The 57,671-nt window shown below is 44.7% G+C and carries 39 protein-coding genes (1 of these 39 running past the window's edge); 5 read left to right on the top strand and 34 right to left on the bottom strand.

Translation table 11 applies throughout. From position 1 onward, the window contains the following. The 4 genes from OCV81_RS10665 to OCV81_RS10650 all read right to left on the bottom strand — a co-directional run. Positions 1-991: the beginning of a glucosidase family protein gene (locus OCV81_RS10665; RefSeq protein WP_148329994.1), read on the bottom strand. It extends 1,022 nt beyond the left edge of the window; only the first 991 of its 2,013 coding nucleotides appear in the window; the start codon lies at positions 989-991; the stop codon falls past the left edge of the window. A gap of 98 nt (positions 992-1,089) precedes the next feature. Further along, positions 1,090-2,760: a RagB/SusD family nutrient uptake outer membrane protein gene (locus tag OCV81_RS10660; RefSeq protein ID WP_022354359.1), complete on the bottom strand. Its 1,671-nt coding sequence runs from the start codon at positions 2,758-2,760 to the stop codon at positions 1,090-1,092. A 21-nt stretch (positions 2,761-2,781) separates the two neighbouring features. Next, entirely contained in the window at positions 2,782-5,904 is a 3,123-nt protein-coding gene (locus OCV81_RS10655; protein ID WP_148329993.1) for a SusC/RagA family TonB-linked outer membrane protein, read from the bottom strand. Positions 5,905-5,934: 30 nt separating this feature from the next. After that, entirely contained in the window at positions 5,935-7,863 is a 1,929-nt protein-coding gene (locus OCV81_RS10650; protein ID WP_148329992.1) for a glycoside hydrolase family 97 protein, read from the bottom strand. Between the two features lie 295 nt (positions 7,864-8,158). Here OCV81_RS10650 and dnaG point away from each other — a divergent pair, with 295 nt between their 5' ends. Further along, the gene (gene dnaG, locus OCV81_RS10645; protein WP_022354713.1) at positions 8,159-10,291 is read left to right on the top strand and encodes a DNA primase; all 2,133 of its coding nucleotides are present in this window, start codon (positions 8,159-8,161) and stop codon (positions 10,289-10,291) included. A 50-nt stretch (positions 10,292-10,341) separates the two neighbouring features. Here dnaG and folE read toward each other — a convergent pair whose 3' ends face one another. From folE to ruvA, 18 genes are all read right to left on the bottom strand, one after another. Next, a complete protein-coding gene (gene folE / locus OCV81_RS10640) occupies positions 10,342-10,935 on the bottom strand; it encodes a GTP cyclohydrolase I FolE (protein ID WP_022354712.1) in 594 nt (197 codons plus the stop codon). Between the two features lie 2 nt (positions 10,936-10,937). Next, complete coding sequence (locus tag OCV81_RS10635; protein ID WP_022354711.1) at positions 10,938-11,399, bottom strand: SPOR domain-containing protein; 462 nt, start codon at positions 11,397-11,399, stop codon at positions 10,938-10,940. A gap of 121 nt (positions 11,400-11,520) precedes the next feature. Next, positions 11,521-12,276, bottom strand: coding sequence for a triose-phosphate isomerase (gene tpiA / locus OCV81_RS10630; protein ID WP_148329991.1), 756 nt, complete (start codon positions 12,274-12,276; stop codon positions 11,521-11,523). Between the two features lie 24 nt (positions 12,277-12,300). Continuing rightward, the gene (locus OCV81_RS10625) at positions 12,301-13,608 is read right to left on the bottom strand and encodes a BT_3928 family protein (protein WP_022354709.1); all 1,308 of its coding nucleotides are present in this window, start codon (positions 13,606-13,608) and stop codon (positions 12,301-12,303) included. Then, the gene (locus OCV81_RS10620) at positions 13,598-14,140 is read right to left on the bottom strand and encodes a DUF1599 domain-containing protein (protein ID WP_022354708.1); all 543 of its coding nucleotides are present in this window, start codon (positions 14,138-14,140) and stop codon (positions 13,598-13,600) included. Before OCV81_RS10620 ends, OCV81_RS10625 begins: the two co-directional genes overlap by 11 nt. Positions 14,141-14,279: 139 nt before the next feature. Beyond that, on the bottom strand, positions 14,280-15,185 hold the full coding sequence (locus OCV81_RS10615) for a peptidoglycan DD-metalloendopeptidase family protein (protein WP_148329990.1): 906 nt from the start codon (positions 15,183-15,185) through the stop codon (positions 14,280-14,282). A 296-nt stretch (positions 15,186-15,481) separates the two neighbouring features. Then, positions 15,482-16,147, bottom strand: coding sequence for a DUF3256 family protein (locus OCV81_RS10610; protein WP_148329989.1), 666 nt, complete (start codon positions 16,145-16,147; stop codon positions 15,482-15,484). A 69-nt stretch (positions 16,148-16,216) separates the two neighbouring features. After that, a complete protein-coding gene (locus OCV81_RS10605; protein ID WP_148329988.1) occupies positions 16,217-19,000 on the bottom strand; it encodes a hybrid sensor histidine kinase/response regulator transcription factor in 2,784 nt (927 codons plus the stop codon). A gap of 176 nt (positions 19,001-19,176) precedes the next feature. Then, positions 19,177-20,061, bottom strand: coding sequence for a carbohydrate kinase family protein (locus OCV81_RS10600; protein ID WP_148329987.1), 885 nt, complete (start codon positions 20,059-20,061; stop codon positions 19,177-19,179). Between the two features lie 11 nt (positions 20,062-20,072). Then, on the bottom strand, positions 20,073-21,233 hold the full coding sequence (locus OCV81_RS10595) for an MFS transporter (RefSeq protein WP_148329986.1): 1,161 nt from the start codon (positions 21,231-21,233) through the stop codon (positions 20,073-20,075). Between the two features lie 45 nt (positions 21,234-21,278). Continuing rightward, positions 21,279-23,471, bottom strand: coding sequence for an alpha-galactosidase (locus OCV81_RS10590; protein WP_148329985.1), 2,193 nt, complete (start codon positions 23,469-23,471; stop codon positions 21,279-21,281). Positions 23,472-23,496: 25 nt separating this feature from the next. Next, complete coding sequence (locus OCV81_RS10585) at positions 23,497-25,374, bottom strand: GH32 C-terminal domain-containing protein (protein ID WP_148329984.1); 1,878 nt, start codon at positions 25,372-25,374, stop codon at positions 23,497-23,499. A 128-nt stretch (positions 25,375-25,502) separates the two neighbouring features. Next, on the bottom strand, positions 25,503-27,848 hold the full coding sequence (locus OCV81_RS10580; protein WP_148329983.1) for a TonB-dependent receptor: 2,346 nt from the start codon (positions 27,846-27,848) through the stop codon (positions 25,503-25,505). Positions 27,849-28,050: 202 nt separating this feature from the next. Then, positions 28,051-29,856, bottom strand: a complete 1,806-nt coding sequence (locus OCV81_RS10575; RefSeq protein ID WP_148329982.1) for a DUF4980 domain-containing protein — start codon at positions 29,854-29,856, stop codon at positions 28,051-28,053. Positions 29,857-29,937: 81 nt separating this feature from the next. Next, the gene (locus OCV81_RS10570) at positions 29,938-31,677 is read right to left on the bottom strand and encodes a RagB/SusD family nutrient uptake outer membrane protein (protein ID WP_148329981.1); all 1,740 of its coding nucleotides are present in this window, start codon (positions 31,675-31,677) and stop codon (positions 29,938-29,940) included. A gap of 15 nt (positions 31,678-31,692) precedes the next feature. After that, entirely contained in the window at positions 31,693-34,761 is a 3,069-nt protein-coding gene (locus tag OCV81_RS10565; protein WP_394802536.1) for a SusC/RagA family TonB-linked outer membrane protein, read from the bottom strand. 260 nt (positions 34,762-35,021) lie between these two features. Then, positions 35,022-35,849, bottom strand: coding sequence for a prolipoprotein diacylglyceryl transferase (gene lgt, locus OCV81_RS10560; protein WP_148329979.1), 828 nt, complete (start codon positions 35,847-35,849; stop codon positions 35,022-35,024). 73 nt (positions 35,850-35,922) lie between these two features. Next, entirely contained in the window at positions 35,923-36,519 is a 597-nt protein-coding gene (gene ruvA / locus OCV81_RS10555) for a Holliday junction branch migration protein RuvA (protein WP_022354694.1), read from the bottom strand. A gap of 170 nt (positions 36,520-36,689) precedes the next feature. On the opposite strand from ruvA, the gene OCV81_RS10550 reads away from it, so the two are divergent. After that, positions 36,690-37,589 carry a diaminopimelate dehydrogenase gene (locus OCV81_RS10550; RefSeq protein WP_072541707.1) on the top strand — a complete coding sequence of 300 codons (900 nt, stop codon included), beginning with the start codon at positions 36,690-36,692 and terminating at the stop codon, positions 37,587-37,589. A gap of 71 nt (positions 37,590-37,660) precedes the next feature. On the opposite strand, the gene OCV81_RS10545 is transcribed toward OCV81_RS10550, so the two are convergent. From OCV81_RS10545 to glmS, 5 genes are all read right to left on the bottom strand, one after another. Next, a complete protein-coding gene (locus OCV81_RS10545; RefSeq protein WP_148329978.1) occupies positions 37,661-38,506 on the bottom strand; it encodes an SDR family oxidoreductase in 846 nt (281 codons plus the stop codon). Positions 38,507-38,508: 2 nt separating this feature from the next. Then, the gene (locus tag OCV81_RS10540; RefSeq protein ID WP_148329977.1) at positions 38,509-39,732 is read right to left on the bottom strand and encodes an NADH:flavin oxidoreductase; all 1,224 of its coding nucleotides are present in this window, start codon (positions 39,730-39,732) and stop codon (positions 38,509-38,511) included. A 13-nt stretch (positions 39,733-39,745) separates the two neighbouring features. Continuing rightward, complete coding sequence (locus tag OCV81_RS10535) at positions 39,746-40,513, bottom strand: DUF1295 domain-containing protein (RefSeq protein ID WP_148329976.1); 768 nt, start codon at positions 40,511-40,513, stop codon at positions 39,746-39,748. Positions 40,514-40,598: 85 nt separating this feature from the next. Then, positions 40,599-42,155, bottom strand: coding sequence for an ATP-binding protein (locus tag OCV81_RS10530; RefSeq protein WP_148329975.1), 1,557 nt, complete (start codon positions 42,153-42,155; stop codon positions 40,599-40,601). A 310-nt stretch (positions 42,156-42,465) separates the two neighbouring features. Further along, positions 42,466-44,310 carry a glutamine--fructose-6-phosphate transaminase (isomerizing) gene (gene glmS / locus OCV81_RS10525; protein WP_148329974.1) on the bottom strand — a complete coding sequence of 615 codons (1,845 nt, stop codon included), beginning with the start codon at positions 44,308-44,310 and terminating at the stop codon, positions 42,466-42,468. 209 nt (positions 44,311-44,519) lie between these two features. On the opposite strand from glmS, the gene OCV81_RS10520 reads away from it, so the two are divergent. Further along, positions 44,520-45,092: a superoxide dismutase gene (locus OCV81_RS10520; protein ID WP_148329973.1), complete on the top strand. Its 573-nt coding sequence runs from the start codon at positions 44,520-44,522 to the stop codon at positions 45,090-45,092. 70 nt (positions 45,093-45,162) lie between these two features. Here OCV81_RS10520 and OCV81_RS10515 read toward each other — a convergent pair whose 3' ends face one another. The 5 genes from OCV81_RS10515 to OCV81_RS10495 are packed head-to-tail and all read right to left on the bottom strand — an operon-like array spanning position 45,163 to position 53,224. After that, positions 45,163-47,523 carry an ABC transporter permease gene (locus tag OCV81_RS10515; protein ID WP_262640325.1) on the bottom strand — a complete coding sequence of 787 codons (2,361 nt, stop codon included), beginning with the start codon at positions 47,521-47,523 and terminating at the stop codon, positions 45,163-45,165. Positions 47,524-47,545: 22 nt separating this feature from the next. Further along, positions 47,546-49,900 (bottom strand): ABC transporter permease, encoded by a 2,355-nt coding sequence (locus OCV81_RS10510; RefSeq protein WP_148329972.1) that lies wholly within the window; start codon positions 49,898-49,900, stop codon positions 47,546-47,548. A 35-nt stretch (positions 49,901-49,935) separates the two neighbouring features. After that, complete coding sequence (locus OCV81_RS10505) at positions 49,936-50,565, bottom strand: GIN domain-containing protein (RefSeq protein ID WP_148329971.1); 630 nt, start codon at positions 50,563-50,565, stop codon at positions 49,936-49,938. A 14-nt stretch (positions 50,566-50,579) separates the two neighbouring features. After that, positions 50,580-51,830 carry an efflux RND transporter periplasmic adaptor subunit gene (locus OCV81_RS10500; protein ID WP_148329970.1) on the bottom strand — a complete coding sequence of 417 codons (1,251 nt, stop codon included), beginning with the start codon at positions 51,828-51,830 and terminating at the stop codon, positions 50,580-50,582. A gap of 17 nt (positions 51,831-51,847) precedes the next feature. Continuing rightward, the gene (locus OCV81_RS10495) at positions 51,848-53,224 is read right to left on the bottom strand and encodes a TolC family protein (protein ID WP_262640324.1); all 1,377 of its coding nucleotides are present in this window, start codon (positions 53,222-53,224) and stop codon (positions 51,848-51,850) included. A 212-nt stretch (positions 53,225-53,436) separates the two neighbouring features. Here OCV81_RS10495 and OCV81_RS10490 point away from each other — a divergent pair, with 212 nt between their 5' ends. Both OCV81_RS10490 and OCV81_RS10485 read left to right on the top strand, forming a co-directional pair. After that, positions 53,437-54,810, top strand: coding sequence for a sigma-54-dependent transcriptional regulator (locus OCV81_RS10490; protein WP_022352957.1), 1,374 nt, complete (start codon positions 53,437-53,439; stop codon positions 54,808-54,810). Then, the gene (locus OCV81_RS10485; RefSeq protein WP_148329968.1) at positions 54,800-56,104 is read left to right on the top strand and encodes a sensor histidine kinase; all 1,305 of its coding nucleotides are present in this window, start codon (positions 54,800-54,802) and stop codon (positions 56,102-56,104) included. The genes OCV81_RS10490 and OCV81_RS10485 overlap by 11 nt, the downstream gene beginning before the upstream one ends. A gap of 69 nt (positions 56,105-56,173) precedes the next feature. Here OCV81_RS10485 and OCV81_RS10480 read toward each other — a convergent pair whose 3' ends face one another. Together OCV81_RS10480 and OCV81_RS10475 are read right to left on the bottom strand one after the other, a co-directional pair. Then, on the bottom strand, positions 56,174-56,617 hold the full coding sequence (locus tag OCV81_RS10480; RefSeq protein ID WP_022352959.1) for a low molecular weight phosphatase family protein: 444 nt from the start codon (positions 56,615-56,617) through the stop codon (positions 56,174-56,176). A 167-nt stretch (positions 56,618-56,784) separates the two neighbouring features. Then, positions 56,785-57,429: a MarC family protein gene (locus OCV81_RS10475; RefSeq protein WP_022352960.1), complete on the bottom strand. Its 645-nt coding sequence runs from the start codon at positions 57,427-57,429 to the stop codon at positions 56,785-56,787. Positions 57,430-57,671: the final 242 nt, after the last annotated feature.

The raw sequence follows: 57,671 nt of genomic DNA, 5'->3' as shown, positions 1-57,671 counted from the left end.
TTATAAAACGAGCAAAATGCTTGAAACTATTTAAAGCTGAAACATTTCCGTATTCATAGCCTGTATAAGGGAAATAAGGATTGATATATTCAGCCTGGTCGTTAGCCCAAATGGCTGCATAATACGACTCTCCTCCCGGACCATGCATAGGTCCTCCCTGAGTTTCATAGATACTTTCGCAAGCGCGTATCTTTGAAAATGCAAACATCTGGTTTATCACAGGGTCTGGGGTTTCCAGTACCAGATTATCCATCCAGGAAGCTACTAACGATTCTCTTTTTACCTTCTCTGCACAGGCATCGAGCACAAGGCTGCTGGCTTCTGAATCATGCGCAGAAATGGATGCTGAGAAACGCAAAGTGTCGCCAGGCTGTAAAGTAAAATATCCATTCTGAAGCAGTTTTCCTTCAATAAAATAAGTTCCCTTTACTCCTTTAGACGGATCGGTCTGAGCCATGAAACCATCTTTCGGAATTTCCACTGCCAGTGAATTCTTTCCTTTATTTATCACCTGATACAACTCTACCAAAGCAGGAAGTTCTGTAGACGGAAAATATTCACGAATAATCTCCCATTCTCCATAATACCCTTGGTTTACTACACTCTTTACCTGCAATTTACCTTTTATGCCAAGTTCTTTTACCTTTTCTCCACGTTGCAAACTACGTCCGTTCACTGTAATTCCTGCAAGTGGATTCCAATCATAGCGACGCATCAGGCTGGCATGGGTATTATTAGGAATGGTTCGCAGACGCGGCCATACCATACTCTTGTTCAAGCGAAAAGCTCCCTCACCGTCAACTCCATAACGGAGAACCACAGAAACAGCCTTTCCACTCATCTCTATATGATCCTCATGCGGAATATTTTCGTTCACCGACCAGATAATCTGATTATCTGGAGCTATGTGCCAACGACTTGTCTCCACTGCATTTACTCCTAATGCAGTGAATCCAATTCCACCAATCAAAATTGTTCTAAGTAAATTCATCAATTACAGATTTAAAAATTAAGTATGTACAAACATCAGAAATCTGTTCCTAAATTAAGTTTTATTTTTCATTCAGGAACAGATTTCCTCTACTATTCTTATAAGTCAGAATATCCCGGATTCTGCTCTAATGCACTATTCTTACGACGTTCATAATTCGGAATAGGAGCCAAATAGTGATTAGGAGAAATAAACTTACGAGGATTACCTACATTCGATATAGTATATGTTTTAGTTCCATCGGCTTTTTTAGTAATCTTAATGCCATGGAATTGTCCCACTTGCGTATCTTCCGCAATTTTCCAACGGCGTACATCAAAATAACGATGTTCCTCAAAGGCCAGTTCCACCTTGCGTTCCTGCTGAATTTTCTTCAACAAAGCATCTCCACTTTCTGTTACATCCGGCAACATGTTTGTAGGATCTTCAGCCATGTTACGGGCTCTTTCCCGGACAAAGTTTACATACTGACGAGCTGTAACCTCATCCCCGCAGAAATATTTCGCTTCCGCATAGTTCAAATAAATTTCAGCCAAGCGACAATAAATCCAAGGATGATATGCTTTTTCGGACCACAAGTTAATAAGAGCCTCATCCATAAATTTACGGATGGTGTAATGAGTTTCAGAATAATTCCAGTTATCTGTTCCATACTCACTATCCTTTCCACCTGTTGTACCATCTTCATTGACATAGAATTCAGCTTCTCCATCACGGAATGACTGTCCATCGCATACGATAGAAGCATAGAAACGCGGATCACGATCTTCCCAAGGATTAGCAGTTGTAGTAGTCTTATCATCATACCACTGTGTATCAGGCATTACTCCACCTCTCTTTTCATAACTGTCAACCATTTCCTGAGTTACACAAGTAGCAGAATACCCATGCCAGCCATTCGGACTATTTTCAGCATCAAAGTAATGTCCATATTCTTGATTATAAAGACGCTGGAAAATAATCTCAGGACTTTCAGGATTTAAGAATAACCCTTGATAATCCGGATCCAGATTATTAACTCCCAAGCCTCCACAAAGTTCGATAACTTCTTCTGCAGCATCGGCAGCTTCTTCATAAGTTCTTACTCCCCACCATGGACTGGCAGCATAAAGCAACATACGGCTCTTCATGGCCAAAGCAGCCACTTTTGTCACACGACCAAAATCAGCATCACTCGCATATTCTTCTGGAAGATAATTAGCAGCGCGGTCAAACCAAGTAACAATAGAATCCACACATTCTTCATAGCTCGCACGCTTGACATTCAAAGCTTCAGCCGTGTCATCCAGTTGATAAGATTTTGTTATCATCGGTACTCCTCCATAACGGTTTACCAGTTCCATATAGTAAAGCGCACGGAAGAAGGTTGTTTCTCCAATCAAGTAGTTCTGCTCCGGCTGGTCTACCTTGTTCACATAATCCATGTGTTCAAAGAAGATATTACAGTTCTTGATATTCTCATAATAGGCTTCCCAAATATCAAGGTTACCCAACTGGTCAGGAGTAACCGATCCTTCCAACACCTGATAAGAATTATTCCAGTTGAAGTTATTGATTGACTCATCACACGAATACCGTAAAGCTGTATGATCCCATCCTGTTTGCGGAAGGTTATAATTCCGGTGTACGTATGATTTCAGCAGACTTACATCTGAGAATACATCTTCTTCAGTATAAGTATCCAGTGGATCCACATCCAGAATATCGCATGAAGCCATAGAAGCCAGCAATGTTCCGAAGCATATTGTTTTTATAAATGTTGTCTTCATATTCTTAGTTTTCTTAAAAGGTTAGAAAGTCACATTGATGCCAAATGAGTAAGTTCTTGCCAGCGGATAAGCCTGACCAAGACCAGTTGCATCCGATTCCGGATCTTGCAGTTTAATCTTATCGAAAGTCAACAAGTTTGTTCCTGACAATGAGAAACGTACATTTTGCAATTTCATTTTTTCTACCCACTTCTGCGGTAAGGTATAGGCAACTTCTACATTCTTCAAACGAATGAATGAAGCATCATACAACCAGAAATCACTCCAAGGTGTATTAATCACGTCGTCTTTATCAAAAGCACGAGGATATTTAGAATTAGGAGTTTCCTCTTCCGAAATCCAGCGATTATAGTACAAGTCTTTATCCTGGTTATAAGAATAAGGGACAATCATCTGTGAAGCTCTGCCTTGTCCGGTCCACATCATGCTTACTTCCAATCCCTTCCATTCAATACCATAATTGATACCATATACAATTTCAGGAACATTTCCAGTTTCGCTGCGAACCTTGTCATTTTCACTGATTACTCCATTATTGTCCACATCTACATATTTGATATCACCCGGCTGTGCTCCCGGCATGTGCACACTGCTGTTTACTTCATCCCAATTCTGATAAATTCCATCAGTCTTATACATTAACCAAGTATTCAAAGGTCCACCGGTCTGTCTTTGATAGCTCGGAATGTTAGCTGCCTCATCAAAGAACTTAATCTTGTTACGAGCAAAAGTAAAGTTACCTCCAATGTAATAATTTACTTCTCCGATTTTATTACGGTGATTCAGCATAATTTCAATACCCTGATTATTTACTTCTCCCAGATTTTCATCAGGCAATGTATTTCCCAATCCTGTGTATGAAGGTATAGAAGCCTGTCTTGCAGTCAGAATATCTTTACGGTTCTGGAAGAAATATTCCACAGTAAATCCCAACATACCGTTCCAGAAGTTACCATCAACAGCCACATTCTTAGAATCAACTTTTTCCCAGGTTACATTAGGATTAGCAAGTACGCCCGGATAAATTGCCTTACCAATTGAAGGAGTTTTTCCAAGAATAGCTCCATCTTGCACTACATACGGATTAATGTATTGGAATGGATCAATTCTATCATTACCTAATTTACCCCAAGAAGCACGTAACTTCAAGTCATTGATAAACGGTGCTTTTTCTTTAATAAAACGTTCTTCACTCAAACGCCATCCAACAGACAATCCTGGGAAAGTACCCCAACGATGACCGGGAGCAAAATTCATAGAACCATCACGACGAATAGAGAATTCAAACATATAACGGTCTTTCAGGGTGTAATTCAAACGCCCGAAGAAATTCTGTCTGACAGAAACATAACCGCTACCAGAGTTTGTCTTTTCCTTATCACCACCAAAACTTAAGTAATCCAGTTTACTGTTCAAGAAGTAATTTCGGAATGCTTCAAATACCTCTCCGTCATATTTATTCTGTTCATAAGCCACAAAGGCACTGATATGATGGTCACCAAAAGTGCGATCATAATTCAGTTTCAAGTGCAGCGTACGCGAAAGGCTGTTTTCATGTGATTGTGTCAACTTGATAGTACCTCCTTCCGGATTGGTAGTCTGCTTAATATAATCCTGAGTAGTAGGATCATAATGATAAGTATCCCATACATCTATTAGATATTTCTCATTACGGAAATGGAAATTAAAGGCACCATATCCAGACAAAGACAAGCCCTCAGTAATCCAAGGCAGTTTCAAATCAAAAGTAAACTTAGAATTCACAAAATAATCGTCTACCTTATCATAACCCGTATCTTTTCCAGAAACCAATACAGCTGGGTTATTACCCTGATTAATACCTGGACCCGGTAAACCGTTCGGATAATAATCGTACAAGTAAGGATAAGCATTGGTAGTTTCCCAGAAAATCTTATAGGAATCATAAATACCCATATTACGACGTTCTTTACGGCCATCTAAATCCACTCCAATCTTCAAATTTTTACTTACTTGTGCGTCTATATTTGAACGTACCTGATAAGTATTATAATTAAATACTGTATTTCTATACATCGGCTCCTGATAAGAATAGTCTCCTGAAACATAATATTTTATCTTATCCGTTCCTCCATTGATAGAAAGAGAATGACGGGTCTGAGGAGCAACATTACGAAATACAGCTTTCATCCAATCAGTATCTCCATACTGAAGTCTATCAATAGTTCCATCCAGATAGCCTTCTTTTATATTCTCATAAAGTGGAGCTTCTCCTTTATATTTACGAACCTCATCTGAATAAGTCATATATTCATAGGCATTCATTAAATCAGGGACACGGGTATTTTGTGTCAACGACACAGAACCACTATAATTTACCATTGGTTTATCATTGCCTGATGATCCACGCTTTGTAGTAACCAAAATCACACCATTTGCCGCTTGAGAACCATAAATAGCAGCTGAAGCATCTTTCAGCACGTTGATTGATTCAATATCATTCGGATTCATACGTTCCAAGTTACTCAAACCATTATTTGGATCGGCTACTCCATCAATTACAACCAACGGATTCGTATCACCCAAAGTACCCATACCACGAATATAAATCTTAGAAGCATCGTTACCCGGCTCACCCGAACGGTTGGTTGCGACAACTCCTGGAATCTTACCTGCAAAAGTATTAGTGATATTGGCATTACCAATTGTCTTCAAATCGCTACCTTTAACAGTTGCAACAGAACCGGTCACTGTGGCTTTTTTCTGCACACCATAACCTACAACCACCACTTCCTCCAACACTTCTGTATCTTCTCCCAACTGGATTTTCTGAGGTTGAGCCGTGGCTTTTATTTCAACAGACTGATAGCCGATATACGAAATTTCCAGTAAAGACCCAGCAGGTGCCTGCAAGGTATAATTTCCATCCAAATCAGTGATGACTCCATTAGTCGTACCCTTCACAATGACATTCGCTCCAATAATCGGCTCTCCTGTCTTTTTGTCTACTACCGTACCTTTCAGTGTCACATTTTGCTGAGTAACCGCTAAAGATACAGCCGCATCATTCGTTTCGGGAACTGCCAAGCCCGGCAGAACTCCCCATGCCAGCATACCTGCCATCAGAATATGCCTGCATTTTGAAGTTGATTGAAATGTTTTCATTAGATTAGGTAATTAAAACAGGTTAATATATTATTTAATAATAGCTACATAGCCACCTCCATCATACATGCTGATTGTGATGGTATCTCCTTGTTTCACTTTCTTTGTACGACAAGCAAAGTCCTGTGCTTGCAGGTCTACATTCACACCATCTTCCCAACAAGTCAGTGTCTTATTTCCCTTAATGAAATCAAGAGTAATATCGAACTTCTGTCCTTTTTTACCAACCATACCACCAATGAACCAAGTATCGCCAGAGCGACGTGCCACCACAATATACTCGCCTACAGATGCTTTCAAAACGCGTGTCTCATCCCAAACTACCGGAACCTGACTCAAGAATTCCATACATTTTTCTTCACGGTAATAATTTGACGGAGAATCGGCCAACATCTGAAGTGGACTCTCATAAACGACATACATACCCAATTGATGACAACGTGTCCCAATAGAAGCTGGTAAATTAAACCAAACCTTATGGTCTTTCTCATGGAAATTAATCATGGCTCCCGGTGTATAATCCATTGGTCCAGCCACCATACGGGTAAATGGCAAAGTGACATTATGCTCAGGAGTCACAAAACTTCCCCACTTATGATTTTCCAAACCTGCCACACCTTCCGAACTCAATACATTCGGGAATGTTCTCAACCAACCAGTTGGCTTATAAGCTCCATGAAAATCAACCAACATTCTGTGGGCTGCAGCCTTTCGCGCTACCGTATAATAAAAATCAACCATCGCTTGATCATCACGATTCATGAAGTCCATTTTAATACCTTTGATTCCCCATTTACTAAACAAGGCGAAGGCCTCGTCCAGTTTCTCACGAAATGGAGCCCATGAAACCCATAAAATCAAACCTACATTCTTCTTTTTCCCGTATGCAACCAATTCTTCCATATCAATCTCCGGAACGGTTTTAGTTACATCCCATGCTTCAGACCAACCATCATCAAGTACAACGTATTCAAGACCGTATTTAGAAGCAAAATCAATATAATACTTATAGGTTTCATTATTAATTCCACATTTAAAATCCACACCCGTCAGAATTAACGCATTATACCAATCCCAAGCAATTTTCCCGGGTTTGACCCAAGAAAAGTCCCCCTGTGACTCTGGAGCCAATTTATAAATCAACTGATTCGTTACAAGGTTAGCATCGTTCTCTGCTACAATCATGGCACGCCAAGGATAATTACGGGTTCCGCTTACTCTTGCTATATAATCAGCCCTCTTAGTAGGGAAAATCTGACGATCGTCTGTTTTTTCTTCTTCCAAAGAATAAGCAGCAAATTTTCCAGCCAGTTCATATTTTCCTTGTTTCTTCAAGAACATACCCGGATAACTTTCCAAATCAGATTCACTGATAAAAATACGTGCCTGATCATCTACCTTAATCAGTACAGGAGTACTGCAAAAACGGTCAGTTCCAATTTCTGACAATTTCATCGGTTTAAACAAAGGCTGCTGTGCAGACAATATGGTTCTTTCCTCCGGAAAAAGTGTATTATAATCTTCCGGGAAACAATAGTCTACCTCTTCACTGATTACCTTCAGCGAGTCAGCAAAATCTGTATGGAAACGATAAGCTAATCCGTCATTATATACACGAAAATACAGTTTATACTGATCAGCATTTAATACCATTTCATTGTAGTGATCTCTAATTTTATCACTTTTTTGACGGACAACAGGTGTCAACATCTGGTCTTCCGTGCGATGCTGAACATCTTTTACCTTCATATTGCGGCCAATCACCACCCCATTATCAAAAGTCATAGATAAAGGAGAAGGATTCAAAATAGTTTTACCATTGAAAGTTACAGAATACGTAGTAGTAGCTCCTGTTTCTACATTCACAAGGATGCGTTCATCCGGAGATTTCACTGTATAGTTCTCCGCAAACATTGCAGCACTGGATGCCAGCAACAAAAAGAATAAAGTCTTTCTCATATTAGTTCTTTTTATTTGTTAACTCTGATAGCAAAAGTACAATAAGCCTCCCATGAACATGAAACGAAATATCCAAACTACAGCTGCAAATGTCCACAAGAGAAATTCTATTGTCCATAATTTGAACTCTATTATCCAAAATAATCATACAAATAACTGAATATAAACATTTTACAAATACTCAATTATTCATCAAAAAAAATGCCATGTAATTGACCGTACCATCGTTGTCATTCCACGATTTACTACGGTCAATTGCACATTCTACTTATTTTTATTATTTTCGCCCTTCGAAATGATTGACCAAGCTACCATAGACCGAATACTGGATGCTGCACAAATAGTAGATGTGGTATCCGAATTTGTCACACTCCGCCGAAGGGGAGTGAACTACATCGGACTATGCCCGTTCCACAATGAAAAGACCCCTTCTTTCAGTGTGTCTCCCAGCAAAGGATTATGCAAATGTTTCAGTTGCGGTAAGGGAGGAAATGTCGTGCACTTCATCATGGAGCACGAACAGCTTTCTTACTACGAGGCACTGAAGTGGCTGGCCAACAAATATCACATCGAAGTAAAGGAACGGGAACTGACCGACGAAGAAAAACAAGCACATAGTCTGCGTGAAAGCTTGTTTGTAGTCAACCAGTTTGCTTCTGAATATTTTCAAGACATACTTTATAATCACATCGACGGACAGCGTATCGGTATGACCTACTTACGCAGCCGAGGATTCCGTGATGACATTATCAAAAAGTTCCAGTTAGGATACAGCACAGACAGTCACGATGCACTGGCACGTACAGCCAAACAGAAAGGCTATCAGGAAGAGTTTTTGGTAAAAACCGGCTTGTGCTATAGAAAGGACGACGGTTCACTTCGCGACCGTTTCTGGGGGCGTGTCATTTTCCCCGTACATACCTTATCGGGAAAAGTAGTAGCTTTTGGCGGACGTGTATTGAGCGCGGCCACCAAGAACGTGCAGATGAAGTATGTTAATTCTCCGGAATCGGAAATCTATCATAAAAGCCGGGAACTCTACGGCATCTACTTTGCCAAGCAGGAAATTGTCCGCCAGGACCGCTGTTTCCTGGTAGAAGGTTATACCGACGTCATTTCCATGCACCAAAGTGGCATCGAAAATGTAGTAGCTTCCTCAGGTACAGCTCTGACTCCCGACCAGATACGGCTGATACACCGTTTCACCAACAACATCACCGTGTTGTATGACGGTGACGGAGCCGGCATCAAGGCCAGCATACGAGGTATCGACATGCTGTTGGAAGAAGGAATGAACGTCAAGGTCTGCCTGTTGCCAGACGGAGATGACCCGGACAGTTTTGCCCGCAAGCACAACGCCACCGACTACCAGGCTTATATCAACGAGCATGAAGTCGATTTCATCCGGTTCAAGACCAACCTGCTGATGGAAGAAGCGGGTAAAGACCCCATCAAACGGGCCAGCCTGATTTCCAGCATCGTCAAAAGCATCTCGGTCATTCCGGATGCCATTGTCCGCTCGGTCTATACCCGTGAATGCAGCCAGCTCCTGCAAATGGAAGAGAAGGTGCTGATAGAAGCCGTCGCCAAACTCATGGAACAGGCGCAGGAAAACAAATTCAAGGAGAACCAAAGAAAACAGCAGCAAGCCCTCAGGGCTCAACAGGTATCCCAAGAAAAAACAGAATCGCCAGCCATTCCGGCCAGTCCCACTGAAAAACAGGAATCACCTGTTCCACAGGAAAATCCGACGACCTCACCGACAACTTCGACAGATGCGCAACCGGAGGCTCCTGCAACGACAGCCACTGCCTCAGCGGATGAATACCTCTCTTACATTCCACTGGAAGGAAACGAACAGAAAGTGTTCTACCAGCGGGAACAGGCACTGATACGCATGCTGATCCGCTATGGCGAGAAAGTCATGTGTTATTTGGAAAATGAAAACGGAGAAGAACAGCCGCTCACGGTGATAGAGTGTATTTCTTCGAGCTTAAAGGAAGACGAATTACAGTTTCATAGTGCATTGGACCGCCGTATCCTCAAAGAAGCGGAAACACACTTGCAAGAACCGGGATTTGTGGCTGAACGCTACTTTCTGAGTCATCCCGACGCGGATATCAGCAAACTGGCAGCCGAAATGGTCAGCGACCGCTATCAACTGAGCAAATACCATTCCAAAGGACAGAAAATCATTACCGATGAAGAACGGTTGTATGAACTGGTTCCCCGTCTGCTGATTGATTTCAAGATTTCAATTGTGGAAGAAGATATGAAGCACACACTGCAGGCCTTGAACAATCCAGACATCTACAACGACCCGCAAAAGTGCCAGGAAATCATGAAGCATTACCAAGACTTGCAGAAGATACAGATTCCGATGCTTCAGAAAGCGGGAGACCGTGTCGTATTGCCTCCCAGCCTATAAAAAAAACTATTTCCCCTTTTTCATACGCAGAAGGGGAAATAGCACATCAATTAATATTTGGCCCGAATCAGGTTCATAAACTCTTCACGCGTCTTTGCCTGATTGAACGCACCGGTAAAATCGGAAGTAGTGGTCACTGAATTCTGTTTTTCCACCCCTCTCATCTGCATGCACATGTGTTTGGCTTCTACCACCACCATTACACCTAATGGATTTAATGTTTCTTGAATGCACTCCTTAATCTGAAGTGTCATGCGTTCCTGCACTTGCAAGCGATGGGAAAAAATATCGACCACACGGGCAATCTTACTCAACCCCGTGATATATCCGTTCGGAATGTAAGCCACATGTGCCTTTCCATAAAACGGCAACATGTGATGCTCGCACATGGAAAAGAAATCAATGTCCTTCACAATCACCATCTGGCTGTAAGGCTCCTTGAACTTCGCCGCATTCAGCACCTCTCTCGGATCCATTTCATATCCGCGAGTCAGTGTCAGCATGGCCTTGGCCACACGTTCTGGAGTTTTCAACAACCCTTCGCGCTCCGGGTCTTCTCCCAGCAAAGAAAGAATCTCTTTGTAATGGCCCATCAGCTTTTCCACCTTTTCCTGTGGCCAGTTTATCGAATTGGTATCTGTCATCATTATTCTATAGGTATATTAATCTGTTCGCGCACAATAGATACTTCCTTGAAAACTCCTGTCGCCTTCAATTTACGCATGGTTACATGTGCTTCTTCAATACTCTTGAAGTCTCCCACCCTGCACAACCAACGTGGAGGCTGGAAATAAGTATAAACCGGCAAGTCCGGAAATTCCTCTTTTACTTTTGCCGCTACATTGTTCGCCTCACTGCGTGCCTGACGGGAATTATTTCCGGCATACACCTGTACACGAAAACCGCGGGCCTTCAATGTCTTCACCGGTTCTGAGCTTGTAGACCGTACATAGCGTTTCCCTATCAGAGAAGTAATCTGTGCATCCTGGTGTACAGTGACCACTCCTTCACCCGCCCGACGGGTTTGCAAACTTTCAATAATGTTTCGTTGGGCATAACTCCCACTGACACATAATAAAGAAACAATGAATAAAAAATATTTCAGCATAACCGGATTTTTAAATAGACATAGAAAACAAAAGTCAATTGAGCACAGAGGGAAGGAATGACACTGCACGTCCTCATCTCTCTGTGCTCAAGCAATTCCTGATTAATTCAGAGATTGGAAATTATTTAAAAGCATCGATGATACCTTTGAAGTCAGCAGCCTTCAAAGCAGCACCACCAATCAAACCACCATCTACATCCGGATTTGCAAACAATTCTTTTGCATTTGTCGGCTTGCAGCTACCACCGTACAGGATAGAAGTGTTTTCAGCTACTTCTTTACCATATTTAGCAGCTACCAAAGAACGGATGTGAGCGTGGATTTCCTGAGCCTGCTGCGGAGTAGCAGTCTTACCAGTACCGATAGCCCAAACCGGTTCGTAAGCCAAGATGATCTTGCTGAAGTCTTCAGCAGACAAAGAGAATACAGAAGCCAGCTGAGCTTCTACTACTTCATTCTGCTTGTTAGCTTCACGTTCTTCCAATACTTCACCGATACAGAAAATCGGTTTCAGGTTGTTAGCCAAAGCCAATTTAACTTTTTCAGCCAGGATTTCTACTGTTTCATGGTAGTAAGCACGACGTTCTGAGTGACCCAAGATTACATACTGAGCACCTGTAGATGCAACCATTTCAGCAGAAACTTCACCAGTGTAAGCACCAGAAGCTTTATCTGCGCAGTTTTCAGCACCTACACCGATGATAGAGCTGTCTACCAAAGGAGTAACAGAAGCCAGGTGAATAAACGGAGTACAGATGATAACGTCGCAGTTAGGTTTGTCTGCAGTCAATACTTCGTTCAATTCTTTTGCCAATGCAATACCTTCCTGCAGGTTCTTGTTCATTTTCCAGTTACCTGCTACAATGTTTTTTCTCATTTTGTTTTAATTTTAAAGGGTTAGTTATAATGTTTTCTCTTTTTTCTTTTTCTCCTTTCGGTTCTTAATACGCAGCCAGATCAAATCGGCTATGGTAAACAGCAGCAAAGGTCCCAAGAACCAACAGGTAACCTCCACAATCTTATGAATGCTCGTCTTAGGGCTCCACGTACTAAATGGAAGACGTTCCAAAGGTGCATTCAACTGATATTCGTCAGGTAAATTGGACACACTCCATTTACGCAACACCACCCCTTTCTTCAACAACATCAATCCCGGATTGGAACGAATCATTGTTTTCAGTGTAATCTCATCCATCAATGCAAAAGGATATTCAGCCCCAGTATTTTCCTGCCACTCCATGATATCCTGTTCAGAGGATGCTGTCAGACAAAGGAAACGGTAACCATGCTCTACACTGTAATCGTAGACTTCATTAATCAAATCCATTCCACTGTCGTCCGCCTGCTTCAACCAGGGAGAAACGAGCAAGAACGTATATTGGTCACTGTTCAAGATTTCATCCGTCATGTCTTCGCCCGTTTCCAATGAAGTGATGGAAAAATCATGAATAGGCGGTTCATAGCCTTTTTCCTTTATCCGTGTCTTTGAATCGACAAAAGTCCAGGTAGAATCTGTCGGAAAATTATCAATGGTAAACTCTTTCTCCTTTCCATTTTTCGAATAAATAAAGACGGTTTCATACACAGTCGGTTTCTCTCCTTCGGGTATGCTCATCCCCTTTACAATATCAGCCCCCACGTGATAAGGGCGGAAGTCGAAGACAGGCAAATAACGAAGACAAAAAAGAGTGAAGAATATAATAAAAAGAATGCTATAAAGAGAGACCAGCCAGTCGACCTTTGTTGTCACCAAATTAAAAATATAGCGTCTCCATTTAAATACAGATATAGCCGCTATCAACAACACAATGTTCTTGAAGAAAGTTTCCCAATTGGTCAATACCACAGCATCCCCAAAACAGCCGCAATCGGATATTGGATTGGCTATTGCCAACCACAAAGTCAGCGGTGTCAGAAATGACATGAGAAGCAACATTAACAAAGGAGCCACCCGCCGCCTAATACCAAAGAACAAATAAATACCTAACGTAAATTCAAAAATACCAAACAGAATCGCCACCAAATAAGGCACGTATCCACCGCTCAGCGTCAACAATCCCCATGCCTCCAGATAATCCTGCACCTTATAAACTGTGCCCAAAGGGTCATTCGCCTTTATAAATCCAGAAAACAAAAAGACAACTGCCAGCAAGAAACGACAGAAATTGCTCCAGACAACGATGGCTTTATGTAAATATTTATTCTCCAAATTCCAGTTTTATCAATCCAAATACCGCATAATTAATCATGTCCATATAATTGGCATCCACTCCTTCCGAAACCAGTGTATCTCCTTTCAAAGATTCAATCTGTTTGGTACGGTAAATCTTCATCAGAATCAAATCAGTATACGAAGTGATACGCATGCTCCGCCAGGCCTCATCATAATCATGATTCTTGGCCAACATAAGTTCCAAAGCCTTTTTGGCATAAGTATCATACAATTCCAATGCCTTTTCTTCAGTAATATCCTCTTTTTCCGCATAACCCAGCTCGAGCTGAATCAATCCGATAATTCCATAATTTACAATGGCGATAAACTCCGGGCGAATTCCTTCATTGATTAAAGCCACGCCTTTCACTTCGATACTACGGATGCGGTTGGCTTTAATAAAAATCTGATCTGTCACTGAAGAAGGACGCATAATCCGCCATGCAGCTCCGTAATCATGCAGTTTCTTAGCAAACAAATCACGGCAAACTGCAATTACGTGTTCAAATTGTTTCTTGGTTTCTTCCATCTTTCTACTCGAATAGTGTGGCAAAGTTACTGTTTTTTCACAGAGCCACAAACAATAAAGGGCATAAAAAAACCATTTCAGACAGCCGGAAATACACGTCTGTCTGAAATGGTTATTATTGAAAATTCAGGATTTCCTTTTATGAACATCTCAACACTTGTCCGATACGCAACGTAGTAGTCCGTTTGATACCGTTAATCTGACACAAACGGTCAATAGATACATGATACAAACGAGATATACGTCCCAATGTATCACCCTTACGAATCTTATGATAACGGATGGCTGATTTCTCTGCTTCTTCAGCTCCCGATTTACCCGATTTCACAGCCGCCAAAGCTTTTGTACGCTGATAGGAATACCGGTTGGCTCCCCGCACAAACAAATAGCTGTCTGCTACAATATCCTGATTAGGAAAATCAAACATGAATTCCGGATTGATTACCTCCCCCAAGAAACGGGTTTCAAAATGAAGATGAGACCCTGTAGAACGACCGGTATTTCCACCCAAACCAATCGGATCGCCAGCCTTCACATATTGATCTTCAGCTACAATCTGTTTAGACAAGTGACCATAAATTGTTTCCAAGCCATTGTCATGACGAATCACCACATATTTACCGTATCCTCTACGTTCGTATTTTACCATACGAACACGTCCGTCGAATGCAGCACGGATGGTATCGCCAATGTAGACTTTAATGTCCAATCCGTTGTGCATACGCCGCCAGCGAGGACCGCATTTGGAAGTAATGATTGTATGAGTTGTCGGCATGCAAAAACCGGTAAGATCAATTCGGAAACTATCTGGAACTTGTGTACCACCGTACGCATGAACACGATCATTGTTCCAATTAGGATAAAGACTATAGGCAGGATACACAGCCTGTTCTGCTTTAATCTGACGAATCAAGGCCAATGAATCAACTGCTTTCAATTTTCTATCGATAGGAGCCTGACGAGCGAGAAGATCTTGTCCTGAGACATTTACACTAACTAGCGCCAAGGCTGCTACCGCTACTGTTCTAATACATTTTAAAATCATTCCATTCTATATTTTTCAGCTAGTATCCGTCGGTTGGCCTTCGTGATGTGAATTATTCCAGCCCGACCTCTAATCAGAATACCACTACTGGTTAAAAACAATTCAACGTTCAGAGTGCATTTTTTCTTGTAATTTTCAAGAAAATACGCGTTACTTTTTAAAAACAACGTTCCAAAGATAATTTTTTTTCGTCATATTAGGTTGTGTGGTTAACTATTTTTTATGTATTTTCATACAGAAGCACCGCAATAGATGTTTTACAACACAAGCTTATACGAAACAAAACATGAAAAAATCTATTTCAACGGAACATTCGTTTTTTTACACATTTCAAATTTTCCCTCTTTCCACTCGTAACACAACGGAACTGAGATTAAATAATGTTTCAGTTTACCAGCCGTTTCGTTATCCAAATAATCAGGAGTAGTATACGTAAACGAAATGACAGACTGTTCGGCTGACAGGTTGGCCTTCCATAAAAACATATCTGCATAGGCCCGCAAATTTTTCAATGAATCCGCCTGAATATCAGACTGTGGCACTACATAAAAATCGCCTTCTTGAGGCAATTGTATAAAATTACGACAAGGCAATTCTTTCCAGTTGGTATCATAAAATGCAATCCGGCTATCTCCTGCCGGAGCAAAATAGGTGGATACTGCACAAATCACTTTCACAGAGTCATTCAACGGAAGTAACTTCAGTTCCAATGTGCTTGCCGAAGTACTCTTCAAAAACAAATAATCAGCAGTTAACGTTGTCATTTCTGATATATTTCCGAAACGATTCTTCACTTCAGCTTTCATACCGCTCTCCAAGAAATCTCCAAAATCAGCCTTATTGACCTCCGTCAGGAAAGGAGACAAAGAGTCGGGCATAGCCACAAATAAAGTTTTCAAATCCTGAGCACGCCCGCTGCCCCATATACTCACCACAAATAACAATAACAAAATCCGTTTCATACCTTACTGTTTCAAAAAGTGCCCAAATATACAACTATTTCTTTTAGCTAGAAAAGAATATTTTTTCTCTCACCCTTTTCCATTCCGTCTTTTTAAGAAATCAGTGGGACTTTCTCCAAAATAATCTTTGTAACATCGGGTAAAGTAAGAAGGAGAACTGAAACCTACTTCATACGTTATCTCCGCCACTGTTTTTTCCGAAGAAGCCAGTAATGAAGCTGCTTTTTTCAGACGGGCAATACGCAACAATTCATTAGGCGAGTAACCCGTCAAAGCCTTCGTCTTACGATATAACTGTACGCGTCCTAAGCCTAAATCCGCTCCCAAATCTTCCACGCTTAAAGTTGAATCACCCATTTTCTCGTCAATCAATGCCTTCAGCTTTTCTATAAACCCCTTATCGACCTCTCCCAAAGATTGCTTTTGCATGGAAGCCATCGAGTCGGTCATCAATTTCAAACGTTTACGGTTGTCTATTAAATTTCGGATACGCGTCAACAACAATTTAGCACTAAAAGGCTTTGCCAAATAGGCATCCGCTCCCGAATCATAGCCCTGGATTCGTTGTTCATCCATGGTATAAGCTGTCAGCATCATTACAGGAATATGGGAAGTCTGCAGTTCGCTTTTTAATCGACGGCAGCATTCGATACCATCCATCACAGGCATCATGACATCGCAGATGATAATATCCGGCACATATTTCATCGCCTGCCTGATTCCTTCTTGTCCGTTGACAGCCTCCAGAACTGTATATTTATCCTGCAACAGCATTTTGACATAATTCCTGACATCCTGATTGTCATCAATCACCAATACCACTTCTTTCTCATTGCCTTTATCCGTCTCTATCTGTTTGGGCAACTGACGCAATGTTTCTGTTCCTGCATCCAATACTGCTCCTTCCTGCAAGTTTTTCAAAACTTCATTTTTCTCTGTCATTTTTTTCACCTCTCCTTCCTGTTTCATGGGAAGTTCTATCAAAAAACAGGTTCCTTTTCCTTCCGCGGTTTCAATTTTCACCTGCCCGTGGTGTAAATGTACAAAAGCTTCCACCAATGCCAGCCCTATTCCTGAGCCAGTGTGCTGCATATCAATCTGATAGAAACGCTCAAACACATGACGAGCATGCTCTTCCGACATGCCAATACCTGTATCACTAACCTTTAAACACAAAAGATTCTCCTGTTCCTGCTTCCTACGCGACAGCTCAATCTTTATCTCCCCTTTTTCCGGAGTAAACTTAAATGCATTAGACAATAAATTATAAGTAATGCGCTCCATCTTTTCTGCATCAGCAATCATCACGTAATCCGCCTCATTCCCTTCTGCCGTCACAGCAAAATGGATATGTCTTCTGGATGCCAATACATGAAAAGCTTTTGTCCATTCCTTGATTCCCTCAAACACATTAAATTCAGAAAGGCACAAAACCAACTTTCCACACTCATATTTCTGAAAATCAAGAATCTGTGTAATCAATCTCAACAAAATAGACACATTCCGACCGACAATCTCCAGCATTTCTCTCTCACGTTCACCCAAATGCTTCTCTTCCAACAACTGGTTTACCGGGTCGGCTATCAATGTCAACGGAGTACGAAAATCATGTGATACACTGGTAAAAAAAGCCAGTTTGGCATGTGTGGCCTCTTCCAGTTGACGAGACAACACAATCAACTGATCACGCTGTTCCTGCAACTGATCACGTTGTTGTTCCAACTGCTTTTTCTGTGCAGATAATTCTGTATTCAACCGATTCTTCATCCAAAAAGCCCGTACCAGGAAAAACAACAAGAACCCTACCAGAACTAATATTACTACACAAGCATATAAAAACATTTTCTGCGCAGAATAACGGAGAAAATAATCATCCAACCGATTATGAAGTAATTCAATCTTGTGGTCCAGCGAAAAAATATGTTCTGTCTGCATCTGCATAATTCGCGCATTGTCCCTGTTCACTGCAGCCGTAGATAGATAATTTTCTCGTGCATATTTCTTCCCTTTCAATATGGACATTGCCACCTGCATCACCTTGTCACCACCTGTAGGATAAATAAAAGTAGCATTCAATTCTCCTTTAGCCACACTCTCTACCCCATATCCCTTTCCGGCTACGGCATCGACTCCAATGAATAAAATATCTTTCTCACGCCCCTGACGAAAAGCTTCCTGATAGGCGCCCATGGCCATTCGGTCATTTTGAGCAAAAATCAAATCAATTCGGTCATGTTTCTTTAAAATAGTATCCACCACCATACGGGCTCTCTCCTTAAACCAACCGGCATCCGCAGAAGCCACCACATTTATGCCCGGTGCGGCCTTCAAAGCATCCATCATTCCCCGATGCCGTTCCACAGCCGGAGTCGATGCCTTCAGCCCTGTTATCTCTACAATTTTTCCATTCCCATGCAACACATTGATAATATATTCACCGACCTTTTTCCCGACCTCATAATTATCTGCCCCTACATAAGCTGTATATTTGTCAGAATGAATTTTCCGGTCAACCAGTACTACGGGAATACCAGCCTCGTATGCTTCTTCCAGTACCGGCGCTATCGCTCCTGCCTCATTAGGAGCAACAATTATCAGGCTCACTTTTTGGTGGATGAACTCTTTAATGTCATTTATCTGCCGCTGATTGTCGTCTTGAGCCTGCCGAATATCAACTTTCACTTCTGGATAAAAAAGAGCCTCGCGCAGAATTTCTTTGTTCATCTGCACACGCCATTCATCATTGCTACATTGCGAAACTCCAATAATATACTCAGGCTTTTTTCTGTTACAAGCTATTGACAAACTAACAAGAAAAAACAATAAAAGGTATCTATGCCATCGATGTTTCATGCAATTCATATTAAGTTAACCTTACAAAGATACATCAAAGCTCGAAAAGGGCACTTATCAGAAAGTGTTTTTTCTGCATTTTAAACAATAAATGCGGTTCCAGCCGTCACAGCCAAAACCGCATACTCTTCAAATCTAACCTAAACTAAAAATACAAACTTATAAACCTTATTATTTTACATCTTGTTTCTTAAATATAAAGGAAACTCTGGCATAGCTCCATTCTGAGTACATACAAAAGCTGAAACCTCTACAGCCAATTCGTGTGCTTCACGTACTGTTTTTCCTTTCAAAATGGAAGCCACAAACGTAGCAGTGAATGAATCCCCTGCCCCTACCGTATCTGCCACTTCTACTTTAGGAGTCTCTACAAAAGACACATTTCCAGGAGTAAACACATAACTTCCATTTACTCCACAAGTCAGAATCAACATTTTCAGATTATATTTTGCCAGCAAGATCCAACATTTATCCTGCAAATCAATGCCCGGATAGCCAAACATACGGCTGACCGTAACCAACTCTTCATCATTTATCTTCAGTACGTTGCATTTTCTAAAAGAATTACAAAGCACTTCTTTTGTATAGAAACCTTGACGGAGATTAATATCAAAAACTTTCAGAGTACCCTCCTTCGGCATGGCATCCAAGAATTTATTGATTGTTTCGCGGGAAACCACACTACGCTGAGCCAGTGAACCGAAACAAACCGCTGTAGTTTGCTTGGCTAAACCTTCCAAAGCCATCGTATACGGGATATTATCCCATGCCACTCCTTCTTTGATATCATAGCAAGGAACTCCTTCCGCATCTAATTCCACCTGTACAGTTCCTGTCGGATACGGTACACGCTCAATCATACAATGCAGATTCTTTTCATAAAAGTTTTCCAGAATTTCAGTTCCCAACTTGTCTTCTCCTACCGCACTTACCGCACGTCCGTCAAGTCCGAACTGTGATACATGATATGCAAAATTTGCTGGAGCCCCTCCAATTTTCTTTCCTTCAGGCAGCACGTCCCACAGTGCTTCTCCTATACCTACGACAATTGTATTATTCATAGTCTTATTATTTAATGTTTAATTTTCAATGTATAAAAAAGTAAATAAATCACACCAGCAGTCATGACTGCCACAGCTCCAGTCTGTCCAACCGCATCACTGGCAATTCCCATCAGAAGCGGAAAGATAGTACCGCCGAAAAGTCCCATAATCATCAGACCTGACACTTCATTCTTTTTATCCGGCATAGCCAACAGCGCTTGTGAAAAGATAATGGAAAAGACATTGGAATTTCCAAAACCAATCAAAGCAATACATATATAAATAATCATGCGTGAATCGAAGGCGAAAAGCCCAATCATGGCCAGCATCATACAAATCACACTAATCAGGAAAAAGACCTTGGAAGATACGACCCGCAGGATAAAGGCACCGGAGAAACATCCCAGTGTACGGAAAATAAAATACAGGCTCGTCGCAAATCCAGCCTCCGTCAGCGTCATACCAATACGCTCCATCAGAATTTTAGGAGCCGTAGTGTTCGTACCTACGTCAATCCCTACATGGCACATAATACCCAAGAAAGACAACAGGATAAACGGTTTACCCAATAGTTTCAAACAATCTGTAAAACCAGAAGCTTTATCCGGCTGTTCCTCGGTAATCGGAGTAGCAGAAAGCAACAGAATGGCAAAGATAGCTACCACCATGTAAATCGGGAACAGCACTCTCCATCCCAAGCCAAAAGTCGGAATGGTTTGCAAAGCCCCCCACATGGCCAAATAAGGTGCCAGGAAAGAAGCGATGGCCTTCACAAACTGACCAAAAGTCAGCGTACTGGCCAAACGATCGCCTGAGATAATATTACTCAGCAACGGATTCAGAGAAGTCTGCATCAATGCATTTCCGATTCCCAACAAGGAGAAAGCGCAAAGCATCAATCCGTAGCTATCCCCAAACATCGGAAGCAGCAGCGAGAAGAAGGTGACTACCAAACTTAACAGGACTGTTTTTTTGCGCCCGATGCGGTTCATCAACATTCCCGTAGGTACGGAAAATATCAGAAACCAGAAAAACACCAAAGAAGGAAATATATTCGCTTCGGAATCACTCAGGTTCAAATCTTCCTTCACATAATTGGACGCGATTCCCACCAGGTCTACAAATCCCATGGCAAAGAAACAAAGCATCACCGGGAAGAGTTTCGCATATTTTAATTGAGTATTTGTCATTTTCGTTCGTTTTTTAGTTTACATTCTTTTCTCTTTTTGCAGAGATTATTCAGCAGTCAACTCTATTACGTGACTTCGAGTCGGCTGAAAACCAAAGACATCCAGTCCCACCTTCATCAGATAATCGCCAGAGAAGACTTTTCCATGCTCCTTCAGTTCAGATTCTTCCGTCGGCATCAGATTGATTTCTTCCACCTTATACATTTTATTCGGATCCAGTCCCCGCACCTTCAGCTTCATCAGTTTTTCTTGGAAACGAGGGTAAATGTCATAGGTAAATACCACGCCCTTCGAACAATCCTGACTAACGTAATTCACGGCCATGTGATTGGATTCATACGGAGACACCAGACGATATTGTACACCGTCCAATATCACCGGCTGCAAACGTTTCCAGTTGGCCACAGCAAGCTGGCAATATTCCAGCTCCTCAGCTTTCAGGTCTTTCAATCCAATATCAAAACCCAATTTACACATGGAAGCCATATCCGTACGGAACTTAATAGAAGCATTCTTGTTCCAGCTAGTAACATGCGCACACATGGCCTTTGCCGGGAAGAACTGGGAGAATCCCCATTGAATATAGGCTCTTTCCACCGGATCAGTATTATCACTGCACCAGAACTCTGTGAAATATTTCAAGGCTTCGTAGTCACAGCGGGCACCGCCACCGGAACAAAGCATCATCGGCACATCCGGATAATTCTCCTTTACCCGTTTCATGACATTGTAGACGCCTCTCACATGATCAATATAAAGACGTCCCTGTCTTGTTTTCAAGTAAGAAGAATAAATATTTGTAATCGGACTGTTACAATCCCACTTAAAGTAAGCAATACCCGGATTCTCTTTCAACAGGTTGTCGATAACACCGTACACATAATCCTGCACCTGCGGATTGCTCAAGTCCAACACCAGCTGATTGCGGTAATAATAAGTGTCACGGTTCGGATAATGGATTGCCCAATCGGGATGCTTTTCGAACAATTCGCTTTGAGGATTGACCATTTCCGGTTCAATCCAAAGGCCAAACTTCACTCCTTCTTTCTGAGCAGCCTGCACCAACGCGTTAATACCACCAGGAAGCTTGTCAGCCGTAGTTTCCCAGTCTCCCAGTCCTGCGGTATCCCCGCTACGCTTGTATTTGTTTCCAAACCATCCGTCATCCAGCAGAAACATATCCACGCCGAGTTCCTTCGTTTCCCGAATCAAATCGACCAGAATATCCTCATTGAAGTCGAATCCCGTATTTTCCCAGTTGTTCAATAAGCTCAGGCGAGAACCTTTTCCGTCCTTCAGCTGATAATTACGAGCCCACTCCTGGAAATTACGGCTTCCTTCACCCGTACCTTGATGACTCAGGGTAAAGATGAACTCCGGAGTAGTGAATACCTCTCCTTTCGCCAGCTCATAATTGGAAGCATAAGGATTAACAGCTGGAATCACACGCAGGTTTCCCACGTTATCCACTTCAAATGTAAAACTGAAGTTACCTGTCCACCCCAATGTACCCATCAGGACTTCTCCCTGATTTTCTGAGGCAGGAGCATTCAGACCGACCATGAAAAAAGGTTGTGCATGCATGGCAGCACGGCTTCCCAATTTGGTATCTATCACTTTCTTTCCAAATTCCAGTTTCTGGATATTCATCTGTACTTCCTTTGCCCAGTCCCCACTGAACTCAGTCAGATAATAAGAAGGACTATTGAAATACAACATGGTCGAAGCATAACGGAACAACTGGACCGGTTTCTTTTCCTGATGTTTTATTTCACTCCAGGTCTTGATGATATTTTCCTTCTCATAAGCTACATAATGCAATGTCACGTCTACCGGATATTTGTCATCGCGCAACAAGATATCGGTCTGCGTACCTCCTTCCACACTTTTGGAAGAAGAAGACACATAATATAGCCACGTGGAAGCATTCCCGTCAGCATGGGTAATGCCTACCGCTGGTTCAAAGAAATCCTCATTTCCCGAACCGGAATAGACCTCCCATCCACGAGCAGAAACACTCGCATCCGAAGCAGGATGTACTCTCCAGTCAAGATTCGCCAAGTCAGCCTCGTGCAACAATTTCTCTCCCAGATAACTCTGATAGAGTCGTCCGTTTTCAGCCACCTGGAGTACCAAGTCCGTCTTATCCGTAGAAATGCGGATAATTTTCTTCTCGGCAGCCCCCGCATACTGAACCCCCACTAGTGCACCCAAAGCCGTCACAATAAAGTTTTTCATGGTCATGTCTGTCTCTCTTAATCGTTTACAACCCCAATTTATATATGTTCATATTCTCTACCTTGTAGTCAGCACCTTCACCGTAGAAACGCAGTGTGTTGTATGGTTTGGTAGGGAATACCAAATTTGTCATGGCAATGCGTCCGCCGTCTACAAAGATTTCAACAGAACATTTATCTACAAAAATATTCAGATGATAAGTTTTACCTTCACACAATGAAAGCGGAGCCCATGTACCCAAAGCAAAGTCATTCTTATAATTGATTGACATGGTCTTGCGGTGATCATCTGTTTCTTTTTCATGTACGGTTACCTCTCCGTAGCGTGTCAAATCCACAATACCGCTTTCTGTACGATCGGCCACCAACTTGCCAGCCTTCATATCCAGGTAGATTTTCACCTTCTCACCTTTGTCATTCAGCAACTCAAAGCCTGCCACCTGTGCCTTACCCGGAGTCACGTCCATTTCCAGTTCGTAAGCCCCGTCTGTCTGCGGCACAATTTCGTCAATCTTATATTCACCTTTTACCGTGAAGTTGTCCACCTTGCGGGTATCCTTACGCAATGCTTCAGTTTCCTTCACCACATTGGCCGCCATATAAATCTGTCCGTTCTTTGTATAAAGCGATAGTTCACGAGGCAACGCATTGGCACCACGATACTGGCGGATAGGAGTGGCATTGGCATACTGCCAGTTGCTCATCCAAGGCACAGCAATCACCCGGTCGCCTGTATTTGAGAAACATACAGTTGCATAATGATCTTTTCCGTAGTCAAGCCATTTTGTCACTTCCGGTTTGGTATCACATTTAAATTCTTTACCATCAAAGTCACCGACGAAATATTCTGTAGCACTACCGCCGAACATACATCCCGGATTGATGTTGACAATCATCACCCACTTCATCTTGTTCTTGTCACCATCCACCGGCAACTGGATAAAGTCAGGACATTCAAACTGGTTCGGCTGTACGCCATATCCTTTTCCAAAACCACTCTGATACTCCCAGTCCTTCAAATTAGAAGAAGAATAGAAACGCATCTCCTTGTCGGCAGAAACAATCATGTACCACTTCTGAGCCGGTTCATACCAGAACACCTTCGGATCACGGAAGTCTTTCAATCCGTCAAACGGAGTCAGAATCGGATTCTTCTCGTATTTTGTATAAGTGCGTCCATTATCATTGCTGTAAGCCATACACTGAATCTGTCCGTGTTCGTCACTGGCAGAAGTATAGAAAGCAATGATGGCATCTTTTCCGTAGCCTGCGCTATTATTCTTATCAACTACCGTACTTCCTGAGAAAATATGTCCCAGTGTGTCGCGTGCGATAGCCGGTTTCAGGTGATCCCAATGAACCAAATCCTTGCTGACAGAATGTCCCCAATGCATATTTCCCCATTTGGAACCATAAGGATTGTACTGGAAATACAAATGATACTCTCCATCTTTATAAACCAGACCGTTGGCATCGTTCATCCATCCGTAAAGCGGAGTATGATGATATACTGGACGGTAATAATCAGTATTTGCAGTATTAAAGGTATCCGAAAGCTGGATATGATCCCAGCAGACTGCATTAGCTGCTACTTTTCCAATTGTCACCGTAGCTTCCTTTGCGCCTGCAGGCAATTCAAACGGCACATAATATTCCACGCTGTCTACCGCCAGACGGACGTCCATCGGTGTATCAGCAGGACTACCTGTATCCAATTTCACCTTTCCTTCATTGGAAGATTCTTGAATAGGAAGCAATAAATATTTTGAAGGATTCTTTATATGTACAATAGTCAGAGTGTCTCCCTGATGCTCAAATACAAGGTCAGTCTTTTGTGATTGGCATGACCACATACCAGTCAAGAAAAACGCACCTAATGTGAGGTTAACAAAATTCTTTTTCATGATACGTTGTTTTTATTGGGATTAAAAATACGAAATATTCTTATTATTGAAATACCTAAACTGAAAACTTTTCAGACTCCGGCAGCCCGAAGGTCTGCCGGAGACATTTATAATTAGAAAAATGAATGTCAGAATTTTACCTGTGCAGAGAACTCTACCGTGAACGGGCGGATATAACTTCCGGCCATTACAGTATTCGCATATTTTCCAGCCTCATCTTTCGTTACCAATTCGGCTCCGGCAATACTACCTTTGGCACCCGTCTGGTTCAGGAAGTTAACTACGGAGCAACCCAATGACAGTTTCTTGTTCACCTGCCAGTTCAAGCCTCCGAAAGTTTCCCAACGGCCGTTGAAATAGTAAGCATCGTTGATGTTGGCATAAGTCTTGCTGAAGTAACGGAAACTTGTCCAGATTTTCAAATCCTTTGTAATCATGTAGCTCGGGTCGATTTCCACAATAACCTGCGGAATTTCTGCTACGATATTACCCGTAGCATTAATCTGACCTACGTAACCATCAGAGAACTGTACAGAAGTTTCATACTTCTTGTAAGTCGGTTTCTGATAAGTGAAGAGGAAGTGCAAATCAAATCCTTTGAACGGACGAGCTACCACGTCGGTGGTCCATCCCAATGTTTTGATATCGTAGTTCAACGGTGCTGCCAAGATTTCATTCACTCCATTCACACTGTGCTGCAAGTTCAATGTAGAGTTGTTGTTGGTCTTTGAAATGTAAGAGAACAAAGAAGTCAAGCTCAACCATTCATTGTTATAATAGATACCCGCACGTCCCAGAGGAACAGAAATCTTATCAGTGTTCGGCAATACAGCCGGAGCAAAGTTTTCCAGTTTCGGATGCTGGGTAATATAAGTGAAGTCACCGGTAAATCCGAATTCTTTTGTCAACTTATAGGTAGCAGCCGCACTCAAAGCGTAATTGAACCAGTCATATTCCATCGGAGTAGGTTCAATTTTTGTTCCGTTAGATGCTGTAGCCCCCAAGTGATAATCGGCAAAACGTCCTACAAAATTACCGTTTGCATCTTTCACTGCTGCATTGTTTCCACGAAGTGCCTGATATTCCAGACGCGCACCATAGTAAAGGTTAAACTTGTCTGTCACATCCCAGTCGTGAGTGAAATACACTGCCAGTTTATTTTCATGACCTTTATAATATTCTGATGCGTTCTTGTTAAAATCGTAATAATATCCATTGCCATCATACGAACGAGAAGTAGAAGTCGCATAATCCGGATTGTACAGACGAACCGGATAACTTCCATCGGTCGGTACAGACTGGTCGTACATGGTGGTATTAGAAGCATAATCAATGTCGTAATACCATTCGTTCAATCCCAAGCGCCATGTACCGTTCGACAACTTACGAGACAACTCCGTAGTAAACATAAACTCATCAATGAATCCACGGTTCAGACAAGACATACGGCTCTGCACATATTCACCGTTGTAAGCCTGCATACGGCCGTCTTCACCCTCATACTGATAATTGATGTTGCTGTTCGCACGCTGTGAAAGCTCCATCGGAGTCTGGTACACACAAGAACCGGTTGCATGGTCATATTTCATAATCACCTTCCACGACAGGCCGTTGTCCCAGTTATAATTGTTCATCAAAGTCACTTCACTACCCTTGTTCTGCACCGCATCATACAAATTGGTTTTCTTCAGTTCACCTGTCCGCATGTCACGGTATATCATTTCATTGTCCACCGGGAGGTAAGACGTTGTACCCAGCGCAAAAGCGCCCAACTCTCTCACACTTCCATCGCCCACATACACAAACGGAGCCGACTGGGTAGCATACATATATACCGGATGGCTGTTGCTGTAATGATACATAGCCGTAAACTCACCACGGTTCTGATTGTAACGCTTTGTCAAAGCAAACTTGTAAATCTGTGTACGATCCTGGAAAGGAGTCGATTTGATTTTAAATGTTCCCGGGTCGAAATCCTGATAAATACTTCCACTATAGAACCAATCCTTTGCAATCTCTCCATTCAAGTTCAATGAAATCTCCTGCATACCAAAATGATTGGACTTGTAATTCAGGGTTCCGTTGAAACCTTTTTCACCCAACTGGGTAAAAGAGTTGACTGCATAACCGATATTTCCTGTCGTAATGGCTGTTTCTGAGATTTTCAGCAGCCCGACATGACTCAAACTGGCATCTGCACGCCACAAAGAATTCACACTGTGAGGATTGGTAGCATAGGTTACCGGAATCCCATTTTCCAGCACATTCACATCCGCAGAGGGAAGACCTATCTGGATTTCACGAGGTCCATTCGCACTAGCAGCATTCAACATCACATTACGGTTTCCTTCTTCCTTAGAATTACCGTCATTTGAAGATTTGTTCTCTTGTGCATATCCGTTCACACAAGCCAAAGCGAGCAGCAACACTGCAGCTCCCATACGATTAGAAAACTGTTTTTTTTCGGCCTTCATAGCATTTTAATTAGCATGTTAGCATGAAAGTTGTTTTTATTTGTTTGCCGCAAAAATAGGCAATCGACTCATAGTGAGAGATAAGGAATGTTACATCCTGTGACAATATTGTTTCATGAAACAATATTGAAACAGGATGAAACATTTTTACACATCAAGGAAAATTCTCATCCAGAAGCTATTTCCACACAGAAACAGCCTGTTACTTCAGTTTATATACCCGCAAGGCCTTCACATTATAGCCGTCCTTATCCGATTCAAACACCATCTTATGATAAGGTGCGGACGGGAACACCAGGTTTGTCATCGCAAACTTTCCTTCTTCCCCAAAGGCCTCGATGCTTGAACGGTCTACAAACAGACGCAATGTCATCTCTTTTTCTGCGGTTACAGGGGCCACCGTCACTGCCGGAAAGTCACTGCTAAAGTCTACTTTTCCACTCTGGCTGCGATCCATCACAAACTGCTTGCGCGGCACATCGTAGTACATCGAAACCTTTTCACCCTTGTCGTTCAAGAGGCTGAAAGCAATCTTTGATGCACCGGCATTCTGAATCACCATTTCAATTTCATAGGCTCCTTCATTGTCTTTCAACAGGCTTGCCACTTCGTATTGTCCTGCCACCTTGAACGCAGGCACTGAAACCTTTTCGCCACGGGCCTTCTTTATCTCCGGTGAAGGAGTGCTTTTCAGATACAATTCTCCACCTTCACGATAAAGCGTCAAGTCGCGCGCAATGGTATTGGCACTGCGATATTGGCGGGTAGGCACATTGTTGGCATACTGCCAGTTGCTCATCCATCCCAATGCCACACAACGGCCGTCAGGTGCATTGTTCCAAGTGACAGTGGCATAATTGTCCTTGCCCCAATCCAACCATTTAGTCTGCGTTGGGAATTCATTCACAAACTTCTTTCCATCAAATGAACCGATAAAATACTGTGCGGCACTGCCTCCGAACGGACCACCCGGGTTCAGGTTGCAAATCAGCACCCATTTTTTCTCACGGGTACCTTCCACCGGAATCTCTACCATATCCGGACATTCCCATACGCCCCCATGCGCACCTTGCATGGCACCAAACTCACTCTCTTTCTTCCATTCCTTCAAGTTAGAAGAAGAATAGATTTCCATGTGCTGACCTACGGCCAGAATCATGCACCAGTGTTTGCCCGGTGCGTACCAGAACACTTTCGGGTCACGGAAGTCTTTCTCTGTAGAAGTCACAATCGGGTTACCTTCATATTTGGTAAAAGTCTTCCCATTATCCAGACTATATGCCATACTCTCGGCTTGTACATCGCCCCACGGAGTAGACTTGGCAGAAGTATAGAAAGCCACCACAGCTCCCTTTCCGAAACCAGCTGTATTCTCATGGTCTACCACACACGAGCCACTGAAAATAGCTCCCCATGCATCCGGCACGATGGCACAACCTTCATATTTCCAATGTGCCAAGTCGGTACTCGTGGAATGTCCCCAGTGCATGTTACCCCATACCGAACCATAAGGATTGTACTGGAAATACAAATGATAAACTCCATCTTTATAGAACATACCGTTCGGGTCGTTCATCCAGCCGTATGCCGGTGTATGATGATAAACCGGACGGAAGGTCTCTTTGTTTGTCATATCAAAGGTCTCAGCTGTCTTCAGTTCCTTCCAGCAGAGTGCATTTTCAGGAACGCCCTGAATATCAATAGAGACATGTTGACCTTTGTAAGCCGACAAGGCAAACGGAACGTATGAATCCACTCTTTCACGAGCCAGACGGACATTCATGAAAGTACCTTCCAACTCGTTATCCTTTACCACACCAATCTTACCTTCAGGTGCATCGTCCTGAATCGGAAGGAGCAAGTAATTCTCGGTCACCTCCAAAGAAATGATACTCTGCTCGTTAACCAGATGACGGACTGTCCAGGCAGCATCAGCTTGCGCCATCGGTGACAATCCTAGAAAAAGTCCCAGAAAAGCGACTTTCATCGTATATGCATACTTGTTCATAAGTTATATTATTTAATAATTAAATTGTCCTTCCTTTCCCCTTCTGCAGCCAGGAGAAGAAAAGGAAGAACAACTTTAAATTTATTCATATCCTTTATTCTGAGTGTACAATCCAGGAATGTAGAACATCTGATTGTAAGGAACAGGGAAGAATTCGTTCTTCTCAGGAGTGAAATGAGCGTCCTTGTAATACTGTCCGTAAGGCTGACCCTCATATACATCATTCTGTTCACTTTCAAAATAAGCATTCAGTGTTTCTGAGGCAATACCCCAACGACGCAAGTCAAAGAACCGTCCGTTTTCCATGGCCATTTCCAGACGACGTTCCCAACGCAGACACTTACGGGCAATTTCCTTGGTTGAAAAATAATTGTCCGGATAAAGAGCAATCTCACACTGGTCTTTTGCATAACTGATATGCTTGTCGACTGACTGTGCAGCACGATTACGGATATCATTCACAATGTCCTCTGCTTCGCTCAGTCTGTTCAATTCAATCAGCGCTTCCGCACGCATCAGCATCACGTCCGTATAGCGGAATACGTAATCATTCATTGCAAAAGCCTGCCATGAACCATTGTAAGTCTCACCCTCAGAACGTTGAGGAACTTCTTTCAGAGAAGTATAGTATCCATAAGTATTCGGCGTACGTGAATTGGCAGTAGTCATCGTATATTCAGCTTCATACTTGTAAGGGAAGGTCGGCATACCTACAGTGTGGAACAAACGCGGATCCCATTTCTGACTGGTGGGCTGACCGTTAATCGGATAATCGATTTCATTATTATAGTCATCAAACATCGGAAGACCGTTCTTGGTCTTGAAGGCGTTCACCAGATTCTGAGAAGGTTTGTGGAAATCCCATCCGCAAGACCACATCTGCCAGCAGCCATTCAGCATGTTCGACCAGTTGGCACGACCGTAAGTGGTGTTGTCGTCTTCGTAATCAGAACACTGTACGGCAAAAACAGATTCCTTGCTGTTCTTGTAGGCGGGCAAGAAGATATCACCATAATCTTCCAAATATCCATAGTCAGAAGACTTCACCTCATCCGTATAATCTATCACCTTCTGCATGTATTCAGAGTTGATATGACCTTCACCGGTAGTAGCTTCGTATCCGTCTCCCCAAGCCAAAGTCAGATAACACTTAGCCAGATAAGCCGCAGCCGCTACCTTATTGGCCCGACCGTCTTCACCCGGTTCTTTCACCGGCAACACGTCATAAGCAGCCTGGAAATCATCAATCACTTTCTGGAAAAGCTGTTCATAAGTCAAAGCTGTATTGCTGACCTTTTCATACGAATTATCTTCCACTACTTGTTCGTCAATCCAAGGAACCTGACGGAACACCGTCAGCAGTTTAAAATAGAAATGTCCACGCAAAAAACGCATTTCGGCTACACGCTGCGTTTTCACATCTTCACCCAACTGATCGCCATTGCGTTCCAGCGCAAGCAATGCACGGTTGCAACGAGAAATGGCTACATACAAACGATACCACAATTCATCCATCTCACCAGGAGTAGTGGGAGTCAGCGTAGTCCATATATCAAAGGCATGATAACCTGTATCCGTAGTTCCTGAACCACCTTTCAGACAGTCGTCCGAACTCACATCGCCATAAGGGAACAAGTTGAACGGATAAGTATACCAACAGTCGCCCAACATAGCGTAAGCCGCATTTACCATTTTCTCCGGATCAGAGAAGGCTTTATCTTCGTCTACCACTGCCGTCGGAGTATAATTCAAGAAATCTTCACAGCTACTCAATGACAAACCCAGTGCACAAGCTGCCAGCAATATATATTTTTTCATCATATTCATTATTTTAAATTAGAAACCAATTTGTAAACCAAATGATACAGAAGTTGCAAGCGGGTAATTCCAGTTCGGGTTTTCCGGGTCCGGACAAGTCAGACTCTTGCTCTTGATAGTCAGCAGGTTTTGACCTGACACGTAGATTCTGGCACTAGACATCTTAAACTTAGACAAGAAAGAAGCAGGCACTGTGTATCCAAATTGGAGGGTACGCAATTTCATATACGATCCATTCTCTACATAGTAGCTGGAAGCTCTACCTTCATCTGCGGTGTTATTGGTCGTCAAAGCCGGAATCGTAGAACTTGTGTTGTTGGTATTCCAAGCACCCAGCAAACGGGTTCCTTTGTTAGATCCAGCATCTACAATGCTCCAGAAGTCTGTCTGTGCTTTCTGGTTGTTGTACACATCTTGGTCGCAAACACCTTGCCAGAACATAGTCAAATCGAAGTTCTTGTAGTTCAATGCGATATTCAAACCATAAGAGAAAGCAGGAACCGGATTATAAATCCACTCCTGGTCATCTTGAGTAATGATGCCGTTTCCATCTACATCTTTATATTTCAAACCACCTACACGGGCATTAGCTTGTCCGGATTTGTCTACTTCTTCCTGCGTCTGAAACAAGCCTTCTACGATATAACCTACTGAAGAACCATAAGGCATGCCAGACTGTACCAGGTTTTCTCTAGATGTGTGGGCATAAGCTCCGGTAGTAGTCGACGGCAGATAAGTAACCTTGTTACGGAAGAAGTCTACATTGGCACTGATGTCCAATCCCAGTCCACAAGCCAGTGACTTACGGTATCCTACATTGAATTCCATACCCCAGTTGCGCAAAGAAGGACCGTTCAACCAAGAATTACCACCTTCACCAATGGCACCCAGATAAGCCGGATTGATCAACATGTCACCTACATTCTTCACATATCCATCGATTGTACCATACAAACTGCCGTTCAAGAGCGTAAAGTCGGTACCTACATTATACTGTGTAGCCGATTCCCATTTCAAGTTAGGATTGGCAAGCTGAGTAGCACGATATCCTGAAGGGAAAGTACCTGAACCCTGAAGATACAAGTCGTATGCGGTAGAAGTCACACGGTCCAATCCGTAATCCACTACATACAGACCAAACTGTGCATTGTTATCAATTGCCTGGTTACCAGTCTGTCCCCAAGACAATCTCACTTTCCAGTCATCCATCCAACTTGCTTTGATCCATTTAGACACACGCAAACCCAATGTAGCTGCCGGGAAAGTACCCCAGCGATGACCTTTACCAAAACGAGAAGAACCATCTTGACGAATCGTAAATGAAGCCAAAACCAAATCATCAAAGTTATAGTCAATCTTACCAAAGAAAGAAGCCAGACGATAACCCACCTTCGCGCCTGTATTCTTCATCACACCTGTAGCAGCATTCGGCCACATATAATCTACATCTTCCAATGCATAGCCTTCTGAATAAGCGCCGAATTCAAGTGAACTCTGCTTTGACAATTCAGATCCCAGCAAAACATTGAAATTATGTTTCTTTGCCACATTGAAATTGTAGGTGATGGTATTCGACCATGTCCAGTTCACTTCATTCTTATTTGTCAATGTAGTCTTCGCGATGTCATTGTTGACAATATCAGAATGGTAAGTATGCGTCATCGAGTTAATAAGCGAGTTATACGTATCAATACCGAAATTAGAACGGAATACAAAACCTTTGAAAGGCTTGATATCGATATATCCGTTACCAAACAAACGCCAATAATCCAAATGATTGTCTTTGTTGTGATACAGTTCACGCAACGGATTCTGACGGTCGCTCATACCGCCCACCGGACCAGCAAAAGTAGTACCATCTTCTTCATATATCGGTACGGTTGGAGCCATCTTCAATGCATTTTCCATCGGGGCACAATCCACCTGGCTTGAATAAGTCACGGTGAAGTTTTCACCGATAGTAATATACTTGTTCACATTGTATGAAGAATTCATACGGGCAGAGATATTCTCAAAATCCGTATATTTCAAGATACCGTTGTTCTTTTTGTAACCCAATGAGAACATGGTAGAATGTTTGTCATTCGCATGCGAAAGAGAAATGTCATAATTCTGGGAAAAACCAACTCTTGAAATTTCATCCAACCAGTCTGTATCAGAATAACGCATCGTCTTCTTGCTGTTGATGTATCCGTCATACAATCCGTTGACCGTATAATTCACATACTGGCTGGTACTTGGATTCCACACCGTAATCGGAGTACCAGAAGCAGCATTCAAGTCCAACCCATAATTGCTGGCATACGCCACCGGATCCAATCCGTCATTCAATGCGGCCTGTGCCATGGCTGTAGCGTATTCCGATGAATTACAAACATTCATCAATGACTGAGAAGAATAGAACTGAGCAGTCAGGTTGGCAGAGAAATCGACTTTCACCTTGTCTGCCTTCTTACCTTTCTTAGTAGTAATGATGATTACACCATTCGAAGCTCGTGAACCATAGATAGAAGCGGAAGCCGCATCCTTCAACACCTGCATACTCTCAATATCATTGGCGTTCAATGAATTCAGAGACATGTTGGTAGGCACACCATCAATCACATAAAGCGGATCCTGAGAAGAATTAAAAGAACCGATACCACGAATACGTACCGTAGCTGTACCACTCGGAGAACCGTTGGTCGTAACTGTCATACCAGCCACTTTTCCTTGCAAAGCTTTCATCGGGTCTGGGTCTGGAGCTGTCTTCAACGCATCAGTAGAAACCACAGCCACAGAACCGGTCAAATCAGCCTTACGCTGGGTGGTATAACCTGTTACCACTACTTCCTGCAACATTTCAGCGTCTTCTTCCAGCACGACTTTCATCACACTGCTGGCTTTTAAGGTTTGAGTTTTAAAACCTACATAAGAAATAGCGATTTCAGCACCTTGCTTTACCGATAAAGAAAACTTTCCGTCGAAATCAGTAATCGTACCATTTGTCGTACCCTTTTCCAGTACAGTAGCTCCAATAATAGGCTCTCCATCAGACTTTGAAATTACAGTCCCCTCGACCTGCAAACTTTGCGCTTGCAATACCATACACACCATTGAGAACAGGAGTGTAAATAAGAATGCTCGTTTATTGCTTTTCATTTACGCATAAGATTAAGTTAAACATAAGATTGTTCTCTCACCGTTTTCAAAACGGCATTGCAAATGTACCCCTCCACTCCCAAAAGGTATATAAAAAATGTTTCATCCTCGAACAATTATGTTACATGAAACATAGTTGTTCAAAGATGAAACATTCGTACGATAAGTTCACTTTCTAATAGGAAGTCACTTATTATCAGATATTATCAAAAGGCTTCTTTCCGCTTCTTGCTTGTCGCTATCAGATAAATGCCCAACAGAATCAAAGGCACGCTCAACCATTGCCCGATGTTCAAGGTCATGCCCACTTCTTCGGCCACCTGAGGATTTTTCATAAATTCCAAACCAAACCGGGCTCCGAAAAATATCAGCAAGGCCACTCCTGTAATCAGTCCTACCCGTTTTCCCAGATGATACTTGTGGTACATCACCCATGACGCAATCAAAGCTACCAGGCAATACAGCATCTCATAAATTTGGGTAGGATGACAGGCCTGTGCCACTCCGTTCTGGTTATACAGTTCCTGCCATTCGCGTGAACGTACAAATTCAAATCCCCATGGCAAAGTAGTCGGGAAACCGAAAATTTCGGAATTCATCAAATTACCGAAACGGATGCATATACAAACCACCGCTACTGCCGGAATCAGACGGTCGAACAGCCACCATACACTTTTCTTCGTGACAGTCTTGGAATACCAAATCAGGGCCAATATCAAAGCAAAGACGCCTCCATGGCTCGCCAATCCCCCTTTCCATATTTTCAAAATCTCAATGGGGTGCGCTCCATAATAATCCCACTCATAAAAAAGACAATGTCCTAAACGGGCTCCTATTACACTGCTGACGATGCAGTACATAAACAGTTTGTCGGCCCAATTATCCGGACAGCCTTCTTTCTTCAACATACGGGACCCTATTTCGTAGGCCAGGATAAATCCCAAACCCCACATCAAACCGTACCAACGGATTTCGAGCGATCCCAAATGGACCAACACCGGGTCCACATCCCATACAATGCTCGCAAATGTCATTTCTTTCAGTCTTTAATTAATAGAACTCCACAAAGGAACAAAAAAAATAAATACGTGCAAACAAAGACTACTGTTAAAGCCGTTTCAAGGCCAATTTGATGACTTTTTCCACCGGCGCCTCCGGTTCCTCCTTGAGAATCTGGGCAGTCACCTTCTGCGACGGAGCCTGGGCAAATCCCAACATGGTCAAAGCCGCCACTGCCTCCTCATATACTTCCGAATGGGCAGCCATTGCCACCGACTTCACGGTAGCCGCACTCTCGATGCCTGTCACGGCAATCTTATCCTTCAATTCCACAATGATGCGCTGTGCGGTCTTCAGGCCGATACCTTTCACGGTCTTCAGCAACTTGTCGTTTCCACTGCCGATGACATTGCACAGTTCCGAAGGAGAAAGTGCGGAAAGAATCATACGAGCCGTATTTCCTCCAATGCCCGACACACTGATGAGCAGCAAGAACAACTCCCTTTCCTGGCGAGTGGCAAACCCGTACAACACGTACGCATCCTCCCGGATTGCTTCGTAAATATAAAGTTTGACCTCTTTCTTACCCTGTACCGCCGAAAACGTATTCAACGACACATTAATTCCGTATCCCAGTCCGTGACAATCCACTACCACCCAAGCCGGAGTGGCCTCCACAAGTTCTCCTTTGATATATTCAATCATGTTTTTCTAACAATTTATAAAATGGAGAACAAAAATAATGATAAGAAAGTTATAAATTGTAAGTTCCACGAGTTTTTTTGGAAATTCTCCCATTTTCAGCTTGTTTGGAATGATTCTAATTCTGTATTTTTGCAAGACAATCAACGAAACAACCTAAACATATAAGAAATATGAAGAAAATAAGAGCAGCCGTAGTGGGTTACGGAAACATTGGGAAATTTACCTTGGAAGCCCTTGAAGCAGCTTCCGATTTTGAAGTAGCAGGTGTAGTACGTCGTCATGGAGCAGAAAACAAACCTGCTGAACTGGCCGACTATCCAGTAGTAAAGGATATCCGCGAACTGAAGGATGTAGACGTAGCCATCTTAGCTACCCCGACCCGCAGCGTAGAAGCTTACGCCAAAGAAATCCTGGCATTAGGCATCAACACCGTAGACAGTTTTGACATCCATACGCAGATTACCAGCCTGCGCCGCACACTGGACGAAACTGCCAAGGCACACAACGCCGTTTCTATCATCTCTGCCGGATGGGATCCGGGAAGCGACTCTGTAGTTCGCACATTGCTGGAAGCCATCGCTCCGAAAGGTATCACTTACACCAATTTCGGTCCGGGCCGCAGCATGGGACACTCTGTAGCCGTTCGTGCCATCGAAGGAGTGAAAGACGCCTTGTCTATGACTATTCCGGTAGGTACAGGTATTCACCGCCGTATGGTGTATGTAGAACTGGAAGAAGGAGCTGATTTCAAAACCGTAGAAGCGGCCATCAAAGCCGACCCATATTTTGTAAACGATGAGACACACGTCATCCAGGTGCCTTGTGTAGACGACCTGAACGATGTAGGCCATGGCGTAAACCTGGTACGTAAAGGTGTATCCGGAAAAACTCACAACCAGCTGTTTGAGTTCGACATGAAAATCAACAATCCGGCCCTGACTGCTCAGGTACTGGTTTGCGTTGCCCGTGCTTCCATGAAACAGCAGCCGGGATGCTATACCATGATTGAAATTCCGGTAATCGACCTGTTGGCCGGCGACCGTGAAGAACTGATTGCGCATCTGGTATAATACAATACATCTCTATATCGCAACGGGCCGACTCCTCCGCATGAGGTGCCGGCCCGTTTCTTTTATATCATCTACAGCCATTTCCGGACAATCTCTTCCGTACGGTCCCACAGTTCCTTTTGTTGCACATGAGGAAGATATTTCTTCGACAGCCGCACCGGATGTCCACTGGCATTCAATGTACCTGTCCGCTTCCCTGCTTCTTCATCCAATAAAAGCCCCACTGCCGTAGCAGCTCCCTGGCGGGGTGTCCGGATAAAAGGACGGAAAAAGATATCCGTCAGCGGGTCAAACCATAAATGCATAGTGATGATGTCGGTCGACACAATCCCTGGATCGGCTGCATTGACCACAATTCCCTTCTCCTTCACACGGTCGGCCAGTTCCAGCGTGAACAAAGTCAATGCCAGTTTGGTATTGCTGTACACTGGAATACGCCAGAAACTTCCTTTCTTTCCCTGGTAGAAAAAATCCGGGAAATCCAACCGGCCAACGGCATACGTACACGATACCATGTTTACCACCCGGCTTCCCTCTCCCATCAACGGAAGCAGTTTGCGCGTCAACAGATAAGGCCCTACGTAATTCACGCTCACCGTACGTTCCAATCCATCTTCCGTGTAGTGCCGTCCGGTTTCCATCGTTCCCGCATTGTTCATTAACAGGGTCAGCTTTTCTCCACGGGCACAAGTCTTGTCCGCAAAAGCGGCCACGGAAGCCAGCGAAGCCAAGTCGGTAAATTCCACTTCAATATCCGGATTCCCCGTATCCTTTATCAACTGTGCTTTCTTCCTCTCTGCCTTCTCCAGGTTACAGCACGCCATCACCACCCGATAACCGGCCAATGCCACTGCCCGGGTGATTTCCGTTCCCATTCCCCCGTCGGCCCCCGTAATTACTGCCAGCTTCCGTTCCATTTTCATCCTTTGCTTTCAATCCGTTCAATTTCTTTTTTCAGACAAGGAGGCAGTTCTTCCTTCAGTCGCTGATGACAAGCCATGTCCAAGGTGTACATACGGGCAATGCAATAATTACTGTGACGGCAATTGCACCGTGCATCCTCTTCCCGCCGCATACGGTTCACGAAATCCGGTTCATTGAGCAAGGCACGTCCCATCTGCACTGCCTCAAATCCAAGATTCAATACCTCGTCTATTTTCTTTCGGGCCACCAGTCCTCCTACATACACCAGCGGCATATCCAGCGCCTCACGAAACTTCAAGGCATCTTCCAGAAAATACGCCTCACGGAAAGGTACGGAAGGAATCATATATTTTCCCACCAGCCGCACTCCGTATTTCAGCCACCAGCAAGTCATATAATACGTCATGGTACGGATGGGCATCTCTCCGCGCATCACGTACATCGGTGCCTTACTGACGAATCCGCCACTCAACACCAGTGCATGTGCCCCCAGTTCCTGCAACTTTCGCGCCACCTGCAAGGACTCATCCAGTTCCATGCCTCCACGGAACCCGTCGCGCATGTTCATCTTGACCAATACCGCCATATCACTTCCGGCTACTTTCATCACTTCCTCCATCACCATTTCCATGAAACGCATCCGATTCTCCAGCGAACCTCCGAACTCATCCTTCCGGTGATTGGTAGCAAGCGAAAGAAACTGGCTGATGAGATAGCCATGTCCGGCATGAATTTCTACGGCATCAAAGCCGGCTTCCCGTGCCAGACACACCGCCTGCCCGTAAGCCTTGGCCATCTCCGGCAATTCATCGGCCCGAAGCCCACGCACAAAGGTGGGGGAATACAAATTGAATCCACTGCTAGCCCCTACCGGCAGACAGCCGCAAATGCTTTTGTGCGACATGTTACCGCAATGGCCCAGCTGGATACTTGCCGCTGCCCCTTCGGCATGTACGGCATCCGTCAGCCTGCGCAATCCGGGCACAATCTCCGGCCTCATCCACAACTGCCTGTCGAACGAAAGTCCGCTGCGGGTCACGGCGGCATACGCCACCGTCGTCATCCCCACCCCTCCGGCAGCTACCGAACGGTGATAGTCCAACAGTTGCTCCGAAGGCACATTTCCCGGACACATGCTTTCGAATGCCGCCGACCGGATGGTGCGGTTACGCAATGTCAGCGGTCCCAAAGTAACCGACGTAAATAAAAGTGAATCCATCTTTCCTCCTTTCCTAATATATATAAGGTATAATTCTCTTCCGATTACCGACTGCCTGTCGACCGAACTCCTCACAGTAGCGTTTATAAATGGCATCGGCACGAGGTACCAGATTGGCTGCCGTCCACCAGACAAACACCCAAGCCGCAGGCGAGGCGGTCAGCAAAGCAAAACCTGTCCATTCTACCAGTTCCCCGAAATAATTGGCCGAAGTCACATAACGGTAAAAACCTTTCTCCGGCAAATAATGCCGCGTATCGCCCGGCTTGCGCAGGTTTCGAATCACATGGTCTGCCTGCCAATTAATCCCCATTCCTACTACAAATAAGAGGATTCCCAGCCACGGTAAAGGATGCGACCAATAAGTTGCCGGTTCATACTTTCCCGGCAGTGCACAACTGAAAAAACTGGCTGAAAGCAACGTCCCATTGATTACATTGAAAAGTATTCCCACCGCCATGATAGCCAATGGCATCCGACTCTTCCCTTTCATCAGCAACGGGAAAACAAATGAACGTTGAAAATAATGCAGCAAAAACAAGCCCACGAACACGGCTTGCGGCGTATATAAACTGACTTCCCCCTTCCAGGCTCCTATCCCCATCACTAGAAATGCCGGGGCCTCCATACATACCCAGCCAACTTTGTTGGGAACAGACCATCCCCATGAGCGGGTACGGAACATGCCGTAACCGGCTTTCACGAAATACAGTGACACAAAGACGACTACTGCCAATGCGGACATGCCGTAGAGTAACAGTTGATAAGTTTCGTAATTCATAGCGTGCGATTTTGACCTTGAAGATAAAGAAAATATCTATACACCAAAGAAGAATTCTATTTCCTTCTTACTTATCAACCACTAATTATGAATTACTTACGGCTTTCCAGGCTTCAATTCCTCGAATCTGATTACTGAAATTTATCCCAATCTTATACAGTTTACGCGAATCAGACGCAAACGGAAGGGCATAATTCTTTTCTTCTATCTGACGTATTGCCTCCTCAGCCGTACCTTCCAATTTAAATTCCATCACATAAATATAGTTATCAGTCTTCAGGACCAAATCAATGCGTCCCTGCGAAGTATGATATTCCACCTGTGTATAAAAGCCCAACAATTTGAATACAATAAAAAGTACATTCTGATAATGCAGTTCCAAATCACGTGTCATTTCATAGGGTATATCCGCAAAGAAACTCTGCAAGCGATGCATAAAGCCCTCAATATTTCCCTCACGTACTTCTTTCACAAAACTCATCAATTCAAAGGCCGTATTCCCCGAATCCAAATGCGCGTAACAAGGAAGCAAAAACTTGGTAAAACCCTCTTCCACTTCCTTATTTGGAAATCCCAATTCATATACTTGAAATTCTCGATTATACCCTTTTATAGTCAAATACCCACTTTGATACAAATAAGGGACCGGGTTATTGCTCATTGAATTTATTCCTTGCAGGGAATCAGCCATCGCTACTTCGCCTGTCAGACGCTGTAAATTATATCGGCTTTCTTTTAACATTGTGACCAAAAAAGTCGGTGTACCCGTTTCAAACCAATAACTGCCAAATTCTCTGTTTGCAAATGTATTAAGCAAACTAAAAGGATTATAAATATCCGCTCCATTTGGAGTAAAATGATACCCATCATACCATTCCTTCAACCTCTTATAAGTATCTTCCAACTGTACTCCTCCGGCTTCTGCCAAAGCCTCTACATCAGGCACAAAGTCTCGATAAAGTTCCTCCTCCGAAATACCGCAGATATTTTCATATTCACGCAGCATGGAAATATCCCTCAAATTATTCAGGTCGCTGAACACGCTTACCTTATTAAATTTAGTCACCCCTGTAAGCAATGCGAATCGAATGTACTGGTCACAACTCTTCAGGACTCCATAAAAAGCCTTTAAGGTATTTCTATATTCTGTCTGAAGCACCTCATTCCCAATAGTTTGCAACAAAGGCTTGTCATATTCATCCACCAAAATTGCGACCTTGCATCCCATTGTCTCCGAAGCGCGACGTATCACTCCCTGAAAGCGCAAAGAAGGCGAAGTTTCCGAATCCTCCTTTCCATACAATTTTTCCCACCGGGTAAGAGCCATATTCAGCATATTCGCCAAATCTTGCACAGATTCGTATTTCTGGGCATTCAAATCCAAATGAAACACTGGATATTTCATCCATTCTCGCTCCAATCGCCCGATAGAAAGTCCTTCAAACAACTCCTTCTTTCCCTGAAAATAAGCTTCCAAAGTAGAAATCAGCAGACTCTTTCCAAACCGACGTGGACGGCTCAGAAAATAATAGTTTCCTCCCGTTATCAGCCGATAAATCCATGCGGTCTTGTCCACATAAACATATCCTCCTTCACGGATCTTTTCAAAACTTTGAATACCAATTGGATAAAGTCTGCTCATATTGTAGTCATTTACTCGTTTATGTACAAAAATAAGGATTTACTTTGATTTTTCATTCAGGGAAAACCAAAATCTGTCATGACCATTTACCATAAATTCCAAACGAACAAGTCCTCATATCTATTTTCTTTTCTCCTTACATCTTCTTTCAAACTCACCAATATATTCTCTGTCCCGCAGTTTGGAATTTGTATTCCACACTGTGAAATATATATCCCACACTGTGGTTTTTGTATTTCACAGTGTGGGACAGAGAATTTATCCTTGCATTTTAGATTTAATGCAAAGAGTTTCAAGAAAATAGATGTAATTATTCTACCGTAACCGATTTGGCCAGATTTCGAGGCTGATCCACATCCATTCCACGGCACACGGCAATGTGATAGGCCAGCAACTGCAAAGGAATGGAAGTGATGAGCGGATCCAAGCATTCCAACGTAGCCGGCAGTTCGATGCTGTAATCGGCCAAGTTGCGGATCACGGTATCCCCTTCGGTGACTACAGCCACGACTCTCCCCTTACGGGCCTTGATTTCCTGGATGTTGCTCAGCACTTTTTCGTATAAAGGTGACTGTGTGGCTACAATAACCACAGGCATCTCAGCATCAATCAAGGCAATAGGACCGTGCTTCATCTCGGCTGCCGGATAGCCTTCGGCATGGATATAGGAAATTTCCTTCAGCTTCAAGGCCCCTTCCAAGGCTACCGGAAAAGCATAGCCCCGGCCTAAATAAATGAAATTACGGGCATAAGTAAACATTTTCGAGAAGTTGGCGATAAAAGGGTTCTGCTTCAGCACTTTCCGCATCTTATCTGGAATACCAACCAGTTCTTTCACCACCCGATGGTATTCTGCTTCTGGAAGCGTACCTTTTTCACGGCCTAAAGCCAAGGCCAGCAAAGTAAGCACCGTCACCTGCCCGGTGAAAGCCTTGGTGGAAGCCACCCCAATTTCAGGCCCCACATGGATGTAGGAACCGGTATCCGTGGCACGGGCAATAGAGGAACCGATGACGTTGCAAATACCGTAGATAAAGGCTCCTCGCGACTTGGCCAGTTCAATGGCAGCCAGCGTATCGGCCGTTTCTCCACTCTGGGAAATGGCAATTACGACATCATCCGGATGAATCACCGGATTACGGTAACGAAACTCAGAGGCATATTCCACTTCCACCGGAATGCGGCAGAAACTCTCAAGCAACTGTTTTCCAATCAGGCCGGCATGCCAGGAAGTACCGCAAGCCACGATAATGAACCGACTGGTCCGGAGCAAACGTTCCTTGTGTTTCGTAACGGCAGAAAGCGTCACCGTACAAGTATCTGCGTTTACCCGACCACGCATGCAGTCGCTGATGCAATCAGGCTGGTCGAAAATCTCTTTCAACATGAAATGAGGAAAACCTCCTTTTTCCAACTGACCGATGTTCATCGCTACTGTCTGAGCTTCGTGAGGACATTCCACATTGTTCAGGTCGACAATCTTCAGTGGTTCACCGGCCCGCAGAACGGCTATTTCTTCATCGGAAAGATACACCACCTGGTCGGTATAAGCCACCATCGGAGTGGCATCGGAAGCCAAGAAAAATTCATCCTTTCCCACTCCGACGACCAATGGACTGCTCTTGCGGGCCGCAATAATCTCTTCGGGATGCTTGCGGTCGACCACGGCAATGGCGTAGGCCCCGATGACTTCACGCAAAGCCAACTGTACCGCAGTCAACAAATCCAAGTTGCCCTGCTGCTGGATATAGCCAATCAACTGCACCAGCACCTCGGTATCGGTACTGCTCTTAAAAATACAACCTTTGGACTGCAATTTTTCTTTCAACACGGCATAGTTTTCGATAATTCCGTTATGCACCAAAGCCAAATCGCCGTTCTGACTACAATGCGGATGGGCATTCACCGTACTGGGTTCGCCGTGGGTGGCCCATCGCGTATGAGCAATTCCCACACATCCGGACACATCCTGTCCCTCTGCCGTCCGTTCCAAATCGGCCACTTTTCCTACGGATTTATACACATTCAACTGATGAGTCTCGCTCATCAAGGCCACTCCTGCACTGTCGTATCCACGATACTCCAAGCGCTTCAGGCCTTCTACCAATATCGGCCAAGCTTTCCGCTTCCCGATATATCCTACAATTCCACACATAGTAATTTTAACCTTAATATTATAGAAATCAACCAAATCTACTTGCGAATTTACAATTTTCAACAAAAAAGTCTGATATTCATGGCATTTTTTCTAGCAAAGTCTCGATTTTTATATTAATTTAGAGCCAAATATAACAAATATGCAAACGATTTGTCTGCCTATTGTCATATTGTGAACAAATTATCCACCTTTAAATCAAAAAAGATATGAAACATTCACTTCCTGCACTTCCGTACCAACTGGATGAGCTGGCTCCGAAAATGAGTAAAGAAACTTTGGAGTATCACTACGGAAAGCATTTGCAAACGTACATTGACAACCTCAACAAACTGATTGCCGGCACACCGTTTGAAGAAAAAAGCCTGCAACAAATCGTGCTGGAGGCAGAAGGGCCCATGTTCAACAACGCAGCCCAGACCTGGAACCACACGTTTTTCTTCGACACACTGACTCCGCATCAGCCGGAGATGCCTCAACCGCTGGCCGATGCACTGACACGCGACTTCGGGTCAGTAGAAGCCTTCAAAGAAAAGTTCACACAGGCGGCTACCACACTGTTCGGCTCCGGATGGACCTGGCTGGCAAGCGACAAAGACGGACACTTGTCCATCGTCAGTGAACCGAATGCCGGAAATCCACTCAAAAAGGGGCTAAAACCGTTACTGGTCATCGACGTATGGGAACATGCCTATTATATTGATTACCGCAACCGCCGGGCAGCCTACATTGAAGCCTTCTGGGGACTGGTCAACTGGGCCAGAGTCGGGGCACGGCTCTAAGAAAATAAATCGGGGCTTCCGGCAGCAACCGGAAGCCCCGATGGATTATAGACTTACACACACTGAAATATCATTCGGTCTTGATATTGTTCACCGGATTTTCCCGGACGGCTTTCCAGCTGATGAGACATACGGAGCCCAAGGATATCAGGGCTACCAGCAAGAAGGCGACTCCAAACACGCCCCACATCGTCGTCGGCGAATAGTGCAGGATGTGGTCAATCTGTTGCACGCCAAACCAAGAAAGGGGAACCGCACATACCACTCCTACCAGCAAGGACAACAGAGAAAAACGAAGCAGTCGTGCCCGTTCCATGCCCGCACTGGAACCGAATACCTTCCGGATGGCGATATCGCGTTTGCGCTGGCTGATGAAATAAATGCTCATGGCCGTCAGCCCTAACAGGGATATCAACAAGGCGGCGCAGGTGAAGGCCACGATAAGGGTATGCAGATGCAACAAGTCCTGGTATTTCTCACGCATCTCATCGCCATACCACTTCGACTCAAAAGGTGCCCCGTCGATAATTTCTGAATACAAGGCATCGAGTTCTTTCTTATAGGCCGGTAAATCGCCATCAATGGTCTCAACCACCACATTCCAGGCACCCAGACTGTCAGGATGTTCCACTAAAAGGAAGGTGGGCGACTGCGGGTCGAGTACCGACCGGAACTTGAAGTCGGCATACCGGCCTCCTACCATGAACGGACGACCGTCTATATCGTGCAAGGCAGGAGTATGGTCATAATCCAGTTGCAAGGAATCGAACGTACCTTCAGAGAAATACATCTTAGACTGCGACAGTTTCCGGTCGTCCAGCAAACGGATATGGAAGATGTCCAAAAAGGTGGAATCCGTACGGAATACCTGAAAACTGATGCTCTTCTGTCGGTTGTGCGCATCGTACATCTGCATCGTGTTGTTGTTGCCTCCGTTCAAAGGTACCCCTTGTGTCAGACAGACCTTCTTCACAAAAGGTTTCTTCCGGGCCTCATCGCGGAAAAGACGAATCTTCTCTCTGGAACCAGCCACCAACGCCGGATAATCGAGCACATGCCCGTAAGTATAGCCCATCGGTTCATGCAAGATACGGTAAATCTGCACGGACAGGTAGAGGGCGCACGTCAGCATGGCCACGGTGAGTCCGCTCTGCACCACATACAAAATCCGGAGATACACGGCTTTGGTCTTCCGTCGGAAAGTACCTTTCACCACATCCAACGGATGATAGTGAGAAAGCAGAACGGCAGGAACCAGTCCGGCTACCAGCGAAAGCAGGGCAATCCCCACCAGGTAAACCAGTACGGTCATCCACCCCATATCGCCAAAGAGGTCCAGCCGGGTCTGCAACACGTCGCTCGCGGTCGGCTCCACCAACTTGGCCAGCACCAAGGCCAGCAGGAAAGCGCCCACCGTAAACAGGGCCGATTCGCCCATCAAACGCCAGAAGATGCTGCGCTCCGAAGAACCCAACAGCCGGCGGGTAGCCATTTCCTTGGCCCGGTAACTCACTTGTGCCACGCACATGCTGACATAGTTGAACACTGCCATCAACAGAATCAAGCTACCTGCTGCCAGAAAAATCCATACCCGCGTCAGGTTGTATTGCTGGAACTGCGGACTGGGAATGGAAGCAAAATGCACTTCTTTCAACGAGGTCCAGAAAGCCTCGTGAAACACGTCGTGCTGATAAGGCCAGAAAAATGTAGCAAAGAAAGAGTGCATATCGGCATTCTTCCGGTTTGGGTCTGTTCCCTGCGGAAAACGTACCAGGATGGCAGTTCCTCCCACATTGTTCATGTCCGGGTTGTTTTTGCTGCTTCCCCAGTTCACGAAATCCACATAGTCAAAGGGTAAAATGGCTTCCACTCCATCGGGAATCAGCGAGTTGTTGAAATCCTTCATGACCCCCGTCACCGTGTACACGCCTTTTCTATCGTTCGACAAATGAATCCTCTTCCCTTCCGCAGATTCCTCTCCAAACAGCTTGCGGGCACCCGACTCGGTCAGCACGATGCTGTGTGCATCGACCAGCGCCTGATCCGGATTTCCCGACAACAGGGAATAGCCAAAGAAACGGAAGAAATTTTCCTTCACACAATAAATCTCCAGATTGGTTTTCCGGTCGTCGACTGTCGCGTAGGTCCCCGACTTGTAGGCTTCAGAGTTGACGGCACACCAGTCGGCCATTTCCGGATAGCGGCTGGCCAAGCGTTCGCCCACCAGGTAATTTCCGGCGAAATAGCTCTCGTTCGACAGGACGTAAATGTGATTGATATCCTTTATATCGTCACCCACAGTGACCTGCCGCATGACCATGTTGGCAATGAGCAGCACGAACATCAGGGAGATGCCCAGTCCCGCCACATTGACCAACGTGAACAGTTTGTTACGCTGGAGATAAGTAAAATAGGTTTTCAGTCCTTTCATCGTATTTTAGGGTTTGAGATTGTTATTCGGTCTTGATACTCCGCACGGGGTTCTCATTGGCATTCTTCCAGCACTGGAATGTCACGGTCAGTACCGTAATGAAGCTGACCAACAGGAAAGAAGCTACAAATACCCAGGCACGGATGGGCGTCTTGTCGGAGAAGCTTTCCAGCCAGTCGTGACCGATCCACCAGCCGAAAGGAGCTGCCAGCACGAAGCAGACCACCAGCATGACGAAATAACGCTTGGTAAACATGTAGAGGATTTCAGCAGTAGAACTTCCCAAAATCTTCCGGATACCGATTTCCTTGCGGCGGTATTCACTCTCAAACAAGGTAAGCCCAAACACACCAATCATGCTGAGCACAATAGCAATCAAGGAGAACAACAGAATCTGACGGGTGAAACGCAATTCCTGATGATAGTTCTGGTCAATCACCTCATCCATAAAACGGAACCTGAAGTCACGGCCCGGAGCTATCTTTTCTGCGGCCTCTGTCAAGCGGTGAATCATGTCCACTTTGTCTACTCCCGCAGCCACGCGGATGTTCAAGATATTGTTGGCATCCCAATTTGCATAATCTTTTCCGTAAATAAAGAAAGCCATCGGCTCTACGGCATCGTTGTTGCGGAAGCTGCTGAAACGGATATTCTCACAGAATCCCACTATCGGGTAATCCTCGGGAACAGCCAGTTCATCAACCTTCATCCAGGGATATTTCTTCCGGGCTGCTTCGTTGAAGATATACACATCTCCGTCGCCCGGCTTGAAATCACGTCCTTCAGTTATCTTGATTCCCATTACCGACAAGTAACGGTAGTCCACCGGGAAACAGACCATATTGATGGCACGTTCCCCATTTCCTCTTCCCCACGACATGTAGTTATCGGACGAACTTAACACGAACTGGGAAATCGAAATGCCTTCTATGCCCGAGATTCCGGACAATTCACTGACAATCGCTTCCCGGCGATTGAGATACTCATTCGGAATCTCTCCCACCAATACGACCTCCTTGTCGTAGCCATAGTCGCTACGCTGAATATAACGGCTCTGCAGGTACATGATGCCCACAGAGATTATCAGCATGAAAGAGACGAAGAACTGGAAGCAAACCAGAAACGTACGCAACATCTTGCCCTTCGGAGAAAGGCCGAACGAACCTTTCAACACCAATGCCGGCGGGAAAGAAGTGACGTAGTAAGAAGGATAGGCTCCGGCCAGCAAGCCCATGCACACGGCAACTCCGCCCAAAGCCATCACCAGACCCGGATGGGACATCAGAGAAAGGTCGGATGCCACCAAGGTAGTCAAAGAGGTGCCTTTCAACAGATAGAGCCAGAGCAAGGACAACAGGAAACCACACACACAAACCAATACGGATTCTAACAGCAGATACATCCTCAAAGAGAAAGTGGAAGCGCCCAACACCTTCTGGGTATTGATGGAACGCAACCGCATGGGAGTTTCTGCCAGTGAGAAGTTCATGTAGTTGACTGCTGCCGTCAGCAAAATCAGTACCGATACACACAACAGCAGGTACACAGCGGCCTTGCTGGTAGCTGCCTTGTTGCCTATCGTAGAATAGTGTACTTCGTCCAGCGGCGTAAAATGAATGAAATCCTCCCAGTCTTCATCTCCGCTAATCCGGTTTTTCGGAATCATCCGCTTGCAGGCTTCTATCACCGACTGCCGAACATCGGCCAATAAAGCCGGATTGTCCAGACGGAGATAAAACATATAATTCCAATTACTCCACGAATCCTTGTTCAAGTCCGGATGGAGAGAAGAAAACACGCAGTTGCCCAACTGAGAATTCGCCGGCATGTCCTGATAAACTCCTCCTATCACCAACGGCTGGTTACGGGATTTACGGTCTACATAAATTGTCTTACCAATAGCATCCGTAGTACCGAAAAAACGACGAGCCATGGATGCTGAAATCAGGGCATGATTGGGTTCCTTGAGCGAAGCCGTTGTGCCGCACACCATGACAGGCTGGAACACTTCCAGATAGTCGCCGAATCCAGTAAACCAACGCTCGGAGTAAATGTGTTCGTCTACCTCGAAATCGCTGAAATTATTGTATAACGAAGAAACCGAAATGGCCTGTATATGGGGAGAAGAAGCTCCTACCAGTTCACAGAAGGGACGGGCCAGCCAGATTTGCCAGCCGTAATCTCCGCCGGCATTCACTTCCACCCGATAAATACGGTCGTGTGCCGGATAGGCTTTGTTGTAGTTATAGTCGTAGTCCACCTGTGTCAGGATGACGAAGCAGGCGGCAAACGCGATACTTAATCCCAGCAGGTTCAATACGCTGGCCGTAAAGAAACGCCGGAAGGTATGCGAAAAATTTCTGAAAAGTGTGTTCATAAGTTGTTACGTGTTTATTATGTGATGGCAAAGTTTTATTCACCGACTTTCAACCGACGGGTAGAAACACTGCCGATACCGTCTTTGGAAATATGAGCCGACCGGGCTTTTCCGCTCAGGGTGAGACTGCCGACACCTTCCACACTGGCATCCAGCCGGTCACAATCCACTGTCAGTTCTCCACTGCCTACTCCCTCCAGAGAGACTTTCACGTTTCGGGCATGCAAATCGGCCACATTCAGGCTGCCTACTCCCTGTATATCAAACTTCACATCCTTCAGGTTCAGACGGGACTTGCAATTGAACGAGCCAACTCCTTCAAAAGTAACTTCCTGCAAATCGGGAGCACTGATATAGATGGAGAGTCTGTTCACGTTCTTGGTGGTCTTCTTTTTCCCTTTTTCTGCCCACGTAATCAACAACACTCCGTCTTTCACCGTACATTTGGTCAAGTCCACCCATTTCTTTTCCCCTTCCACACGAAGAGAATAAGTGTCCGACTGGGTGAAATAAACCCCAGCCACACTCTCCACCTCGATGGAATGGAAAGCACTCACACTACGGGTTTCACTGACTTTGTCTTCCGAACTGCCTTTGGCACTGATACAGGTTGCACACAAAAATACCATTACCAAACCCACGAATATACTTGCTATCTTTTTCATAATAATTTATCTTTTCAATTTAACACCAATACTTCATTGTCTTTGTAACTCTCATATCCAGAAATGATGACCCGTTCGCCTTTTTCCAGTCCCTCCAGCACTTCGTAATACTGGGGGTTCTGCCGTCCGATACGGATTTTACGACGATAGGCTTTCTTTCCATCCTTGTCGACCACGAAAATCCAGTTGCCTCCAGTCACCTGGAAGAAGGTACCCTTCGGAATCAGCACGCTTTCGGTAGGCTCACCCAGCTGCAGGTCGATGTAGTAGGTCTGTCCGCTGCGGATGTTCTCCGGACGTTTGCCCTGGAAAATGAAATCGGTACGGAAACGTCCGTCGCGCACCTCGGGATACACCTTGCGCACTTTCAGATTGAACGAAGAACCCTGACGTTCAAAAGTAGCCGGCAGTCCGTTGGTCACACGGTCGATGTAGTGCTCGTCAATCATAGCCTCAATCTTGTAGTCCGACAAGTCGTTAATCTGTCCCACCATCTGTCCGGCATTGATATTCTGTCCCAGTTCCGCATCCAGCAGTCCCAGTTCTCCGTCGATGGTAGCCCGCACTTCCAGTTTGTCTTTCCGCTCGCGAATCAGCAAGACGTTCTTGCGCATGTTCTGCAAGTTGTCTTCCATCTGGTCCATCTGAATGTTACGGTAGATGGAATCCTGCGCCAGACGTTCCATAATCAGCTTGTGCTTCTTCTGAGCCACCTCGTAGTCTTCCTTGGCCTGAAGATATTCCTCGCGGCTGATGAGCCGTTCCTTGTACAAGCGCTGGTATTGCTGGTACGTACGCTGCTTGCGGCGGGTATCAATGTCGAGCTGCACCTTCTCCGTTTCGTTGTTCAGCTTGTCCTGCTGCATGGTGACCTGCGTGTTACGGAGCAGGTTCTGTTTCTCTGCCAGTTCAGATTCCGCATTCAGAATCTGCAAGTCTAGGTTGGAGTTGCTCAGACGGAGAATCACATCGCCTTTCTTCACGTGCGCTCCTTCTTCCACCACCTTCTCCTGCACGATACCTCCTTCTTCGGGGCTGAGCTGTACCACGGAAATCGGTTGCACCTGTCCGTTCACCCGGATATAATCATTAAACTTGCCATAGGTCACATCGGCAATGTTCAGTGACTTGCCGTCGACTTTCAACGTAGAAGCATGATTGCCGAAAATAATCCACCCCAACAACAGAAGTACAATCACTCCTCCTGCGATATAAGGAAGGTGTTTCTTCTGGATTCCTTTTTTCTTTTCTAACTGTATATCCATAATCTCGTCGTTTTTTATCAATCCTTTTTAGCGTTTTCTTCCAGCCCGCGAATAATTTCTTCTCCTTTATAATAGTCCACCAGACGGCATTTCATCAGGTAGGTCAATTTGCTTTGCAACAACTTGGTCTCGCTTTCGAGCAAAGTGGCCGCATTGTTCTGCACATCGAGTGAGGTCATCAATCCTTCTTCGTATTTCCGGCGGGTGACATGATAGGCCAGTGAATCGGAGTTGACTTTCTTCTCCATCTGGATACTCTCTTTCAAATACCCTTCCCGGTCCTGTACGGCCTGAAGCACCAGCTTCTGCAATTCTTCCTTCTGCGACTCGTACTGCTCGCAGGCAATGCGGTAATTGTTTCTTGCCTGCCGCAACCCGGTCACTCCCGAAAGACGGTTAAAGATAGGAATACTCATACTGATACCCACGTAGGAACCGAAATTGTTGTTGAACTGGGTGCGGAAATTCGGATAGGAGGTGGAATGCAATTCCTTATAATAAGAACTGGAAATACCGCCGAACAAGGTAATGGACGGTACCACATTGGCCCAGGAAATCTTGCGGCGCATATCAGCCACCTTCGCATTCAGCTCCGCCTGACGCAGGGTAGGATTGACCTTCAGGGCGATGCGGAACACATCGTCCGCCTGCTCCTGAGTCAGTTGAATATAATGAAGTGTCTGTGTGTCGAGTACAGCCGTATCCAGTTGCAACGTATCGTTTGCCGGAAAATTCATTTTCTGCTTCAAGGTCAGCAAGGCCGTTTCGTACAGGTTCCTCTGGTGCGTCAGGTTGTAACTGTCGGTGGCCTGCTGGGCTTCCATCTGGGCCACATCGGCCAGCCCTTTCAATCCCAGCTCTTCCTGACGGCGGGTCTTATACAACAACGAATCACTTTCCACCAGTTTCTTGCGGGCCAGCCGCAGAGTACCGTAGCAATACAAGGCATCGATATACGCCTGGAAGGTTTCCAATGCGGTGTTATCTTTAGATTCCTGCCAGGCAGCTTTGCCCATCAACCAGGCAGCCTTTGAACGTCGTACCTCGTTCACCAGTCCTCCGCCACGGAAAATCGGCATGGAAGCCTCCATCGAATAGGCATTGTTGAAAGTAGACACGGTGTTATAGGTATTGGTCTCCGGGTCTACCGAACGACCGAAATTATATTGTATGCCAGTACTTGCACTCACTCCCGGCAAGAAACTGCCAATGGCTTTCATACGGTCCATCCGGGCATTGTCGGCCTCCAGTTCCCGCTGACGGACGGTGCGGTTGTGCGCCACTGCATAGCTCATGCAGCGGTCTACATTCCAAACCTCCTGCGCCGCAGCCTCCAGCCCCATCCAACCGGAAAGAAGGAAAAGCGTGATGTGTAATAAATTCTTTTTGTTCATATCGTAATCGTTTATCTGCCAAATCCTATTCAAATATCGTGCCAAAAAGTTATTACACTCATTCACAAGAAGATACAATATTCGCCTAAAATCGAAGTGTCTAATTTTTTGACAATCGGTGTCTAATTTTTTGTCACTGTCCGTATTTTTTAGACATTTTTTATGCCCTCCCCTCGAAAATTCCTATTTTTGTCATAAAATCTCAATCACAGATGGCAAAACAAGGAACTTTACTCGTAGTAGACGACAACCGTAACATTCTTACTTCTCTGCAATATCTTCTGGAAGAATATTTCCAGCAGGTGATTACGCTGAATTCTCCGGTCACCATCCCTTCCCTCCTGCAACGGGAAGCGGTGGACGTAGTACTGCTCGACATGAATTTCTCTTCCGGCATTAACAGCGGGAATGAAGGGCTCTACTGGTTACGTGAGATCAAGCGGCTACGTCCTCAGATTCAAGTGGTACTGTTTACGGCCTACGCTGACATCAATCTGGCGGTAACCGGATTAAAAGACGGGGCAACCGACTTCGTGGTAAAGCCTTGGGACAATGCCAAACTGGTACAGACCTTGCAGGAGGCTTACGCAAAGGGGCATGGAAATGACAAGAAAGGAAAACAGGCCGCACAACCGGATGAGAAATCGACCATGTACTGGGGAAATTCAGCCGTCATCCGCCCGTTACGGCTACTGGTAGAGAAGGTCAGCACTACCGATGCCAATATCCTAATTACAGGAGAAAACGGAACCGGAAAAGACATGCTGGCCCGCGAAATCCATCGCCTGTCTCCCCGACGCAACGGGCCGATGGTAGTAGTCGACATGGGAGCCATCACCGAATCACTGTTTGAAAGTGAACTGTTCGGTCACGTCAAAGGCTCGTTCACTGACGCCCATACCGACCGCATCGGACGTTTTGAGGCAGCCGACGGCGGTACACTGTTCCTCGATGAAATAGCCAACCTTCCTTATCACCTGCAAGCCAAACTGCTTACGGTACTCCAAAAGCGGTATTTCATCAAGGTGGGAAGCAACACCCCGCAACCTACCAATATCCGACTGATTTGTGCCACCAACCGCAACTTGGATGAAATGGTACACAACGGAGAGTTCCGCGAAGACTTGCTGTACCGCATCAATACCATCCACCTGCACATTCCATCACTTCGTGAACGGAAGGAAGACATACTGCCTTTGGCACAACGTTTCCTGGAACAGTACAACCTGCAATACCAGCGCACGCTGACCGGTTTCAGTACAGATGCGGAACAACGCCTGCTAAACTATCCCTGGTACGGAAATATCCGCGAGCTACAGCATACTATCGAAAAGGCAGTCATTCTTTCGGACGGTAACCTGCTGAAAGCAGACAACCTGCAACTATCCGACGTTCCTGCCCCGGAATCCCCGAACGCACAAGAAGAAACGAAAGAAGATACTCCGCTGCAAACCTTGGACGAGATGGAAAAGAACCTCGTCAAGAAAGCCATCGAACAATGCGACGGCAACCTGTCACAGGCAGCGGCACAACTGGGCATTACACGGCAGACACTGTACAACAAAATGAAACGCCATGGCATCTAAATGGTTCTCTTCTCCGCTGACACGAATTGTCTCCCTCACAGCAGGCGTGGTCCTGCTAACCTTAGGGATAAGTGAAGATGAAAACGGATGCATCGTCATCGGAGCCTGTCTGGTCATCCTCGCCATCTTTCTCTTTTATTCCAGTCAGAAACAATTACGGGAAAAAAGCTGGCTCATGCTGGAAGCCATCCGCAACCGCGATTATTCCTTCCGGCTGCCTACGCACGGCTTCATCGGAGGTGAACGCATCCTGCAGAATACCCTGAATGAATTCGGGTCGATGATGGGCGAGCAGAAACAATTAATGGAACAGCGGGAACGGTTTTATGAGCAGGTGCTCTCGGGCATCAGTTCCGGCATCATCGTACTCAACGAACAGAACAAAATTATCCAAAGCAATCCGGCTGCGGCACGACTGCTCAGTATCCCGGCTCTCGGTACCCTTCAGCAACTGGAACGCTACGGAGAAGACATCCCGGGACTGCTAGGTTCCTTGCCTGCCGGCGAACGCTGTAACCTGCAATATACCACAACCAAAGGGGAAGTCCAACTGCTGGTCCGGGCGTCCGTGATGCAATTGGGAGAAAATACGGTCAAAATTCTGACCCTAAACGATATCCGGAATGAGATGGATGCCAAGGAGCTCGAATCATGGGTGAAACTGACCCGGGTACTGACACACGAAATCATGAACTCCATCGCGCCGATTTCTTCTCTAAGCGAAACTTTTCTGCAACGGAAAGACGTGAAGAACAGTCCTATTTACGAAGGTATCCGTGCCATTCACGAAACGTCCACCGGATTGATATCCTTTGTAGACAGCTACCGGAAGTTCTCTTCGCTCCAGAAACCCTCTCCGGAGCCTTTCTACCTGAAAGAACTTCTGCTACAAATAGAAAGTATCCATCTCATCCCTTCCCACATACAACTGACCCTTCAAATAGAGCCTGAAGACTTGATGCTCTATGCCGACCCGAACCTGATCCGGCAGGTGCTCATCAACCTGATAAAAAATGCCGTACAAGCCATCGGAGAACGTACAGGGAAAATCCATATCCGCGCCTACTCCACCAAGGAAGAGCACATCCTTGTCTACGTGAGCAACGACGGCCCTGCCATCCCCGAACAGGAGGCGGAAGAGATTTTTGTCCCCTTCTTCACCACCAAAAAGGAAGGAAGCGGAATCGGTCTTTCCCTCTCCCGACAGATTATGAAACTCTCCAACGGCAGCATCAGCCTCTTGAAAGCAGAAACCAACGGATGGAATACCACCTTCGTTCTGGAATTCTTCTAAACACAGAAAAGCCCCGAATAGCAAATATTCAGGGCCTTTCCACTCAAATCCTCACAACCATTGTTGTACTTAAATCATAGCCAAGTCTGATGAATCTGACTCGCGCTTTCTCAAAAGCATTTTCAATCCTTCCAATAAATTCCGGCATCCGTCATTCATCTCCTCTTTCATGCTCCTGTAGCCAAAATCTACATCGCAGGATGGCATGTCTTTCGGCTTGCGTTTGCAGATATCCGCAAACAGATGAATCTTATGCCAATTCCGATAATCCATGAAGCGAGTCAGCAAATCTTTCTGCCACGGCTCCATTACTACCACGAAGTCCGCTTCATCGCGCAAAGCTTCGTTCATGTTCCGTTCCAACTTTCTCCCTCCCGGAGAACCAAATTCCGTCATCTCAGCTGTTACCACCTCCACATCGGTCATGTCAGCTTCGGTGAGTTTCTTCTTAAAAAGAGACTCCATAGAGAACAGCTTTCCGACACGTTCCAGACCGACCAATAGCACTTTCATAAAATCAGATTTTAAAAGTTAATAAAAAGAAGGTACCGAAAATCCTTTCTCGGTTGGAATATAATCATTTAATCTGAAAATGCAAAGAGAATTACAAAATATCAGCCAAAATTACACATTTATTATGATTTAATGGATTTAAAATATAAATTCCAATAAATTATCGGTCAGAAACGACTTTCCTGAATAATATCGATTAATATCGGCTTCATTCCTCCCACGAAGCATTCCACGGCAATGACCATCAGAATCAATCCCATCAAACGCATCATGACGTTATTTCCAGTTTCTCCAATCACTCGGACCAATCTGGTAGACAAACGCAATATAATATAAGTAAGGATATATACCACTGCAATCACCGACACAAGGGTCACTTTCAGACTCCAGGTGTGGGCATCATCCATCATTATAATGCCGTTCGCAATGGCACCCGGTCCGCACAGCATGGGGATAGAAAGCGGAGTAATGGAAATATCGTCCGCATACGCCTTGATCTCCTCGTCCTTGAGCTTCGTATTGGTATAACGGGCCTGCAACATGTCATATCCGATTTTCAGGATAATGATACCCGCCGCAATACGAAATCCGTTGGTAGAGATACCAAAGAATTTAAAGAGAAACTGTCCGCAAAAAGTAAATGCAATCAGTATGATAAAAGAAATAATCGTCGCTCTTTTCACAATATGCTGACGCTCCTTTTCTCCCAGTCCGTTGGTCATGGTCAGAAATACCGGCATCGTGCCCAGAGGATTTGTCAATGTGAAAAAGGAAGTGAAGCACAACAGTGCATAGGGTAGAATTGTATCCATAAAAACATATTTAAAAACCAAAACAAAGATACAATAAAATCAATAGGAACCCATAAGACACAAAGAAATAAAAGGGAATTTTACGGCATCTCTTGTTCCCTTACGGGCACAAAAAAAGAGGCTGTCTCAAATTGAAATATAATTTGAGATGGCCTTTTTTGTGCCTGCAAAAAAATCGGGCAAGCCCAAACTTCGCTCAGTCAGGACTTGCCCGTCTCCCTAATTTTTCGTATCTTTAGGGA

Source organism: Phocaeicola fibrisolvens (genome assembly GCF_025567125.1).
In the GTDB taxonomy this organism is placed as follows: domain Bacteria; phylum Bacteroidota; class Bacteroidia; order Bacteroidales; family Bacteroidaceae; genus Phocaeicola; species Phocaeicola fibrisolvens.
This window is presented reverse-complemented; position numbering and strand designations above follow the sequence as displayed.

Bases quoted from the DNA above. Each gene is read 5' to 3' on its own strand.
- OCV81_RS10585 (WP_148329984.1), bottom strand. From the start codon at position 25,374: ATGAAAAAGAATTTTGTTAACCTCACATTAGGTGCGTTTTTCTTGACT.
- OCV81_RS10590 (WP_148329985.1), bottom strand. From the start codon at position 23,471: ATGAAAAACTTTATTGTGACGGCTTTGGGTGCACTAGTGGGGGTTCAG.
- OCV81_RS10605 (WP_148329988.1), bottom strand. From the start codon at position 19,000: ATGAAACATCGATGGCATAGATACCTTTTATTGTTTTTTCTTGTTAGT.
- tpiA (WP_148329991.1), bottom strand. From the start codon at position 12,276: ATGAGAAAAAACATTGTAGCAGGTAACTGGAAAATGAACAAGAACCTG.
- OCV81_RS10660 (WP_022354359.1), bottom strand. From the start codon at position 2,760: ATGAAGACAACATTTATAAAAACAATATGCTTCGGAACATTGCTGGCT.
- OCV81_RS10510 (WP_148329972.1), bottom strand. From the start codon at position 49,900: ATGAACACACTTTTCAGAAATTTTTCGCATACCTTCCGGCGTTTCTTT.
- OCV81_RS10615 (WP_148329990.1), bottom strand. From the start codon at position 15,185: ATGATTTTAAAATGTATTAGAACAGTAGCGGTAGCAGCCTTGGCGCTA.
- OCV81_RS10530 (WP_148329975.1), bottom strand. From the start codon at position 42,155: ATGAGCAGACTTTATCCAATTGGTATTCAAAGTTTTGAAAAGATCCGT.
- OCV81_RS10635 (WP_022354711.1), bottom strand. From the start codon at position 11,399: ATGCTGAAATATTTTTTATTCATTGTTTCTTTATTATGTGTCAGTGGG.
- OCV81_RS10520 (WP_148329973.1), top strand. From the start codon at position 44,520: ATGAAACATTCACTTCCTGCACTTCCGTACCAACTGGATGAGCTGGCT.
- OCV81_RS10600 (WP_148329987.1), bottom strand. From the start codon at position 20,061: ATGAATAATACAATTGTCGTAGGTATAGGAGAAGCACTGTGGGACGTG.
- OCV81_RS10485 (WP_148329968.1), top strand. From the start codon at position 54,800: ATGGCATCTAAATGGTTCTCTTCTCCGCTGACACGAATTGTCTCCCTC.
- ruvA (WP_022354694.1), bottom strand. From the start codon at position 36,519: ATGATTGAATATATCAAAGGAGAACTTGTGGAGGCCACTCCGGCTTGG.
- lgt (WP_148329979.1), bottom strand. From the start codon at position 35,849: ATGACATTTGCGAGCATTGTATGGGATGTGGACCCGGTGTTGGTCCAT.
- folE (WP_022354712.1), bottom strand. From the start codon at position 10,935: ATGACAGATACCAATTCGATAAACTGGCCACAGGAAAAGGTGGAAAAG.
- OCV81_RS10650 (WP_148329992.1), bottom strand. From the start codon at position 7,863: ATGAGAAAGACTTTATTCTTTTTGTTGCTGGCATCCAGTGCTGCAATG.
- OCV81_RS10580 (WP_148329983.1), bottom strand. From the start codon at position 27,848: ATGAAGGCCGAAAAAAAACAGTTTTCTAATCGTATGGGAGCTGCAGTG.
- OCV81_RS10620 (WP_022354708.1), bottom strand. From the start codon at position 14,140: ATGGAAGAAACCAAGAAACAATTTGAACACGTAATTGCAGTTTGCCGT.
- OCV81_RS10540 (WP_148329977.1), bottom strand. From the start codon at position 39,732: ATGGATTCACTTTTATTTACGTCGGTTACTTTGGGACCGCTGACATTG.
- glmS (WP_148329974.1), bottom strand. From the start codon at position 44,310: ATGTGTGGAATTGTAGGATATATCGGGAAGCGGAAAGCTTGGCCGATA.
- OCV81_RS10505 (WP_148329971.1), bottom strand. From the start codon at position 50,565: ATGAAAAAGATAGCAAGTATATTCGTGGGTTTGGTAATGGTATTTTTG.
- OCV81_RS10565 (WP_394802536.1), bottom strand. From the start codon at position 34,761: ATGGTATTGCAAGCGCAAAGTTTGCAGGTCGAGGGGACTGTAATTTCA.
- OCV81_RS10480 (WP_022352959.1), bottom strand. From the start codon at position 56,617: ATGAAAGTGCTATTGGTCGGTCTGGAACGTGTCGGAAAGCTGTTCTCT.
- OCV81_RS10535 (WP_148329976.1), bottom strand. From the start codon at position 40,513: ATGAATTACGAAACTTATCAACTGTTACTCTACGGCATGTCCGCATTG.
- OCV81_RS10475 (WP_022352960.1), bottom strand. From the start codon at position 57,429: ATGGATACAATTCTACCCTATGCACTGTTGTGCTTCACTTCCTTTTTC.
- OCV81_RS10500 (WP_148329970.1), bottom strand. From the start codon at position 51,830: ATGGATATACAGTTAGAAAAGAAAAAAGGAATCCAGAAGAAACACCTT.
- OCV81_RS10550 (WP_072541707.1), top strand. From the start codon at position 36,690: ATGAAGAAAATAAGAGCAGCCGTAGTGGGTTACGGAAACATTGGGAAA.
- OCV81_RS10575 (WP_148329982.1), bottom strand. From the start codon at position 29,856: ATGAACAAGTATGCATATACGATGAAAGTCGCTTTTCTGGGACTTTTT.
- OCV81_RS10490 (WP_022352957.1), top strand. From the start codon at position 53,437: ATGGCAAAACAAGGAACTTTACTCGTAGTAGACGACAACCGTAACATT.
- OCV81_RS10570 (WP_148329981.1), bottom strand. From the start codon at position 31,677: ATGATGAAAAAATATATATTGCTGGCAGCTTGTGCACTGGGTTTGTCA.
- OCV81_RS10655 (WP_148329993.1), bottom strand. From the start codon at position 5,904: ATGAAAACATTTCAATCAACTTCAAAATGCAGGCATATTCTGATGGCA.
- OCV81_RS10610 (WP_148329989.1), bottom strand. From the start codon at position 16,147: ATGAAACGGATTTTGTTATTGTTATTTGTGGTGAGTATATGGGGCAGC.
- dnaG (WP_022354713.1), top strand. From the start codon at position 8,159: ATGATTGACCAAGCTACCATAGACCGAATACTGGATGCTGCACAAATA.
- OCV81_RS10545 (WP_148329978.1), bottom strand. From the start codon at position 38,506: ATGGAACGGAAGCTGGCAGTAATTACGGGGGCCGACGGGGGAATGGGA.
- OCV81_RS10495 (WP_262640324.1), bottom strand. From the start codon at position 53,224: ATGAACAAAAAGAATTTATTACACATCACGCTTTTCCTTCTTTCCGGT.
- OCV81_RS10595 (WP_148329986.1), bottom strand. From the start codon at position 21,233: ATGACAAATACTCAATTAAAATATGCGAAACTCTTCCCGGTGATGCTT.
- OCV81_RS10515 (WP_262640325.1), bottom strand. From the start codon at position 47,523: ATGAAAGGACTGAAAACCTATTTTACTTATCTCCAGCGTAACAAACTG.